We start from the raw sequence: 57,671 nt of genomic DNA, 5'->3' as shown, positions 1-57,671 counted from the left end.
GAAGAAAAAGCGCCGCAACTGGGCAGGACCGATCCTGGCCAATGGGGCTTTGGTGGCCTTTTCCAGCGATGGCCAGCTGGCCATTGTAGACGCGGCAAGCGGGAATATCATGACCACCCAGCGCACCAATCAGGATGTCTATGTGACACCGATTGCCGCTGGCGGCCGTGTCGTGGTACTGACCGGCAAGGACGGCGTAGCCGCGTTTAATTAGAGATCCGGGCGGAGCCCTTGTGAAAAGGGCCCGTCTGTCAGGAGAAATTGCTGTGGGCGCAACTGTCGCCATTATCGGACGGCCGAATGTCGGCAAGTCCACCTTGTTCAATCGTCTGGTCGGCAAGCGGCTGGCGCTTGTGGATGACACACCCGGCGTGACCCGTGACCGGCGCCCGGGCGAAGCCCGTCTGGGCGATCTGAGGTTTACCATTGTCGATACGGCCGGGCTGGAAGAGGCCGACAGAGCCTCTTTGGAAGGCCGTATGCGCCGCCAGACCGAAGAAGCTATCGACAATGCGGACGCGGTTCTTTTTCTGATCGATGCCCGCGCTGGCGTGACACCACTCGATGCCCATTTTGCCGAAGTGGCACGCAAGACCACCCGTCCGGTGATCCTGCTTGCCAACAAGGCGGAAGGCCGGGCAGGGGAAAGCGGGCTTTACGAAGCCTACGCTCTTGGCCTGGGCGATCCGATCGCCATTTCCGCCGAGCATGGCGAAGGGCTTGCCGATCTTTATGACGCGCTCAAGCCCCATGTGGACCGGGTGACGGAAGAGGAAGACGCTCGGCGCGAGGAAGCCATCACCAATGTCGATGTCGACGAGGATGGCGAGATCGTGGACGAGGAAGATCCTGCAGGCTCCCGGGAACGGCCCTTGAGGGTTGCCATTGTCGGGCGCCCGAATGCGGGCAAGTCCACGCTCATCAACAAGATGCTGGGCGAGGACCGGATGCTGACCGGTCCGGAAGCGGGTATCACACGAGATTCCATCTCCGTCGACTGGATCTGGCGGGACCGTCATATCAAGCTGTTTGATACGGCAGGTATCCGCAAGAAGGCCCGGGTTCAGGAAAAGCTGGAAAAGCTGTCGGTAGCCGATGCCCTTCGGGCGATCAAGTTCGCCGAAGTCGTTGTGGTCACGCTGGACGCGACCATGTCGTTTGAAAAGCAGGATCTGCAGATCATCGATCTGGTTGCCCGTGAGGGCCGGGCCCTGGTGATTGCCATCAACAAATGGGATCTGATCGAGGACCGGGAAGCGGCCTGGAAAAAGATCCGCGACGCCAATGAGCGCTATTTCAACCAGATTCGGGGCGTTCAGATCGCCACCTTGTCCGGCATTCAGGGGCAGGGCATCGACCGGCTGGTAGAAAGCGTCTTCAAGGCTTATGAGGCCTGGAATGCGCGCGTGTCGACCGCCAAACTGAACCGCTGGCTGGACCGGGTCACCGCCAACCATCCGCCTCCCGCCGTGGCCGGACGCCGGGTGCGTCTGCGCTACATGACCCAGCCCAAGACGCGGCCGCCGCATTTTATCGTCTTCTGTTCCCGTCCGGAGCAATTGCCGGAAAGCTATACGCGCTATCTGGTCAATTCCATGCGCGAGTCATTCGATATCCAGGGAACCCCGATCCGACTTGCCTATCGGAAGGGGGACAATCCTTACGCCCCCCGGAAAAAACGAAAGATCCAGTAGCCCCGATCCTGTCCGGTCGCGCGGCGGTAGCCGGAGACAGGGGCCAGAGGACAGGGGCCAGAAGACTTGGGCCAGAGACAGATGTATCGGTACCGGAGCTGTGCCAACATGTTCATGCGGATTTGAAGGAGCAATTTGATGATTTCCGAACGGCTTGCCTTTGCCGAAAACCTGGCCCTGAAGGCCGGGGCGCTTGCGCTGGACTATTTCCGCAAACTTGACACCCTGACCATCACCCAGAAGGGCCATCAGGACCTTGTGTCGGAAGCCGACAGGAACGTGGAAACGCTGATCCGCCAGGAGCTTGCAGCTTCTTATCCGGACGATGGAATTCTGGGCGAAGAGCATGGCATGGAAGAAGGCACGTCTGGCTACACCTGGGTGACCGATCCGATTGATGGAACCGCCAATTTTGTGACCGGGATACCGCAATGGTGCGTGATCGTTGCCTGTGTCCATCAGGGCCAGGTGATTGCGGGGGTCATTCATGATCCGGTGGCCGGGGAAACCTTCACCGCTGCGGCCGGGCAGGGCGCCTTTTTAAACGGCAAGCCGATCAAGGCCTCAGACAGTGACAGCCTGTCGGTCGGCTCAGTCGGTGTTGGGTTCAATGGCCGCACCTCGATCACGGACGCGGTCAATGTTGTGGGGGCGGTGGTCTCCAAGGGCGGTGTGTTCTTCCGCAACGCGTCTGGCGGTTTGATGCTGGCCTACGCGGCCTCCGGCCGTCTGATCGGCTATGTGGAAGCCCACATGAATGCCTGGGACTGCCTTGCAGGCATGCTGATCACGACCGAGGCGGGCGGCAAAGTCATGGAGCAGGACATTGCCCACGCCCTTTATCACGGCGCGCGGGTGGTTGTTGGTGCTCCGGGTGTCTTTGACGAGCTCAAGGAGATTGCCGAAACCTCCTTCGCCCCGCTGGAAGCAGCCGAATAAGGCGGTCTTCCAGCGGCAGGACCGGCCTGGGGCGCAAAAGCTTCAAACGTGCTGGTCGACCAGAACCGGGTTCCCGTCCGGGTCGGTCAGCAGAAAGCTCGCAGGCCTGGAGGTCGTCTCATCGGCCTCCGCCTCAAACGCATATCCCTTTGCCTTCAGGCTCTTTTGCACATCCCTGATGTCCTGGAAGTTGTCCAGCTCGGCCGCGTTCTGGTCCCATCCGGGATTGAAGGTCAGCATGTTCTTCTCAAACATGCCCTGAAACAGACCGATGACGGTGCTGCCGTTTTTCAGGATCACCCAGCCGTCGGAGCCGGAGCCCCCGAGATCTGAAAACCTCAGCCCCTCATAAAAGGCTTTCGATTTCTGAAGGTCCTTATACCAACCTGAATAGATAGAAACCCATCTGATGGCGCTGATCCGGATTGGCCGGCAAGGCGCGTTGCGCAGGACGGCCTGGTTGGCCGTTCAAGCGGCGCAACGCAGTCCGGCGGGCCGGAGCAGGCCACCGAGGCCGTGTTTGAGGACTGTTCAGCTGCGTCCCAGGTTTTGAACGATAAACCATATCGCCCTGCAACCTGCTCCTTGCCGAACAGTCCCCAAACACGGTCAGATCGGTTCCTATCTATTGAGGTTGGTATTCACGGCAAGACTGATGGAAAAAGCGCCGAGCTGCATGGGAGGTCTCCTTTCATGGATGTCTCCAGTCAGCAAAGCGCATCAAGAGGCGCAGCTCCAGTCACGATTTGGAGCGACAAAATGCCCGTTTTTCCTTTTGTATTTGAGATCTTTGATTTCAGACAATGAAAGGAAGATCGGATGGACTGCGATTTGTTTCAGAGTTCGGACCAGGAAGCGCTCACCCGGTCATAGAGCGCACCCGTTTGTGAGACGCCTGGGGAGATCAGTGGCAGCAGGCCACTGGCGGCGTCTGCCGGGTTGGGCAGGCTGTCCGGGGCTTCGCCGGGCATGGCCTTGGCGCGCAGGCCCGTCCGGACCGGGCCGGGGTCGGCCACGTTGATTTTCATGGCCGTCTGCAGGCTTTCATTTGCCCAGGTTTTGGCCATGGCCTCGACGGCGGATTTGCTGATCGATTGCAGGCCCCAGAACGCGGTCCGGGTCCGGGCATGGGCAGAGGTCAGAAACAGCGCCCGTGCAGCCTCTGACTGGCGCAGCAGCGGGTCCAGGGAGCGGATCAGCCGCCAGTTGGCAGTCACATTCACCGCCATGACCTTTTCGAAGTCCTTCGGGCTGATATGGCCGAGCGGGGACAGGACCCCGAGCATGCCCGCATTGGCCACCAGAATGTCGAGCTTCTTCCAGCGCTCAAACAGGGCGGCGCCCAGCCGGTCCAGGGCGTCGAAATCGGCAAGATCGACGGGAACCAGCGTGGTCTGGCCGCCAGCGGCCTGGATTTCGTCATCAAGATCTTCAAGCCCGCCCACCGTGCGGGCCAGCGCGATCACGTGAGCGCCCTGGCTGCCGAGTTGCTTTGCGATCTGGTAGCCGATCCCCCGGGACGCACCGGTGACCAGCGCAATCCGGCCTTCGAAATCCTGTGCCATGCTGTTGCTGCCCCGATCCGCGCCTTATCCGACTTCGACCAGGCGCGGCGCGTTGCCGAATTCCTGATCCTCCGACAGGTCCGTCAGCGGGGTTGGATAGTCGCCGGTGAAACAATGGTCGGTGAATTGCGGATTGTCATTGTCGCGGCCCTCATAGCCCATGGAGCGGTAAATGCCGTTCACGGACAGGAAAGCCAGACTGTCGGCGCCAATATATTTGCGCATTTCTTCCAGACCGTATTTGGCCGCCAGCAGCTTTTCGCGCACCGGCGTGTCGATGCCGTAATAGTCGGAATAGCGGATCGGCGGGCTGGCGAGGCGGAAGTGAACCTCCCGGGCGCCGGCATCGCGGATCATCTGCACGATTTTCACCGAGGTGGTGCCGCGCACAAGGCTGTCATCCACGAGCACAACACGCTTGCCTTCGATCTGGGAGCGGTTCGCCGAGTGTTTCATCTTCACTCCGAGCGCCCGGATCTGCTGGGTCGGCTCGATGAAGGTGCGGCCAACATAATGGTTGCGGATAATGCCCAGCTCGAACGGCACGCCGCTTTCCTGGCTGTAACCGATAGCTGCCGGAACACCGCTGTCAGGCACGGGCACGATGACATCGGCATCAACCTGGGTCTCGCGGGCCAGCTGACGGCCCATTTCCCGGCGCACGTCATAAACACTGCGCCCGCCAATGATGGAATCGGGCCGCGAGAAATAAATATATTCGAAGATGCAGGGGCGGGCGGTCTGCTTGCCGAAGGGAAAGAAGGATTCAATCCCGGTGGAGGTACATACGATCACTTCACCGTTTTCCACCTCACGGATAAATTTCGCCCCGATAATGTCGAGCGCGCAGGTCTCGGAAGCCAGGATCGGCGCACCGTTGAGGTCGCCAAGGACAAGCGGGCGGATCCCGAGCGGGTCACGGGCGCCGATCAGCTTCTTGGCTGTGAGGGCCACCAGAGAATAGGCGCCTTCCATCTGGGTGAGAGCTTCGATGAACCTGTCGACGATCTTGCCCTTGCGCGAGCGGGCAATCAGCTGCAGAACCACTTCGGAATCGGAGGTCGACTGGCAGATGGCGCCATCCCGGATCAGCTGATGGCGCAAGGTCAGCGCGTTTGTGAAATTGCCGTTGTGGCAGACCGCAATGCCGCCGCCATCCAGTTCGGCAAAAAGCGGCTGCACATTGCGCAGTATCGTTTCGCCGGTGGTGGAATAGCGCACATGGCCAATGGCGAGCCGTCCGCTGAGCCGGCCAATCGTGTCCGCATCGGAGAAATGATCGCCGACGAGCCCCTGATGCCGTTCAGACCGGAACTGGTCCCGGTCAAAGGTCACGATGCCGGCCGCTTCCTGGCCCCGGTGCTGAAGGGCATGAAGCCCAAGCGCGGTGAGGGCGCTGGCGTCCTCGTGGCCCAGAATTCCGAAAACGCCGCATTCTTCACGCAGCGTGTCGGCGTCCATATCGAGTGGATCACGCATTTCGGTTCCGCCTGCCATGGCGAACACTCCTATTTTTCGCCGGTTGGGGCCGGCCAGGGGCTTTTGATCGGTCCGCCTGTCTGGAAGGCCGGGCCTTGATATCGGCTGCGCGTCAGGCGCAGGCGGGATACACGAAGCATGCAAGGGGCGGAGACCGCCTCTGGGTCAGTTGGTGTCGCTCGTCAACTGTTCCAGGCCCTGCTGCTCGGATTCGCTATAGGACGGCTCTTCTGCCGCCGCGCCGCTGCCGCGGCCATTCAGATTGGCATCCCGGATCCGGTCGAGGATCGCCTTTTCCGGATCTTCCGGTAAAATCGCCACCAGCCGCTCGCCAATAGACAACAGGATCGGCCGCGACTTGGCGTCCAGAACCCAGGTCGGCTGCTTGTCCGGCTGAACGAACCAGTTGAAGAACATCATCGCGACGACCACCAGCAGCAGGCCGCGCACGGCGCCGAACACGAATCCCAAGGTCCGGTCCAGCGCACCGATGCGGCTGTCCAGCACGAAATCGGAAATGCGCATGGTGATGTAGCTGACAATCACAAGCGTGACCAGGAAGACGGCGGCCGCAGAGGCGCCCATGGCGACAAGGTCGTGGTTGATATATTGTTTTGCGTAGGGAAGCACGCGCTCATAGAGCAGAAATGCGGCTGCTGCTGCCGCCACCCAGGACACGATAGACAACACTTCGCGGACAAAGCCGCGGATCATCGCAAGCACAGCCGAAATGAACATGATGGCCAAAAGCAGCCCGTCCAGAATGGTGATCGGCATGGTCCTGAAAAATCCCTTTCCTGGTGCTCACCGAGGAGCTCAAAACATTTGCCCGTTCCATAGGGGGCATTTGGGGCCATCATGCGTCAGCCGGAGCTGGCCGCACCAGCTTCAGCCGTGAGTTTGGCCACAAAGTCCCCAAGTTCCGGAAGCCCGGTGGCCTTGAATGACGTTGCCGCACTGTCTTTGAGGTTTCCTTCCGGGCACAAGGCCTGATCGAACCCCAGTTTTTCTGCTTCCTTCAGCCGGGACTGGGCCTGGGCCACAGGCCGGATCGCGCCGGAAAGACTGACCTCGCCGAAATAGACGCAATTGGCCGGAAGGGCAAGCCCGCTCAACGAGGAGACAAGGGCGGCTGCAACGGCAAGGTCGGCGCCCGGTTCCGTGATCTTGAGCCCGCCAGCCACGTTCAGATAAACATCGTGCTGGGAGAAGCGGACCCCGCAGCGCGCCTCCAGCACGGCCAGGATCATGGAGAGTCGCGCGCTGTCCCAGCCGATCACCGCTCTGCGGGGCGTTCCGAGAGACGATTGGGCGACCAGCGCCTGGATCTCGATCAGAAGCGGCCGGGAGCCTTCCAGCCCGGCAAAGACGGCTGCGCCGGGAGCGGAGGTGGACCGGTCGCCCAGAAAAAGAGCGGACGGGTTGGACACTTCCACCAGGCCCTTGCCGGTCATTTCAAACACGCCGATCTCGTCGGTCGCACCAAAGCGGTTTTTGACCGAGCGCAAAATTCTGTACTGGTGCGCACCATCGCCTTCAAAATAGAGAACGCCGTCAACCATATGCTCCACCACGCGGGGGCCTGCAATCTGGCCGTCCTTGGTGACATGACCGACCAGAACCAGCGTGGTGCCGTTTTTCTTGGCGTAGCGCACCATGGCCTGGGCCGAGGCCCGGACCTGGGTCACGGTGCCGGGGGGCGAGTCCACCTGATCGGTCCAAAGGGTCTGTACGGAATCCAGGATCAGCAGGGCGGGCGGAGTGTCCGCTTCCAGCGTGGCCAGAATGTCTTCCACACTGGTTTCGGCAGCCAGCGCCACGGGGGCGTCTGCAAGTCCAAGCCGTTCGGCCCGCAGGCGGACCTGGCCGATGGCTTCTTCGCCGGAGATATAGATGGTCTTGTGGCCGAGATGGGCGAGCTGTGAGGCCGCTTGAATAAGCAGGGTCGACTTGCCGATGCCCGGATCGCCGCCGACCAGAAGGGCGGAGCCGCGCACGAAGCCGCCGCCGGTCACCCGGTCCAGCTCGACCACCTTGCTCTGGATGCGCGGGGCTTCCTTGGTCTCACCCGACAGCCCGACCAGGGGCACGACGCGGCCCTTGCTACGGGATGCCCGGCCCGGGCCGCCACCAATGCCGCCGCCCGTCTGCTCTTCCACAATGGTATTCCAGTCGCCGCAGGATTCGCAGCGCCCGACCCATTTGGCCGTGACTGCGCCACAGGACTGGCAGACAAAGGATGTGGACCGCCGGGCCATTCACTCCGCTCCGTTCAGGTCAGTGGCGCGTAAATCCGTTCGAACCGCTGCCCGAGGCTTGTCAGATACTCATAGTCGATGGTTTCCGCATAAGCTGCCAGGTCCGCAGCTGCAACATGGGGACCCAGCATTTCCACAAAGGCGCCCCGTTTGATGAGGTGCTGTGGAATATCGGTCACATCCAGCGTGATCATATCCATGGAAATCCGTCCGAGGATCGGGGCCTTGTGTCCACCGATCATGGCAAAGCCGCCGGGCCGGTCATCGGAAGAACTGGCGCGCCGCAGCATGCCATCGGCATACCCGGCGGCGACAACAGCGTTTTTCAACGGGCGGCGGGCGGTCTGGGCAGCGCCGTAGCCGATGGTATCGCCCGCCGGAACGTCGCGCACGATCATGATCCGCGCCTCCACCTTGGCAACCGGCGTCATCGGATTGGGGCCGTTGTCCAGTGCCTTGCCGCCATAAAGGGCGATCCCGGGGCGGACCAGATCGAAATGATACTTCGGGCCCATCAGCACTCCGGCGGAATTGGCCAGCGAGCGCGGAAATCTGGCGAACGGACCAGTGATATCCATGAACCGCTCCAGCTGCTGCCGGTTCATGGGATGGGCCGGATCAGAGCCGCAGGCCAGGTGGCTCATCAGCAGAGAGGGTTCAAAAGGGGCCATCAGATCCGCATCTGACAGCGAGGCCGTGAATTCTTCTGCCGACAGGCCCAGCCGGTGGATGCCCGTATCCACATGAACGGCCGCTCCGAAGGCCTGGCCGGAGGCCTTGCACAATGCTGTCCACTCTTCCAGTTCGGCCAGTGAGCCCAGAACCGGCCGGATATTGTGCTCCAGATAGGCATCAGCCGTTCCGGGCAGGAGCCCGTTCAAGGCGTAGATGACCGCATCCGGCAGGGTCTGGCGCAGCGCAAGTGCCTCTGTCGGCACGGCGGTAAAGAATGTTCTGCAGCCGGCGTCATAAAGGGCCTGGCCGGCTTTTTCCTGTCCGGTGCCGTACGCGTCGGCCTTGATGGCGGCGCCGCACTCCGTGGCCCTGCTCAGTTTGGATTTCAGGAAACTCCAGTTCCGTGCAATGGCTGTCAGATCAATGGTCAGGCGGCCACCGTAAAGGCTGGACGGGTAGGGGGAGGACAACTGGGAAGGCACTGTGCTGGAAAGCTCCGCTCGGCTGGGCATCGGGAGGAATCGGAGGCTCAGCTTATCCTATCGGCCGGGGGCGATGCCAATCCGATTTGCCGGAAAAGGGCGGGGTGGGCTTCTGCCGAAAGGAGATCCGTGGAGGATCAATCCATATACAAAAACTCGATGCCGATTTCGTCGGTCCTGATCCAGCGGATCTCGCCGTGAAAGCGCAACTTCTTGCTTTCGACCTCAAGAACAACTCTGGCGTTTGAGACCAAGCCCTTGGACTTTGTCGCGACGCGGCACCCGCCAGCACTGATGTCTTCGACAATGCATGGCTGATGGATGTTCTCGTGCTTCAGGATTCCTGGCCATTTACAGTGTTTGCGCGGGAAAATCCGCGCTTCTTCCAATAATTTTTGCGCAGGCGAAATCACGTTTGACTAGTCCTGAGAAATATCAATGCCTCGAAGGCAGATTCCAAGACTAATTCATGATATTTAAGAAGAACTTAAGATTGTCAATTTGAACAATGCGAGACTGGCTTGCCGCTGCGACGGCAAGAAGATAGCCGGTGCGGGAGAACGCAGACACAGGCTGTTTTCTGGATGGCCATCGGCCTTCGGCCATCCAGATCGTTGAAGAAACAGCAGAAACAGGAAGGTGAAAGGGTGGCGGCGGCCTATTCGTAGCGTTCCGGCAGATGCTCGTCTTCCGCCAGATCGGAGAAACGGGTGAACTCGCCCTGGAAGTGGAGGTTGGCTGTGCCGGTCGGGCCGTGACGCTGTTTGGCGATGATCACTTCAGCCTTCCCCTTGGCTGCCTCATGCTTGGCCTCCCAGGCCGCATATTCCGGCGAGCCGATTTCGGGCTCGGTCTTGGAGAGGTAATATTCCTCACGGTAAACGAACAGGATCACGTCCGCGTCCTGCTCGATGGAGCCGGATTCACGCAGGTCCGACATCATCGGGCGTTTATCGTCGCGAGATTCCACCTGACGTGAGAGCTGGGAAAGGGCGATGATCGGCACGTGCAACTCTTTTGCCAGCGCCTTCAGGCCGGTGGTGATTTCCGTAATCTCCTGCACCCGGTTGCCGGAATTCTTGGCGGACCCGGACAGGAGCTGGATATAGTCGACCACCAGAAGATCGAGACCGCGCTGGCGTTTCAGACGGCGCGCCTTGGCCACCAGGGAGGCAATCGAAATGCCGCCGGTCTGGTCCACATGCAAAGGAACCGTCTGCATGGTTTGTGCGCAGGCGGCCAGCTTTTCGAACTCGGCTTCGGTAATGTCGCCGCGCCGGATCTTGGAAGATGAGATTTCCGCCTGCTCGGAGATGATACGGGTAGCCAGCTGTTCGGCCGACATTTCCAGGGAGAAGAAGCCGACAACGCCGCCATTGGTGGTCTTGATCGACCCGTCAGGCTGCTCTTCGGACTTGTAGGATTGGGCAATGTTGTAGGCGATGTTGGTGGCCAGGGACGTCTTGCCCATGGCCGGACGTCCCGCCAGTACGATCAGATCGGAATGCTGCAGTCCGCCCATCAGCCGGTCAAGCTCGCGCAGACCGGTTGATATACCGGAAAGCGCTCCCTCGCGGTTCCAGGCGGCATGGGCCATCTCGATGGTTTCGCTCAAGGCGTCACCGAAGGAGACGAAGCCACCTTCACTGCGCCCGGTTTCGGCCAGTTCGAACAGCCGGCGCTCGGCATCGTCAATCTGCTGGGACGGGGGCACGTCGATCGGCGCGTCAAAGGCGATATTGACCATGTCCTCGCCGATCCGGATCAGATTGCGGCGGATGGCCAGATCATAGATCGTGCGGCCATAGTCTTCCGCATTTATGATCGAGGCCGCATCGCCCGCAAGCCGGAGCAGGAATTGTGTTGCCGACAGGTCCGCGATTCTGGCATCGGCCGGATAGAAGGTCTTCAGCGTGATCGGTGAGGCTGTCTTGCCCGCGCGAATAAGGTGGCTGACCTTTTCGTAAAGGTCCTGGTGTGACGGCACGAAAAAGTGGTGCGGCTCCAGGAAATCCGAGACCCGGTAGAATGTTTCATTATTGACGAGAAAGGCGCCCAGAAGCTGGCGTTCCGCTTCCGCGTTGTGCGGGGCGAGACGCTGGATTTCTTCTTCTGTTTCGACTTTCTGCAAAGTACCCTTCATCTGGACCCCCAATGACGCTTATCCATCCGGAATACCTGTTGAGGCGGGGGGGCTCAAGGTACAAAAACAGCTCTTTTTGTTTCCCACTGCCTTCGGCAAATCAGCGGGGAAAGAGTCGAATCCCGCTTGACTCCAAAGCGTGTAGAGGACTCAAGGGTCTAGCTGTTAGTGATTGATTATAATAAGTTTTTTTCAAATATGAACAAAAGATTAATGAATTCAATAGTGAATTCAATACGTTGTCAGTTGTGTCATGATGCCGTTGTGGAGGTTTGATTTGCCGTAGCGTAAAAATGTCGCCGGCAAAATAAAAACGGCACTGCGGTGCAGTGCCGTTTCCATCTCACAAAAAGAGGAAGGTTGGCCCGATCAGGCGTCTTCTTCTTCCGCAGCTGCTTCCGCTTCGGTGTCAGCAGCCTCTTCAGAAGCTTCGCCGTCTTCGCCTTCAGCGTCTTCGTCTTCTTCAAATTCGAAAATGTCCTGTTCCGGCGTGGTCAGGTCTTCACCAGCAGCCTGGCGGTTCGCTTCGTCTTCGGAGCGGGCCACATTGACCGTGATCGACACTTCGACTTCCGGGTGCAGGCTGATCAGAACCGAGTGCAGACCGATGGTTTTGATCGGGGTGCGCAGTTCCACCTGGCTACGGGCCACGGTGAAGCCGGCGTCTGTCAGGCCTTCAGCCACGTCACGGGTCGAAACGGAGCCGTAGAGCTGGCCGGTTTCGCCTGCAGAGCGGATCATGACCAGAGCTTCGCCGTCGAGTTTGGACGCAACAGCTTCTGCTTCGTTCTTGCGCTCCAGATTGCGGGCTTCAAGCTGAGCGCGCTCCTGCTCGAACCGTTCCAGGTTAGCTTTGTTGGCGCGCAGGGCCTTGCCTTGCGGCAGCAGGAAGTTACGGGCATAGCCGTCGCGCACGCGCACGGTGTCGCCCATCTGGCCGAGCTTTGCGATGCGCTCAAGAAGGATAATCTGCATGGGTTTTCTCCGACTGTCCCGCCCCGTCTGTTCCTGGGGCGGTTAGAGACCGTTTGACCGCGGCCCCAATACGGCTCTCCCGGGCTGGCCCGGGAGATATGCTCACACAGGAGCTGTTAGCTGATCACGAAAGGCAGCAGGCCGAGCAGGCGGGCGCGCTTGATGGCACGGGCCAGTTCACGCTGCTTTTTCGCGGACACCGCGGTGATGCGGCTCGGAACGATCTTTCCGCGCTCGGAAATGTAGCGTTGCAGCAGACGGATGTCCTTGTAGTCGATCTTCGGCGCATTGGAGCCGGAGAACGGGCAGGTCTTCCGGCGGCGGAAGAACGGACGGCGGCTCGGAAGCTGTGCAATATCAACCATTGTCTCTTACTCCTCTTCACCACGGCGCGGGGGACGGCCACCGCCGGAGCGCTCGCCACGGTCACCACGATCACCGCGGCCGCCGCCACGGCGGTCATCGCGGTCACGCTTCTGCATCATTGCGGACGGTTCTTCGTCCAGTTCATCGACGCGGAAGGTCATGAAGCGCAGGACATCTTCGCTCAGGCCCATCTGACGCTCCATCTCGGCCACAGCAGCGTGCGGTGCGGTGATGTTCATCAGTGTGTAGTGAGCCTTGCGGTTCTTCTTGATGCGGTAGGCAAGGGACCGCAGACCCCAGTTTTCGACTTTGCCGACAGTACCGCCAGCGCCTTCGATGAGGCCCTTGTACTGCTCGACGAGTTGTTCGACCTGCTGGGCCGAAACGTCCTGGCGTGCCAGGAAGACGTGCTCATAAAGAGGCATGAAAATCGCCTTTCTTCGAGTTGACAGCGCGGGATCGGCGCAAAGCCTCCTCGTAACCCCGGAAAGGCACGAGAAATCTTACGGAGAGCGGGAACACGGGAAGTCGGATCTTTGTTGTGATCCTGGCAAATGCCCTTCCGTTCAGCCCCCGGCCAAATCCCGGATGAAGCGCGCTATGTACTCTGTTTTCTGCGAAATGCAAGCGCAAAACGTGCGTGGTGTCTTCAGTGCACAAAAATGGCAAGGCAAACCCGCTATGCGCGCAAGCGCGAGGTCTGGTGAAGTGAAAGGCCTGCATGCCTCGCCATGTGACCAATTTCAAGAGAGCGGCGTCCGAATTCGGTTCGTAAATCTTCCATCGGCGGCCTCCTGCAACCCTGCCGCAGCGACGAGCAAAAGCGGCCCGCTGGCGGTTACTGGCACGGGAAAGACCCGAATACCCGCCGGAATTACGCTATGTATAAGACCGTATTGGATCGGATCTTCAGGTTTGACGGCAAGCGGCGTGACAACGTGCGGCGGGTGTGCAAAAGCCACCGAAGGCCGCGGCTTGAGGGCGTTCCGCCGTGGCGGGTGCCTTGGACGATGCTCCACATTGCACAGTGACACGCTCCTTGCAGAACGCTCTCATGTCACGGTCAAACAGGGTCTAATCGGGTGAGGTTGGTCTTTGGCCCAAAGCACCACCTTGAGAGCCGGAACACTCGCTCAAAAGTCTCAAAAATTCTTTCCGCATGTCCAGTCTCGGGAAACGCGAACGCAGCAGCTATGCGTATATTTTGAATTGAAATGTGCATTGAGACAAAACTTAATGACACTGTAAAAAATAACTAAAAATGATATCTTTCATTGGTCATGTGTCAAAGATTAGGGGAGGCGTTTGCCTGGTTTGCCGTCATAATTTGCCTGGTTTGGCGCCATCAGGAGATGGCCCGGATTTGAGACGATTCAGGCCAGACATTGTTTCAGGCCAGACATTGTTTTTGGGGCAAATGTGCAGAATGCGGGATTTTGTACAAAAAGAGCATGATTTAAGGGTTTGATTGTCCCGTGGGCCTTGACAGTGCAGGCAAGAGCGTATCATAGCCTCGCGCCAAGTTCGGCACGCGCCCGCAAGCGGGTGGCAGGCCGTATGTTTTCCAAGCCGCCGGTCTGCACCCAGGAAAAGGGTACGCCGGACGGCCATGTTTTTCGGAGGCGTCTTCCCGATGACCACAGCGTTCACATTCCCAGGCCAGGGCAGCCAGAGTGTCGGAATGGGCAAGCTTCTTGCCGAGACCTATCCGGAGGCGCGGGCTGTTTTTGACGAAGTGGATGAGGCGCTCGGGCAAAAGCTTTCCGAGGTCATGTGGACGGGTCCGGAAGACGCGCTGACGCTTACGGCAAATGCCCAGCCGGCCCTGATGGCGGTGAGCCTCGCGACCATGCGGGTGCTGGAAGCCAAGGGGCTGGATCTGAAAGCGCATGTGTTTTATGTCGCCGGTCATTCCCTGGGTGAATATTCCGCACTGGCAGCCGCGGGCAGCTTGGACATTGCCACCACGGCGCGTCTTTTGCGCGTACGCGGGGAGGCCATGCAAAACGCCGTTCCGGTGGGGCTTGGGGCCATGGCCGCTCTGCTCGGCCTGGATTTTGATGTTGCTGCCGACGTCGCACAGGAAGCCGCGCAAGGCGAAGTCTGTCAGGCCGCCAATGACAATGCTTCCGGGCAGGTGGTTGTGTCCGGGCACCTGGCCGCCGTTGAGCGGGCCGTGGAGATTGCCAAGGCCAAGGGCGCGCGCCGGGCGGTGATGCTTCCCGTCAGCGCACCGTTCCACTGTTCTTTGATGGCGCCTGCCGCTGAGGCCATGTCCGAGGCTCTGGCCAATGCGGATATCAAGGCACCGGCCGTGCCGCTGGTTGCCAATGTTCTTGCAGCGCCGGTCTCCGATCCCTCCGAAATCCGCTCCCGTCTTGTGGAGCAGGTCACAGGCACGGTGCGCTGGCGCGAAAGCGTTCTCTGGCTGGCGCAAAATGGTGTGGACACGCTTGTGGAAGTCGGCACCGGCAAGGTGCTGACCGGCATGGTGCGCCGGATCCACAAAGAGGCGAGCGGTCTTGCGGTGAACACGCCGGACGATATTGATGCGCTTATGGAAAAGCTCGGCGCCTGAGGCGCCCCGGCTTGCCAATCACTTTAAAGACATCCCGCAGGGCAATTCAATCAGGCCACAGGGCAAATCAATCAGGGAAGGACCCTCAATGTTCAACTTGGAAGGCAAAAACGCTCTCGTGACCGGCGCCACCGGCGGGATCGGTGAAGCCATCGCCCGTGTGTTGCACGCCCAGGGCGCTGCCGTGTCCTTGTCCGGCACCCGTGCCGAAAAGCTGGAGGCTCTGGCCGGCGATCTGGGAGAGCGTGCCTTTGTCACGCCTGCAAACCTGTCAGATCGCGAGGCTGTGGATGCGCTGTTGCCGGCAGCGGAGGAAAAAATGGGCTCGGTCGACATTCTGGTCAACAATGCCGGGATCACCCGAGACAATATCTTTATGCGCATGAAGGATGACGAGTGGGATCAGGTGCTGGAAGTGAACCTCACCTCAGGGTTCCGCCTGTGCCGGGCTGCCATCAAGGGCATGATGAAGCGCCGGTCCGGCCGCATCATTGGCATCACTTCCGTTGTTGGTGTGACTGGCAATCCGGGGCAGGTCAATTATGCCGCTGCCAAAGCGGGCATGATCGGGATGTACAAGTCTCTGGCCCGCGAAGTGGCGAGCCGGCACATCACGGTCAACACGATCGCGCCGGGCTTTATTGAAACCGCCATGACCGGGGCTTTGAACGACAAACAAAAGGAATCGATTTTGGCGAGCGTGCCGGCGGGCCGTCTTGGCACTTCGGAGGAGATCGCCTCCGCCGCGCTTTACCTTGCCAGCGACGAAGGGGCCTATGTCACGGGGCAGACCCTTCATGTCAATGGCGGTATGGCTATGATTTAAAAGAGAGTTTCGCCGAGCAGGCAAAAAGAATCCGGGCCGTTTTCAAGCGGTCTGGACTGGCTGGTAAAGGTGAACAAAGTGTGTTACCAACCCGCCGATTGTTCCGAATTGCGTTGTCGCACCCGGTCCCCGGGTCCGATTTCGCTGAGACACTTGGAGTTCGCGCGTTCTCGCCACCGTTTTTTCCCAAGGAAACCGGATTGGTGCGGTGTTGCGGCTGATGAATAGACGAAGAATAAGGAAGTGAAAGATGAGCGATATCGCGGATCGGGTAAAGAAGATCGTTGTTGAGCACCTGGGTGTTGACGCTGAGAAGGTTGTGGAAGGTGCAAGCTTCATCGACGATCTGGGCGCAGACAGTCTCGACACTGTTGAGCTTGTTATGGCATTTGAAGAAGAATTCGGTGTGGAAATCCCGGATACAGCAGCGGAGACCATCCTGACCGTTGGCGACGCTGTCAAGTTCCTGGAAGCCAACAAGTAAGGGAAGCTCCCTTTCTTGAATTCTGATTGACGATCGGGCCGGCGGGGAATGCCCCGCCTGGCCCATCAAACGTAAGTGCAGGTGTATGAGGCGAGTTGTCGTTACTGGGTTGGGCATGGTGTCGCCGCTGGGCGGCAATGTCGACTCCACTTGGAAAAAGATCCTTGAGGGCAGAAGCGGGGCCAACAAGGTCACGACGTTCAAGGTGGATGATCTGGCCTGCCAGATTGCTTGCCAGATCCCGCGCGGCCCGGGCGAGGATGGCGCGTTCAATCCCGACGACTGGATGGACGTAAAGGAACAGCGCAAGGTCGACGACTTCATTGTCTATGCCATGGCGGCTGCGGATCAGGCGATGGCCGATTCCGGCTTCAAGGCGGAAACGTACGAGCAGCAGGTGCGCTCCGGTGTTCTGATCGGGTCCGGCATCGGCGGGCTTCAGGGAATTGAGCAGGGCGCTTATCAGCTTGCGGAAAAGGGGCCACGGCGGATCAGCCCGTTCTTTATTCCCGGACGCCTGATCAATCTTGCCGGCGGCTATGTCTCCATCCGGCACGGTCTCAAAGGACCGAACCATGCGGTGGTAACGGCCTGTTCCACCGGGGCTCATGCCATTGGCGACGCCTCGCGTCTGATCGCCTTCGGCGACGCGGATGTGATGGTGGCGGGCGGCGCGGAATCGCCGGTCTGCCGTCTTGCACTGGCTGGGTTCGCAGCCTGCCGGGCGCTGTCCACCGGCTTCAACGAGGCACCGGAACAGGGCTCACGCCCCTATGATGTGGCCCGGGACGGGTTTGTCATGGGTGAGGGCGCCGGTGTCGTCGTTCTGGAAGAATATGAGCATGCGGTTCGCCGTGGCGCGACGATTTATGCGGAAGTGATTGGCTATGGCCTGTCCGGCGATGCCTATCACATCACTGCACCAACACCTGACGGGGACGGCGCCTACCGGTGCATGGAAGCTGCGTTGAAGCGCGCCGGAGTGTCGCCGGCGGAGGTTGATTATGTCAACGCCCACGGCACTTCAACTCCGCTTGGGGATGAGATCGAGCTGGGCGCTGTGTCCCGACTTGCAGGCGAGCATGCCGGAAAACTGACCATGTCTTCCACGAAGTCCTCGGTTGGACATCTCCTGGGCGCAGCCGGGGCTGTGGAAGCGATCTTCTCCGTGCTTGCCATCCGCGACAGCGTGGCGCCGCCCACGATCAATCTGGACAATCCGTCTGTGGCGACCGAGATTGATCTGGTCCCGCACAAGGCGAAGAAGATGGACATCAACGTGGCGCTTTCGAACTCTTTCGGATTTGGCGGCACAAATGCTTCGCTCGTCTTCCGCAAAGTTGCCGCATAACCCCTTCAAATTCTCCCGGACCGTTGCCGGTCTTTGGCAGCGGTTCAGGAATTTGTTTGTGACAGCTGGTTCGATTGTGTCCGGGTCATGGATTTTGGGCTCGATCTTGGAGGTGTGACCCGACATGCGCATAAAGCCGAAAAGCCCGCGTGAAGCCCTGCAGCCGGAACCGGCCCCGGCTCCTCCCCAGCGCTCGCGCCATGTGCGCAATCCCCTGGTTATCCTCAGCAATATGATCATCACGCTGGCGGTGTTCGGGATGGCTGCTGTTGGCGGTGCGCTCTATTTCGGCAAGCATAAATTCGAAGGGCCCGGACCGCTGGCCCAACAGGAAATGGTCGTGATTTCGTCAGGCGCAAGCCTGTCGGGCATTACGGACAGCCTGTCCAGCAAGGGCATCATCAACGACAATGTGGTTGATGAGTGGATCTTCAATCTCGGTATCCGCTTCTTCAAGAATGCGAACAAGCTGAAGGCTGGGGAATATGCATTTGCCCCCGGTGTTTCGATGCAACAGGTCATGACCGATCTGGTGGAAGGAAACGCGGTCACCCACTCCGTCACTGTTCCGGAGGGCTGGACCACGGCCCAGATCGTGGAACGCGTCCGCCAGCAGCCAGTGCTGGTGGGCGAGATCACCGACATTCCGGCCGAAGGCGACCTGCTGCCGGAAACCTATACGTTCGCGCGAGGCACGAGCCGTCAGGAGGTGATCAACCAGATGAAGGCCGCTCAGGAAAAGCTGCTTGCGGAGGTCTGGGCCCGCAGGACGGCCGATTTGCCGGTCTCCACTCCTGAGGAACTGGTCATTCTGGCGTCCATCGTGGAAAAGGAAACCGCCTTGGCGGATGAGCGTCCGCGGGTGGCAGGTGTCTTTGTCAACCGTTTGAACCGCAATATGCGGCTCCAGTCCGATCCAACGATCCTCTACGGTCTTTACGGCGGCGAAGCCTGGCTGAAAGACCGCTCAGCGATCAAACAATCGGAGCTGAAGGCAGAAAACAAATATAATACCTATCAGATTGATGGCCTGCCGCCGGGGCCAATCGGCAATCCGGGCCGGGCGGCTATGGAAGCTGTTGCCAATCCGTCGCGCACCAAGGATCTTTATTTTGTGGCTGATGGAACCGGCGGGCATATCTTTGCCGAGACCTATGAGCAGCATAAGGCAAATGTCCGCAAATGGCGCGAGATCGAACGCAAGCGCCGGGCGGAGCAACAGCAGCAGAACACGTCGAACTGACCTGATGCGTGTCTGACGTGCGGCAGCGCCCGGACATTTCAGGGCCAGACTGGCTGAAAATCTGCAGGGGCAAGGGCGGATCCGCACCGGACACGGGAGGATCCGGCCGGATGGATGGCCACATGGCCAGGATCATTGGAGGGGCACATGGCACTTGCCAGCATGACCGGATTCGCGCGCATGCAAGGGGATTGCGCCCCCGTGCGCTGGACTTGGGAACTGAGATCCGTCAACGGAAAGTCACTGGACCTGCGCATCCGGATCCCAGCCGGGCTGGAAGTGCTAGAGCCGCAGATCCGTGAGCGCTGCGCCAAGGTGCTGCGGCGAGGCAACGTGAGCATCGGGCTCGCCATGCAGCGGGATCAGTCGGAGCAGCAGCTTCAGGTTAATGAGGCTGCGCTTGAGGCCGTGCTGTCCACCATTAGCCTTCTGAAATCCCGTGTTCCGGATCTCGCACCACCGTCACTGGATGGTATTCTTGCTCAAAAAGGGGTTTTTGAGCTTAAGGAGCCGGAAGATGACGAGGCAGCTCAGGCTGCTTTGCACTCGGCGCTTCTGACCACCCTGGACGCAGCCCTGATCGATCTGGTGGACATGCGCCACACGGAAGGGACAGCCATTCATCAGGTGGTCCGGGGGCAGATTGACCGGATCGCCGATCTGACGCGGGCGGCAGAAATCCTCCCGGCGCGCAAACCTGAAGCCATCAAGGACCGTTTGAAAAAACAGGTTCAGGAGCTCATGGAGGCGTCTGACGGTCAACTTGACCCGCAAAGGCTGCATCAGGAAGTGGTGTTTCTGGCCACCAAGGCCGATATCAGGGAAGAACTCGACCGGCTGCAGGCCCATGTGGCGGCGGTGCGCGATCTCATGGACAGTGGCGGCGCCATTGGCCGCAGGCTCGATTTTCTGGCCCAGGAGTTCAACCGCGAGGCCAACACCCTGTGCTCAAAGTCCAATGATGTGGCCCTGACCGCAATCGGGCTGGACTTGAAGGCTGTCATTGATCAAATGCGCGAACAGATACAGAATTTGGAGTGATTCCCATGACCGATGTCCCCGCCGGCACAACAGTGAGCGCCGATCAGGCCGAAGAGCAGCGCCGGGGACTGATGCTGGTGCTGTCGTCTCCGTCCGGTGCCGGGAAATCCACAATCGCCCGTATGCTCCTGGAGAAAGAGAACAATCTCGAACTGTCCATTTCGGTCACAACCCGGCCGCGGCGGTCAAACGAAGTGGATGGGGTGCATTATCACTTTCTGGACACGGCCCGGTTTGAACAGATGCGCGCGCAGGACGAGTTGCTGGAGTGGGCCGAAGTGCACGGCAACTATTATGCGACGCCGAGAGGGCCGGTTGAGGCCGCGATCGAGAGCGGGCGGGATATCCTGTTTGATATCGACATCCAGGGCACGTTCCAGCTCTATGACAAGATGCGCTCCGATGTGGTGTCAGTGTTCATCCTGCCGCCCTCCATTGCAGAGATGAAATCCCGCCTGCTCGGCCGAGCAGAAGACGCGGACGAGATCATAACCAAACGCATGAAAACGGCTGTCGGTGAGATGCGCCATTGGTCAGCATATGACTATGTGGTGGTGAATGACGATCTGGACCGGGCCTATGAAAATGTCCGCGCCATATTGCGGGCGGAACGCTTGAAACAGTTCCGTTCCCCCAAGATCGGGCCGCTGATCCAGGGCATGGTCAAGGATCTTGAGGCGGAGCTTGGCGACACAGCCTGATCTCAAAACAAGGTCTTGAGATTGACCGGAACCCTTATGACAGACCATCGCCTGAAGGGGAAAAGAGTTTGTGCCCAAGGGCTGTGGTGCGGAGACGCCGCTTACGGTTTTGGGGCTGCTTGAAAGGTGTTGGCCAGGGATACAAATCCGGCGATGTCGATTTCTTCTGCCCGGGCGGTTGGTTTCAGTCCAGCTGCGGTGATGAGGTCCTCCGCGTCCGGGGAGAGGGCTTTCAGGCTCGCCCGCAACATTTTGCGCCGCTGCCCAAAGGCTGCAGCCGTGACTTTTTCCAGTGCGGTCAGATCACAGGGCAGAGGCGCTTCATTTGGCGTCAGGTGCACCACCGCCGAGGTGACCTTTGGCGGCGGTGTAAAGGCTTTCGGGCTGATGTCGAACAGAATGCCGCTCTTGCAGCGCCAGCCTGCCAGAACTCCGAGGCGGCCATAGGCCTTGCTTCCCGGGGGCGCTACGATGCGATCGCCGACTTCCCGCTGAAACATGAGCGTCAGCGACGACCAGAAGGGGGGCCAGTCTGCTGTGGTGATCCAGTTCACGAGAAGCTGCGTGCCCACATTGTAGGGAAGATTGGCGGCAATACGCACAGGACCGCCGCCGGTCACGGTCACCGGATCAATGGCCAGGGCATCCCCTTCAATCACCTCAAGCCGCCCCGGATAGTGCCGGGAGATTTCCGCAAGAGCGGGCAGGCAGCGGCTGTCCTTTTCAATGGCAACCACTTTTTTTGCGCCAGCCGCCAGCAGGGCGCGGGTCAGCCCTCCAGGGCCCGGGCCGATTTCAAGGACCGTGCAGTCCTCCAGTGTCCCAGCGGAGCGGGCGATCCGCGAGGTGAGATTCAGATCCAGAAGAAAATTCTGCCCGAGTGATTTCTTGGCGTTGAGGCCATGCGTTGCAATGACATCGCGCAAGGGGGGCAGGTCGTCTATCTGTGCCATGAGGGGAAGCCGTTAAAATGTGTCTGGAGCCGCCAGCGCTGCGGCAAGGCGCAAGGATGCAGCGAAACTGTCGATCCGGGCCGTCCCGGTCCCTGCGAGACCATAGGCCGTGCCATGGTCCGGAGAGGTTCTGACAAAGGGAAGGCCAAGCGTCACGTTGACACTGTCGTCAAAGCCGATGGTTTTTGCCGGAACAAGAACCTGATCGTGATACATGCCAAGTGCACAGTCATAGGTACTGCGTGCCGGTGGATGAAACAGGGTATCGGCCGGATGGGGGCCAGAGGCTGCGATCCCCATGGCCTGGAGCCGTTCGATGGCCGGAACAACCGTATCCCGGTCCTCCGTGCCAAGGGCTCCGTCTTCACCCGCATGGGGGTTCAGCCCGCACAGCGCAAGTCTCGGGTGGGAAATACCGAACCGCATCTTAAGATCTGCAGCAGTGATCCGGGCGGTTTCGACAATGAGCTCCACCGTAAGCGCCTCCGGCACGTCCTTAAGCGGAATATGGATGGTGACGGGAACAACCATCAGTTCGGGACCGGCAATCATCATGACAGGCTTTGCCGGTGCACCGGGCCAGTGTTTTTCCGCCAGAGCGCCCAGAAATTCCGTATGACCGGGAAAGGAAAACCCGGTTTTGTAGAGAGCGGCCTTGTTGATCGGGTTGGTCACAAGGGCGGCCGCTAGACCCGCCCGGATGTCCTCGACACAGGATTCGATGGAGCCGACTACTGAGGCAGCCGTTTCATCCCGTTCAATCCCCGGCCGGTCCTGAAGCTCAGGTCCCGTTTGAACCAGAGGCAGGGCCTTGGCAAACTGCGCGGTCGCCTCTTCCGGGCGGCTGTTCAGAATGGACAGTTTGACCCCGATTGTTCGGGCCCGTTCTTCCAGAAGTGCCTTGTCCCCGCGCACATAAAATGGGGGCAGGTCCAGAAGCTTTCGGTTTGCCCAGGCCAGAACGGCGAGTTCTGGCCCGATCCCAGCCGGTTCCCCCATGCTGACAGCCACCGGCAGTTTAGCGAAGCTCATCGGTGATCAGCGGTAGATGATGGTGGCGCGGCGGCGGACTTCCAGCAAGTATTTGCGGGACTGTTGTTCGCCTTCCTTGGCGCGGATCTCATTCTCAAGCTCGGCCCGGACAGCTATGTCGGAGGCGATTTCGCGTTTGCCGCAAACAGCAATCATCTCATACCCCACCGGAGTGGTGGTCGGTTTGGTCAACCGCCCCGGTGCCAGTGCATTGATTTCCTTGCGCATGTTTTCCGGCAGCTCGGTTTCCAGGCGGCGGCCAATCGGTTGCACGACCACTTCGCTATACTGCCCGAGCACGGTGCCAATGTCGTCGCAGCTCTGGAAGGAGGCACGGATCTTGTTGCTCTCCTGCTTGCGCTTTGATTTGAAGCCACCGGAAGATTTTTTCGGCACAACGACAATGACGCGCTTCAGGTCATATTCGATGGATTTCTGGCGTTCAGCTTCATCAGTCTTTTGAAGGGCAGCAATGATGTCGGATTCGTTCACTTCAATCTTGCCGCTGAACTTGCGCTGCAACAGGCGGTTCCAGGCAAGCTGTGCTTTCAGGCGGGCCTTCAGGGTTTCCGGTTTCACCCCGCCGCTTCGCAAGGCTTTTGACAGCTGCGACGGCGACATTTTTACATTGCGGGCAATGTTGTTGAAGGCGTTGTCGACCTGCGACGTGCTGATTTCGATATTGTAACGCTTGGCTTCCGACAGTTTAGCCTGGTCATCGATCAGCTCTTCCTTGGCTTGGCGTTTTGCGGCAGACGCCGACTTGCGCTGGGTCAGCGTGATCAGGCGCGCGCGCTGGCTGATGTCATAGTCTGTGATTGGAACATCATTGACGATGATCTTGATGGCCGCAGAAGCCGGAGTTGCCACCGGCGCCGCCAGCACCAGAAGAAACAGAAGAAATACAGGTACAAAGCGGGTTCGCATTGTCAAACCATCCGTAAAGGCCAGAAGCCAAACCGAAATTATAGCGTGTCACGTTTATCTGGATTCGAACCATATTGCCTTCTGCGTTGAAATCTTTGATTTCGGACAGCAAAAGGCAAACCTGATGAAACGCGGCTTGCGCTAGTGTTGTTGTGGCCTGCTTTTTCGCATATCGCGGGCACAAATTCAAAGTATTCCCAGTATGATGCCTGTTTTCGTGGCGGCAAAATGTCTTTGCGGAAGGACCGGAAACAGAAAACCGTGAAGGGGCGCGGGCCTTGCCGTTTGTGATGACCGCCCTTCAGGGAGGGTCTCCTGTTGCTTGCCGGGCAGAGAACGTGCGCAGCTTGCGTATTTCCCGTCCAGGCCATCGCCGCCTGCTATGCCTTGCAGATCTTCACGCCATACGGTGATCTAGTTGTTCAGGACACCTTTTGACACCTGGGTGCTTCCGATTGTGCGCAAGCCGATGCGGAAGAACAACGTCCGGTCGACATCATCGCCATCGTTCCGGCTGCGGTCCTCCGCATAGGAGACGGAGAACGAGAAGCCTTCGTCGTCATAGCCAAGTCCTAGGCCATCCTGCACGATGTTGGCATTTTCCATATCGTAACGCATGGATCCGAACAGCCGCCAGTTTTCCTTCAGGCGCAGGCTTGCAGACCCGAGAATTTCCTCGCGCGGGTCATCAATGCCGAGATCCGGCTGCTCGCCAAGGAAGGCATAGGCAAGGGACGAGACAACCGGACCATAGATCGCGCTCGCCTGGGCCTGCAGGCGGTTAACGGAGAAATTGTCCTTGTCGAACCGGGCCTGCGCACCAACTTTCACCCCGTATTGGGTGTCGAGATAGAGGCTGCCCACGTAATCGGAGACGGAGGACGCCAGGCCTGAATCCTCAGTGGCTCCCAGAATATCGGGAACCGCATAGGAGTTCTCGCCAGCCAGTTGATAGGAACGCCCGAAGAGGCCTGTGACGTAATAGCCGCCATCCAGCTGCAGTTTGTAGTTCATGCCCACATTCAAACGCGTGCCGCCTTCGGCCCGGTCGAACCCGGAAAACTTGTCATAGTCGAACAGAGTTGTCGTATCGAATACGATGCTCTGGGCGTCTTCGTTTGGCAAATCCCCGATCCGCTGTTCATCCGGCCGGACAACGACCTGGGCAATCGGTTCGAAAATTTGGGACCCGCCGGTAAAGCTCGCCATGATGGGATAACGGTATTCCAGACCGACGGCCGGCATGGCCCGGCCAACAAAGCTTTCCCCGGCCAGGGCTGTGACGTCCGAATCGGGCGAGGCCAGGAAAAATAGATCGCTGCGCATATAGGCAAAGGGTGTGAAGGACTGGCCCAGCGGATCGATATAGGTCCGCCGCCAGTCGCCTTGCATGGTCAGACGGGAGAACGTTCCGTCCACGCCCCGGAATTTCGCGGTCGTGCCGCCGTCCACCGAAAACGCATCAGTTTCATCCCGGGTCAACGAGGTGAAATTCGCGGTCAGAGACAGTTCACCCGCCAGCACGGGATCGGCAAAGACGTAGTCATAGTCAATCACGGGAAGGACAAGGGGCTGTTTGTCCTGCAGGGAACTCCCAACCGGAGAGAAGCCATTGGCGTCGAAGTCACTGTCTTCATAGTCAGACTGCGAGATCTGGAACGCATAGGCTCGCACGGTCAGGGCATTGCGCTCGTTGGCTCCTTCCAGATAGACGGTTGATGTATCGCTGCCGCCAATGGTTGCAAACGAGTAATCTTTGAAGAATTGCCGGTCGCTCTTGTAGGTGACGTTCCAGCCGAAGGTCCAATCCGTCGAAATATTGAACCTGCCCTTGGAATTGACTGCACCGCGCAGGCGGTCATCCGCCCGGTCCGTAGTGAATTGGCTGGGTTGAGCCTGCATGAGCCCGCCCGCCGCAACCGAAAATTCTCCGAAAGAGAACCGCTGCCGGTATTGCACTTCCCCGAACAGACCCTGTTTCGTGAGTGGCGTCAGGGTTGTGGTGACGTCGTTGCTCGGGCTGAGCACCCAGAAATAGGGAACCGTGACCCCGTAGCCCAATTTGTCGTTGATGGTGCCGGTTGGCATCAGGAAACCCGATTTGCGCGTGATCGTCGGGTCGGGCATGGACAGGAACGGGAGATAGGCAATCGGCTTGCCATAGATCTCAAACGCCGCGTTTTCGAAGCGGATGACCTTTTCCTGCTGATTGTGAATAATTTTCTGGGCGCGCACCCGCCAAAGCGGGGGCTTGTTCGGCGGGTTGGTCGGTTTTGTGTAAACCGTGTACACGCCGTTTTCGATCGCTGTGACATTGTCACCCTGGCGCGTGGCCTTCTCCGCCAGGAACCGGGTTCGTTTGGTGGTGTCGATTTGCAGGGCCTTGGCAAACCCATCAGCAAAGTCTTCCGACAGGGTCAGCTCGGACGTGCGGACCACGGTGCCGTTCGAATCGACGAAAATCACGTTGCCCATGGCGGTGAGCTGACCGCTTTTGCGGTCAAACACGATCTTGTGGGCCTGGACCGTGTTGCCGTCGTAAAAGACCTGCACATCACCGGTCGCGACGATCAGATCCTCATCGAAATTATAGATCAGATCGCTGGCTTCCAGCAGCAGCTCTTCATTGGGAGAAACACTTCCGGCAAGGTTGCTTGCCAGATCCTGGGCCTGTGCGCCCGGAAGCGCGTCCAGCCACAGGCTTGCAGCCATGGCAACAGCGCTGACCGCCGCCAGCAGGCAGCTCTTTCTGGTCACGTTCTCTGTGTTCAGGAAAACCGGCAAAGACATCGGTCCTATCCGTCCTCCTGATGCAAGAGAATTGTCAAACCCATAAGTACTCCAAATATACCAGGCGCCCACGCCGCGACCAAGGGAGGAACGATACCCGCGCCTCCGAAATCCTTGGCAAGCTCGGTAAGAACGTAAAGCACGAACCCGGACAGGATTCCACCCAGAATCATGCTTCCAAGTCCTCCAAATCTCGAAACTTTCAGAGAAACCGCAGCCGCGATCAGAATCATCGCGACCAAAAGAAGCGGGCGCGCGAGCAGTGTTTGATATTGTAAATTGTAACGATACGCCGGTAATCCGGCGTTTCTGGCCAATTCGATGAAGCGCGGCAGATTCCAGAACGAGATGGATTCAGGAGATCCGATGCTCTCGCGCACCTCTGTCGCGGTCAAAAAAGTGCTGATCTGATACTGTCCATAAGGCTGTGGATCTTGCTCTGTCGTGTAGACTATCGCGTCGTCCAGATACCAGATTTTGTCACCGAGCCTGGCCTGGGCTGCTTCGATACGCTCCCTGAAGGTGCCTTTCTTGTCGAATGTGAAAACGGTCACCCCGAGCAGTTTGGTGCCGCCATCCAGAAGCTGCTTGGCAAGCAGAACTGATTCTCCGTCCAACCCGTCCTGCCGGACCCAGACTTCGTTTGAATTCTGCATCAGGAAGGTCTGGTCGGCCCCAAAGAGCCCAGAGGCCACTTCGTCAGATTTCTTTTGAAACCAGACTGCAGCAGGGTTGTAGACGGTGACGGACAGGATGCCGAGAACAATCCCCACCAAAATGGCAGGTGTTGAAAACTGCCAGACGGAAATGCCCGACGCCCGGGTGACCACCAGTTCCAGGGCCCGGCTCAGCGTCACGAAGGCGGCAATGGACCCGAACAGGACGGTGAAGGGAATCACCTGCTCCAACAGAAGCGGCACACGCAAGGCGGAGATCATTGAGACGCGCAGGACGGAAAAGCCTTCCCGGTCGCCGCCGCGCCGCACCAGTTCCAGAACGTCGAAAAGGAAAATCAGCACTGCCGCGAACAGGAACAGACCCAAAATCGCTTTCAGGAACCGGCCGGAAAAGTAGACTGAAAGGGTTCTGCCGAGAATCACGACGCTCCTCCTGTCTGCCGGTTGTTCAACCGGTTCGCTATGGCGTCGAGGCGGTCCTGAAGGCTGAGCTGCAGCTCTGCGAGCCAGCGGGGCTGAGCCTTCTGTTCGCGCAGGATCGATGCGAGCGCAAGGATCGAGCCGACGATGGGTACCGCATAGAGCAGCCACAACAACGCAACGCTGCCACCCGAAATGGCGGTGACGCCAAAGCCGCTGGTCCGCAGCAGCACACAGCTTGCAATAGCGCCAACCACAGCCGTGCCCCGGCTTTGGCGGGTGGTGCGGGCCTTGCCGAGAAAGGCGAACACGATCAGACCAAAGGCAATCGCATAAAGAGGCTGGCTGAAGCGTTCATGAAGCTCCTGGGCGAGCTTGTCCGGGTTCTTCAGCGCGTAGGCATCGTTGCGGCCCGGTGCGAGCAGATTGCTGGTCGTGCGCTCGCTGGCCTTGAAAACGGGTTCTCCGGCTTCCGGAATAAGATTGGACAGGTCAAAGGCATAGGACTGGAAGCGAACAATGGAAATGTCGCCCTGCTGTTTGGGGCGGCGCTGGATCGTGCCGTTATGCATCACCAGCAAGGTGCGGTCAGCCGCTTCGACGATCTGACCTGTATCGGCCTGATAGGTGAAGGCGGTTTGCGGGTCGCGTGTGTCATGCAGCAGCAGGCCATCCAGAGTGCCGTTGCCCGACCGGTTCCGGATATGAAAGGTCAGGCCACTTTCGACACTGATGAACTTGCCCGGTTTGACGATATTGGCCACCAGATCTGCGCGCACCCGGGTGATTTCGGTCCTGAGCTGGGCAAGGCCGCTCGGAGCCACATAGAGGGACATGGCGGCGATAAATGCCATCACGGCAACCGAGAAAACAAGCACAGGTTTGAGCACGAGAAACCTGGACCCGCCACTGGCGTCGATCACGATGAGTTCGCTGTCGCCGGATAGGGCGTTCAGCACCAGGATCAGCGCAAGCATGAGAGCGAACGGCGCCACGATCATAATCAGAAACGGCAGAGCAAGCATGGTGATGCCGATGAACTGGACGATGGTCTGGCCTTTTGAGGTCACCAGATCCAGCTGGCGCAGGGCCTGGGTTGCCCAGACCACCCCGGTCATGGCTGCAATCGTGAGTGTGAATGCATAAACGGTCCGGCGGATTATATAGCGTTCAAGCGTCTTCATGTCTGGCCGGACCAGGTCCTTTGCATCAATTGTGAAATAGACGAACCGGTCTTTGAGTAACACGGAATGTGGTGAATGGCGCCTAAATAAGGATAGTTAATATACATTAAATTTTGCCGGGTCTTGCCGAAAAGCTGTTAAAACCCCATGATTTGCGATCGAATCCGGGCGTAAGGGGGTGTGGATGGATCATTTGCATCCCGATGATCAAGAATAAGACAGAACAGTCAGACAGGAACCGACACATGACCAAACTTGCAAAAATCGCCTTTTCCAAGGCAGACGCACCCAAAAAGGGGGTTGCCGTTCTTTTTGCGGATGACGCTCTCAGCCTTGGGTCAAGCGCAGGCGAGATGGTTGCGGGCCTGGAGGGCGGTTTGGACCGCGTCGCCGGGATTGCAGGATTTTCCGGCCGGAAAAAATCGGTGCTTGATCTGGTCGCTCCAGCGGGCGTTGGCCCCGACCGGATCATCGTTTTCGGCCTTGGCAAGGGAGCTGACCTTGAGGCCGCAGATTGGCGGGCGTTTGGCGGGGCCGTGTTTGCTGAACTGCAGAAGATCAAGGCAGAGGCCGCCGAGGTTCTTCTGGACCCTCCGGCGTCAGCAGGACTGACCCCGGAGGCCATCGCCGAGTTTGCCATGGGGGCGAAGCTGCGCGCCTATGCGTTTGACGCTTATAAGTCGAAGAAAAAAGAAGATGATAGCGCCAAGGACCTGAAGCTAACCTTGAAGGTCTCCGATCCCAAAGCCGCCAGAAAAGCCTGGGGGGAGGCGGTGGCCATCGCGGATGGTGTGCTCCTGGCCAGGGATCTGGTGAACGAACCGGCCAATGTGCTCGGCCCGGTCGAATTTGCGAAAAAGGCGGCAGCGCTTGAAGAGCTTGGTGTCGAGGTCGAGATCCTTGGTGAGAAGGAGATGAAGAAGCTCAAGATGGCGGCTCTGCTCGGGGTCTCCCAGGGCTCTGTCCGTCCACCTCGCCTTGCGGTGATGCGCTGGAACGGGGGCAAGAAATCCGAGGCGCCGGTGGCCTTTGTCGGCAAGGGCGTGGTGTTTGACACAGGTGGCATTTCCATCAAGCCAGCAGGCGGCATGGAGGAGATGAAGGGAGACATGGGCGGGGCTGCTGCGGTGACCGGGGTCATGCATGCGCTGGCTGCCCGAAAGGCCAAGGCCAATGTGGTCGGTGTGATCGGTCTGGTCGAAAACATGCCCGACGGCAATGCCCAGCGGCCAGGTGATATCGTGACGGCCATGTCCGGAACCACGATCGAGATCCTGAACACGGATGCGGAAGGCCGCCTCGTGCTCGCTGATGCGCTCTGGTATACGCAGGAAAAGTACAAGCCTGCGGTGATGATCGATTTGGCCACCCTGACCGGGGCCGTTCTTGTGGCCCTCGGCAATCTCAATGCGGGGCTGTTTGCCAATAATGATGATCTGGCCGACAAGCTTCTGGCATCGGCAAAGGCAAGTGGAGAACCGCTCTGGCGGCTGCCCCTGTCCAAAGATTATGACAAGCTCATCGATACCCCCAATGCGGATGTGAAGAACACGGGCGGCCGCTGGGCGGGCTCGATCACGGCAGCGCAGTTTCTGCAGCGGTTTGCAAATGATGTGCCCTGGGCGCATCTGGATATTGCAGGCACGGCTTTCGGGGCACCGAAAGACGACATTTGCCAGAGCTGGGCCTCGGGATATGGCGTCCGGCTGCTCAATCAGCTGGTGGCCGATCACTACGAAACCTAAAGCTCGGCCCGCGCGCTCTCAGACATGCGCCGGGAGTGCTTTCGTGCGTGTCGCGTTCAATTGGTTTCAAACCGGTTTCTCTTTTACGTTGAAATCTTTGATTTCAGGCAGTGAAAGGCAAATCCGATCAATCGCGACATGCTTTTGAGACAAGAAAAAACCCGCCGGAAGGCGGGTTTTTTGAAACCAGATCGCCTGTGTTTTAACAGGTCTTGTAGGCCTGACAGGCCGTTGCCGGTTCCACCAGCAGTCCCATTCCAAATGTGGCGCCAGCAACAACAGCGACCAATGCACAAAACACAAAAACACGTGCAATCATTTACCAAATCCCCTTTTCGGCCGGTTCGGTGAACCGCGCACCAGCCATCCAGAAAATGATCCTTGGATCGTCCCCGGAAACAAACCTAGTCAATCGACATTTGCGAAGCGTTAATGATACGAGTCTTGTGGCCTGTCTATGGCCGCTTTGCGGCAGGCGGCATTTGCGCCACCCATTGTTGCAAGCGCGCATCACTTTCAAAGGACGCCGGATTACGGGCGTTTTGGTCCTGAATGGCCAGGACATTGGAGCCCGGCGGGAGGCAATATGAGTGTTGAAGTCGTCTTCTATCATCTGCTGCACCAGCCGCTGGAAGCAGCGCTGCCAAAGCTTTTGCTTAAATGCCTGGAACGGGACTGGAAGGTGGTGGTTCAGACCGGTAGCCAGGAACGCTGCAACGCGCTGGATGCCCATTTGTGGACCTTTGCAGATGACAGTTTTCTGCCCCATGGCACCAGGACGGATGGTTATGCGGAGCATCAGCCGATCTATCTGACGGCCGAGCAGGACAATCCGAACGAGGCCGATGTGCGGTTTCTGGTCGACCGGGCACCGCCGCCACCGCTGAACGGCTACAAGCGCGCCATCTACATGTTTGATGACAATGACCAAAGTGCTGTTCAGGAGGCCCGTCAGCGTTGGAAGGACGCCAAGGCGGAAGGCTTCGACATTGCCTATTGGCAGCAGACTCCTGTGGGCGGCTGGGAACGCAAAGCGTAATACCAATCCCCTTTGATAGATGCCCAGCAAATGGTGCTCTATCAAAGGGGATTGGCAATACGGCCTGAAAGAGAGGCGCGCATGAGCAGATTGAAAGTATCGTCGGCAGAGCTTGTGGCCCGAGCAAGGGCGCGGATCGAGGAAGTCGAAACCGCGGACGCCATCGCAAAGCTGCAAGAGCCAGATGTTGTTTTTGTCGATCTCCGGGACATCCGCGAGCGGCAGAGACAGGGCTTCATTCCCGGCAGCACCCATTGCCCGAGAGGCATGATCGAATTCTGGATCGACCCGGACAGTCCCTATTTCAAGCCGGTCTTTGCGGAAGATAAAAAGTTCATCTTTCATTGCGCTGCGGGCTGGCGGTCCGCTCTTACGGTGGCAACGCTGAAGGATATGGGGTTTGACGCCGCCCATCTGAAAGACGGTTTTGCAGATTGGGTGGAGAAGGGGGGGGCGGTCGAAAAGAATGAACCGGAAAAGACCGGTCCGCAGGCTTCAAAAGAACACTGCGATTAAACGGGTTTGCCTCCATTTGAACGCGGTAAGCTCTCAGGCGCGCTGCGCGTGAGGGGTCTTAGCCTGCCTCTTCAAATTCGGCGGACAGCTCCAGCCATTCTTCTTCGGTCTTCACCAGTTTCTTTTCGCAATAGGCCCGTTCCTTGGCGAATTTGGTTGCCCGCTCCGGTTCCTTCTGGAAAAAGTCCGGATCGGCCAGGGCCGTGTCCAGCTTGCCGATTTTTTCCTGAAGGCGGGCCATCTCCTTTTCCGCCGCATCAATCTTCTTTTTGAGCGGCTTTAGCTGGCTGCGCTTTTGGGCTGCTTCCCGGCGCTTTTCCTGGGCGCTGGCCTTGTCCGCATCCTCTGCCGCCACACGGTCCCGGGCTTTCTGAACAGCCTCGGGCCCCTGCAGGATCAGGCGGCGGTAGTCTTCCATGTCGCCGTCATAAGGCGCAACCCGGCCGTCCGCGACCAGCCACAGCCGGTCGGCGCAGGCTTCCACCAGATGCCGGTCGTGGCTGATCAGCACAACGGCGCCTTGAAAATCGTTGAGCGCCATGACAAGCGCTTCCCGGCTGTCAATGTCGAGGTGGTTGGTCGGCTCATCGAGGATCAGCAGATGCGGGCCGTCAAATGTGGCAAGCCCCAGCAGCAGCCGGGCCTTTTCCCCGCCCGACAGATCCTTTGCGGGCGTGTCCATCCGGTCGGTCGGCAACCCGAATCGGGCGACGCGCGCCCGGACCTTGGCTTCGGGCACATCCGGCATCAGTGCGCGCACATGGGCAACGGAGCTTTCGGCCGGTTTCAGCTCATCCAGCTGGTGCTGGGCAAAAAAGGCGATCTTCAGCTTTGATGCTCTGGCCATCTCGCCGCCCATCGCCTCGAGCCGCCCGGAGATAAGCTTGGCGAAGGTGGATTTGCCGTTGCCATTGGCGCCGAGCAGGGCAATCCGGTCATCCGTATCGATATTCAGGGTTAGGCCCGAGAGGATCTTTGTATCGCCATAACCTGTCGACACGCCTTCCAGCTTCAAAATCGGTGGCGCCAGAAGGGCTTCCGGGTCGGGGAAGTGGATCGGCTTGCCGCTTTCTTCCGTAAGTGCAGCAATCGGCTGCATCCTTTCCAGCATCTTGAGCCGGGACTGGGCCTGCCGGGCCTTGCTGGCCTTATAGCGGAACCTGTCGACAAAGGCTTGCATGTGCTTGCGCTGGGCGTCCTGCTTTTCCTTGGCCTTTTCAGCGAGGATCATAGCTTCCCGGCGCTGCCTGTCGAAACTGTCATAGCCGCCGGAATAGAAGGTCAGTTTGCCCCGCTCCAGATGCACTATACTGTTCACCGCCTTGTTCAACAGATCCCGGTCGTGGGAGATCAGCAGCACCTGGTGCGGATAGCGAGCGACGTAGTTTTCCAGCCAGAGCGTGCCTTCGAGATCCAGATAGTTGGTCGGCTCGTCCAGAAGCAGCAGGTCCGGTTCGGAGAAGAGCACGGCGGCCAGGGCAACGCGCATGCGCCACCCCCCGGAAAAGGACGAGCAGGGGCGTTGCTGGGCAGCCGCATCAAAGCCGAGCCCGGACAGGATCGCCCCGGCGCGCGCTTCTGCGGTGTGCGCCCCGATATCGGCGAGCCGCGTATGAATGTCGGCGATCCGCGTGGGGTCGGTTTCCGTCTCTGCCTCTGCGAGCAGCCGGCTGCGCTCCTTGTCGGCCGCGAGCACCACGTCCATCAGCGTTTCTTCCGTGCCAGGAGCCTCCTGGGCCACCTGGCCGATCCGTGCCCGTTTCGGGACCTGCACAAAGCCGGTTTCGGTGGCAAGGTCCCCGGTGATGATTTTGAAAAGGGTCGACTTGCCCGCGCCATTGCGGCCCACAAGACCGGTTTTTGCTTTGCCGGGCAGGCTCACATTGGCCTTGTCGATCAGGAGACGGTCCCCGATGCGGTAGGTGAGGTCTGAAATCTGCAACATGGCCGGATGTTTGGCGGAGCCGGAGCGGCGATGCAAGTAGAAAGCGCGCTGGAAAAGCGCTGGGCCTTCATGTTGTGACATTGCCGCAGGCTGGGCCTGGGGAAAAATCAGCCGTTCTCTTGCAGTGTCTGGAGAAAAAGCTCTGCAAAGCCGCCAAGCAGCTCGTGGCAGATGACGACTTCCCGCGTGTCCGGATCCCAGAACGCGTTGTCCTCGCCGCAGGTTTCCGCCTTGAACGTGACATTCTCGGGCAGGTCGTACAGCGCATCGATCTCCTGCGCGACCATATCCATCAGCCCTTTCTTTTTCAGAAAGCTAGCCAGAAAGGCAAGGGGGGCGGGGGCCGGATCATGAAGGATCGCAATCCGGCTGGCCGGGTGGTCTTGTTTGTGCAGATGAGGGGCCGTCACAAGGTCCCAGGAATCTGCGGTCTGCTCAAAGTCGTCGGCACAGCTGTCGATCCGGTCCTCAGGCAGGTTCAGATCCCTGGCAAGGTCCAGAAAGGCCGCCTCATCGGCGCCGACCATCAGGCACAGAATGCGGTAGCCGCGTTGTTCGTCTAGATCATGCGCCCCAAAAAAGACCAGAGGCCCCTGATCGCTCTCCGCCTGCAGGAACCAGCCTTCCATGGCGTGGAAGAGATAAAGATCCATCTCGTCCGTGTCGGCACTTAGCATCGACAAGGTGGCCAGATTGTCGACCGCATCTTCTTCCTGGGCGAGGACAGGGAGCCCGAGTTCGGACACGAGCATGTGACCGGCTTCGTGGTAGATCACGAACAGCGTGTTTCCGGCGATGAAGTCATAGAGCTCCTGCCGGTCTTCTTTTGACAGACTGTCAATCTGTGACTTGAGACCAGAAAAGGCCGGTCCGTCGGGCTCCGCTTGATCCTGGGCGGCCAGGGTTGCGCCGGGGCGTCCGGTCACCGCTGCAAAGGTCAAGAAGAAGAGGACGAGAAAACCGGACATTCTTGTCATGGCAGGGCCCTTGAGCCGGAACTGAACCACCGTGCTGTTACGTGTGGTTTTGCCGCTAGGTTAGGCGCAGAGGGCACTGTTTGCCAGCGCGCCAAGAGGAGTGCTGGCATGAATCTTTTCTGCAGCAGAGGCCTTGCGGAGCTTCCGGCGCACCGTGACATGAAATTGTCATGCCGGGGCCCCCTTGCGGGCGCGGCGGCGCGCCGTTATTAAGGCCGCGAAATTTCTGACAATCTGCGGGTAGCACCGGGCTGGCCCGCTGAAGAACCGAGAAAGACCAAACCATGGCGATTGAACGCACGTTTTCCATGATCAAGCCGGATGCAACCAAGCGCAACCTGACCGGCGCTATCACCGCAAAGCTGGAAGAAGCTGGCCTGCGGGTGGTTGCGTCCCGCCGCGTTTGGATGTCCCTTCGTGAAGCTGAAGCTTTCTATGCAGTTCACAAAGAGCGTCCGTTTTTTGGTGAGCTGACCGAATTCATGTCCTCTGGCCCGACCGTTGTTCAGGTTCTGGAAGGCGAGAATGCCATTGTGAAGAACCGTGAAGTCATGGGCGCCACCAACCCTGCAGAAGCTGCGGAAGGCACTATCCGCAAGGAATTTGCGCTGTCCATCGGCGAAAACTCCGTCCATGGGTCAGACGCTCCGGAAACGGCTGCGGAAGAAATTGCTTTCTGGTTCTCCGGCACGGAACTGGTCGGCTGACGTTCCAGTCTTCTTTTTTGGAAAAGCCGGTCCACAAGGACCGGCTTTTCTTTTTTTGGCATCTTTCTCAGCGGTGAGACCGCCTTTTTTGCGTGTCCAGGCGCGCAGGCGCGCTTGCAGAGAGCTGCCCGGCGCTTGACGGCGCCCCGGTTTGTTTTCCATAAGTCAGGGTTCCGGAACGCTCTCAAAAAGCCAGCCGATTGGATCTTTCATGAATCAGCAAGCGCCCAAAAGCACTTTTTCCACCTGCCCGCATGACTGTCCGTCATCCTGCGCGCTGGATGTGCATTTGACCCCTGAGGGGGGCGTGCGCCGCCTGAACGGGGCGAAAGACAACAGCTATACGGCTGGGGTGATCTGCGCCAAAGTCGCCCGCTATCCGGAACGGCTCTACCACCCTGAGCGCCTGACACAGCCCTTGCGGCGGGTTGGTAAAAAGGGCGAGGGCTCCTTTGAGTCGATTTCCTGGGAGACGGCGCTTGACCTTGTTGCCGCGAAGTTTCTGGAGGTGGAGGCCGAATTCGGTGCCGAAAGTATCTGGCTGAACCATTATGCGGGCACAATGGGCCTCGTCCAGCGCGACAGCATTCACCGCTTGCGCCACGCCAAAGGCTATTCCCGCCAGTTCGACAGTTTCTGCACCAATATGGCCTGGACCGGCTATGTTGCCGGAACCGGCAGCCTGACCGGGCCGGACCCGCGCGAGATGGCCCTCTCCGATCAGGTGGTGATCTGGGGCACCAATCCGGTGGCCACCCAGGTCAATGTCATGACCCACGCCATTGCCGCCCGCAAGAAACGGGGCGCCCGGATCATCGTCGTGGATGTCTATGAGACGGAAACCATGAAACAGGCGGATCTTGGCCTCATTTTGAAGCCCGGGACCGATGCGGCTCTGGCCTGTGCCATCATGCATGTGCTGTTCCGCGATGGCCATGCGGACCGGGACTATCTTGCCGCCTATACCGATTGCCCTGAGGAACTGGAAGCCCATCTCGAAACAAAAACTCCGGACTGGGCAGCTTCGGTCACCGGTCTGAAGGCACAGCAGATCGAAGACGTAGCCCGGCTGATCGGGGAGACGAAAAAAACTTATTTCCGCCTCGGCTATGGCTTCACCCGCTCACGCAACGGCGCGGTTGGCATGCATGCGGCAGCGTCGATTGCAGCGGTAACCGGATGCTGGCAGCACGAGGGCGGGGGTGCGTTTCACAACAATGGCGGCCTCTTCAAGTTCAACAAGGAGATGGTCGAGGCGAATTCCCTGCGCGATCCGTCTGTGCGGGCGCTCGATCAAAGTCTGATCGGCCGTATTTTGACCGGGGATGACACCGCGCTTCTGGGCGGGCCGCCGGTCAAGGCCATGCTGATCCAGAACACAAATCCCATGTCCGTGGCCCCGGAACAGGAGCTGGTGCGCCAGGGGTTCTCAAGGGAAGATCTCTTCACCGTTGTGCATGAGCAGTTTTTGACCGAAACGGCAGAAATGGCCGATCTCGTGCTGCCCGCCACGCAATTTCTGGAGCATGACGACATCTATAAAGGTGGTGGCCACCAGCATATCTCCCTCGGGCCAAAAGCCGTTGAACCGCCGGAAGGTCCAAGAGAGAATATATTTGTTATCAATGAGATTGCGAAGCGGGTTAAAGCAAAACCTCATCCCGGCTTCGGGATGAGCGCCCGCGAGCATGTGGACTGGATGCTGCGCGAATCCGGTTATGGCAGTTTTGAAGAACTGGAGGCTGAAAAATGGCGGGACTTGCAGCCCGATTTCAGAACGTCCCACTATCTGGACGGTTTTGGTCACGCGGACGGGAAGTTTCATTTCAAGCCTGACTGGGGGCGGTCCGTTGCGCCCAACAAACCGGAAGACGGGACGATCTTCGGCGCGTATGCCGACATGCCGGTGTTGCCGGACCAGTGGGACAGCATCGATCTGGCCGACGCGCAACACCCGTTCCGCCTTGCCACGTCCCCGGCACGGTCCTTCCTCAATTCGTCCTTCAACGAGACCGAGAGTTCGCGCAAGAAGGAAGGGCGGCCGGAAGTCTGGCTGCGTCCGGACGATGCAGCCAGGTTTGGCATTGAAGACGGTGCAAAGGTGAAAATGGGCAACAGGCGCGGCATCGTCACGCTGCATGCCCGCCATGTTGCGAGCTTGGCGCCGGGTACGGTGATTTCCGAAGGGCTGTGGCCGAATGGGGCGTTCGAGGACGGCAAGGGCATCAACACCCTGACCGGCGCCGACCCGGTGGCGCCTTACGGGGGCGCAGCCTTTCATGATACCGCCGTCTGGATCAGACCGGCCTGACGAACAGCTGTGCGGTTTCAAACAAGAAAGTGGCAGCGCCGTTTCAAGGAGCGCTGCCTTGTGCGTTTCATGGGCGCTGGGGCTGCCTCAAAGGGCTCTTTCAGAAGTGCCCCTAAAGCCAGACCAGATCCGGGACGGCCGCCTCTTCAGATCCGGTGAGGACGCGAGCCCCGGATATTTTCGTCCGGCCGCTGGCAACCAGCGCGAGCGCTTGCGGGTAGATCTTGTGTTCCACGTCCAGGACCCGCGCTGCCAGCGTGTCGGGCGTGTCGCGGTCCAGAACCGGCACAGCCCCTTGCGCGATGATTGGCCCATCATCCATTTCCGCTGAAACGAAATGGACGGTCGCGCCATGCAGCTTGACCCCTTCGTCCAGAGCCCGCTCATGGGTGGCCAGTCCCTTGAAGGAGGGCAGCAGGGCCGGGTGAATGTTGATCATGCGCCCGGCCCAGGCATTGACAAGAAACGGCGTCAGGATGCGCATGAACCCGGCAAGGGCAACCAGTTCGATCTTGTGATCGCGCAGGACCGTATCCAGCGCCTTTTCAAAGGCTTCCCGGTCGCCGCCAAACTCCTTGTGGTCCACCGTTGCGGTTGCAATACCAAACTCGGCGGCCCGCTCCAGGCCCTTGGCCTCGGGCCGGTTGGAAACCACAAGTGAAATCTCAGCCGGATAGCTTGGCGCCATGGAGGCCGAGATCAGAGCGCCCATATTGGTGCCGCGTCCGGAAATCAGAACGGCTGTGCGTTTGCGGCTCATGCGCCAAACCCGAAACTGTTGTCAAACAGCACCGGCTGATCCCCGGCGGCTTCAATCTGGCCGATCCGGGAGACGGTTTCTCCTGCTTCTTCAAGAACGGCAGTCACTGCAGCCACGTCCTCGTCAGAGACCACCAGCACCATACCGATGCCGCAGTTGAAGGTGCGCAGCATTTCGCCTTCGGCAACGCCGCCACTCTTTGCGAGCCAGTCAAACACAGGAGGGGCGGAAATTTGGGCCAGATCGATCCTGGCGGAACAGTTTTCCGGCAGAACCCGGGGCAGGTTTTCCGGCAAGCCGCCGCCGGTGATATGGGCCAGCGCCTTGATGCCGCCGGTGGCTTTCAGGGCGGCCAGCAGCGGTTTGACATAAATCCGGGTCGGTTCCATGAACGCCTGCCCAAGGGTCTTGCCCTTGGCGAAGGGAGCAGCGTCGTCCCAGGAAAAGCCGCTCAGGCCGATGATCTTGCGCACCATGGAAAAGCCATTGGAATGCACACCGGAAGAGGCAAGGCCCAACAGCACATCGCCTTGTCCCACATCCTTGCGCGGCAAGATCCGGCCGCGCTCAACCGCGCCGACGGAAAACCCGGCAAGGTCATAGTCGCCGTCACCATACATTCCCGGCATTTCCGCCGTTTCCCCGCCGATCAGGGCTGCACCTGCCAGTTTGCAGCCCTCTGCAATCCCGGCCACCACTTCGCTGGCCGTGTCCACATCCAGCGCGCCGGTGGCAAAATAATCGAGGAAAAACAGAGGCTCGGCCCCTTGCACCACCAGATCGTTGACGCACATGGCGACGAGGTCGATGCCGACTGTCTTGTGTTCGCCGGTTTCAATGGCAATTCTCAGCTTGGTGCCGACGCCGTCATTGGCAGCCACAAGGACCGGGTCCTGGAACCCGGCGCCCTTCAGGTCAAACAAGCCGCCGAAACCGCCAATGTCGCTGTCCGCACCGGGGCGCGCCGTTGCTTTGACCAGCGGTTTGATCCGCTTCACAAGTTCGTTGCCGGCATCAATATCAACGCCGGCATCGGCGTAGGTCAGACCATTTTGTCCGGTGGGCTTGGATTGGCTCATGACAGCTCCCGACAGGTTGTGCGCGCGGCCAAGGCCTGCTTGCGTTCAAAAGTCACTGCCGCGCATACAGCCTTGCGGGCGGTTTCACAAGGCCCGGCGCGCGCCATCACCGCAATTCCGCCAGCTCTTGACCGGGGCAGGCCCCCCAACCTATGTGCAGCACGGCCAGGGCTGTAAGACTTGCTGTCCGCGTTGTGGCCTTAGTGGTGTATGGTGGCACGTAGAGTGGCAGTGCTGCCCAGATCTCATTCGATGGATCCCCGTTCGGGAGGAATTTTATGACTTTGCGCCGTCAGGTCCAGTTCTGGCTCATTTCCCTGGCCGTCTTCTGTGTGTTCCTGTTTGTCTTTTCCGGTGTGCTGCTGCCCTTTGTCGCCGGCATGGCGGTTGCTTATCTGCTGGACCCGGTCTGCGACCGGCTGGAAACGCTGGGCATGGGCCGGTTGTGGGCGACGCTGACGATCCTGCTCACTTTCCTTGTGGTGCTGGTGGTGTTCTTTGTGCTGCTGCTGCCGGTCTTAGGCTCGCAGCTTGCGTCCTTCCTGGAGCATTTTCCCGACCTTGTGCGTGGACTGCAGGCGCTTTTGGCAAAGTATTTTCCGGCTAATCTGGCAACATTGGCCGGGCTGTCGCCAACAGATCTTCAATCCTCTCTGACGAATTTGATCGGGCAGGGAGCGTCTTTTGTCGGCAAGCTGGTCCAGTCGATCTGGAGCGGCGGCCAGGCGCTCTTGTCGATCCTGTCGCTTTTTGTCATCACGCCCGTGGTGGCGTTCTATCTGCTGTTGGATTGGGACCATATGGTGGAGCGGATTGACAGCTGGATTCCCAGGGATCACTTGCAGGAAATCCGGGGACTGGCGAGCGAGATGGATGCAGCCGTTGCCGGGTTTGTGCGTGGGCAAGTGTCAGTCTGCGTCATCCTCGGGTTTTTCTATGCGGTTTCTCTTGCACTGGTTGGGCTCAATTTCGGATTGCTGATCGGCATGGCCGCTGGTCTTGTAAGCTTCATTCCGTTTGTGGGCGCTGTGCTTGGCTTTGTTCTGTCCGTCGGCGTGGCGCTGGTCCAGTTCTGGCCCGATTGGCCCTGGATTCTGGTGGTCGGCGGCATCTTTGCGGTCGGGCAGTTTCTGGAAGGCAATGTGCTACAGCCCAAGCTTGTGGGCGAGAGCACGGGGCTGCATCCGGTCACGCTGATGTTTGCCCTGTTTGCCTTTGGATATCTCTTTGGATTTGTGGGGATGTTGATCGCCGTACCGGCCGCAGCAATGATCGGGGTGCTTGCGCGCTTCGGCCTGAGGCAGTACCTAGCAAGCCCGGTTTACAAGGGAATAAGCCGTTCCTCAACGGTACCTGAAGAGTTAAGCGAAGAGTAAGTGTTAGGATGATGGGCGAGCCACCCCGCCAATTGCCGCTGGAACTGCCGCACGAAGCTGCCCTTGGCCGCGATGACTATCTTGTCGGCGCGTCCAACAGGGCCGCCTTTGAGCTGCTGGAACGCTGGCCCGACTGGCCGTCTCCGGTGGTGATCCTGGCCGGTCCTGTGGGCTCGGGCAAAACCCATCTTGTGCGGGCCTTTCAGGAAGACACCGGCGCTGCGGTCTGCGCCGCGCCCGACTTGAGTGAAGCTGCGGTGCAGGATCTGGTGGCCGCGCCGGCTGCGGTCATTGAAAACGCCCATCTTGGCGTGGTGGACACGGCTTTTTTCCATTTGCTGAATGCGTCCCGGCAGGCAGGCAAGAATGTGCTGGTGACCAGCCGCACCTGGCCGGCCAGCTGGAAAATCACGCTGCCGGATCTGATGTCGCGCCTGCGGGCGGCCACCCCGGTGGAGATTCTGGAGCCGGATGACGATCTCCTGCGCCGGGTTCTGGTGAAGCTTTTTGCCGACCGCCAGATTTCCGTTGATTTGGGCGTGGTGGACTATCTCGTCGTACGCATGGAACGCTCGCTGGAGGTTGCCCTGCGCTCGGTGGAAGCCATTGACCAGGAAGCACTGGCCGGGCGGGTCAGGATCACCAAGCCGCTTGTTGGCCGGGTTCTGGAAATTGTGCAAAAAGGGCAGTGAGTTGCCGCCTTGCGACATTGGTGTCATTTGACTGTGCGGAACACCATGCTACTGACGGCGGCAGAGAGCCGGGCAAGGGTTGCACAACAAGTCTGAAAAAAGGGCACGCCATGGATGAGACGACCGATCTTTCGGACATTCTTTCCGCATCATCTGATCTGCGGGGGCAGGATGATCCGGCGCCGGAAAACAGCCTGGCCCAGTCGCCCGCCCGGTTCATGAACCGGGAACTGTCTTGGCTCCAGTTCAATTTGCGGGTTCTGGAAGAGGCCATGAACACGTCCCATCCCCTTTTGGAGCGGGTGCGGTTCCTGTCGATTTCAGCCAACAATCTCGATGAATTCTTCATGGTCCGCGTTGCCGGGCTGCGCGGTCAGCAGCGCGCCGAGGTCACGAACCTGTCTGATGACGGGCTGACCCCCACCGAGCAGCTTGAGAAAATCAGCGAGGCGGTGCGCGACCTGCAGGCCACGCAGCAGAAAATCTGGGTTGAACTGCGCCGGGAAATCGCGGGCAAGGGCATTGAAATCCTCCATGGTGACACGCTGGCCGACAGTGACCGGGCCTGGCTGCAGGACTATTTCCTGTCCTATATCTTCCCGGTGCTGACCCCGCTGGCCATTGATCCGGCCCACCCATTCCCCTTCATTCCCAATCTCGGCTTTTCCATCGTCTTCGATCTGGCGCCCGTGTCGGGCGGGCGCGGCATGATTGCGCTTTTGAGAATTCCGAACCAGGTCGACCGGTTTGTACGCCTGCCCAATGACGGCAATGGTGCAGCGCGGTTCATCGCGATTGAGCGGGTCATCAGCCTGTTTATCGGGCGGCTGTTCCCCGGTTACGAGATTCGCGGCAAGGGCGCGTTCCGGGTCATCCGGGACAGTGATCTGGAAATTGAGGAAGAGGCGGAAGATCTGGTCCGCCTGTTCGAAAGCGCGCTCAAACGGCGCCGCCGGGGCTCGGCCATCCGACTTGAAATTCAAGACACCACCCCGCCTGCATTGCGGGACTTTGTGGCCGATGCGCTTGCAGTGGAAGACAGCGAGATTTTTCTTGCCGATGGCCTCCTGGCCCTGAATAACCTGTCGCAGATTGTCGATCTGGAACGCTCGGACCTGAAATTCGAGCCCTATTCCGCGCGTTTTCCCGAACGTATCCGGGAACATGGCGGGGATTGCCTCTCGGCGATCCACCAGAAGGACATCGTTGTTCACCACCCATATGAATCCTTCGACGTGGTGGTACAGTATCTGCGTCAGGCGGCCCGAGATCCAAATGTTGTGGCCATCAAGCAGACCCTTTACCGGACCTCCAACAATTCCCCCATTGTGAAGGCACTTGCGGAAGCGGCCGAGGCGGGCAAGTCGGTCACTGCGCTGGTGGAGCTGAAAGCGCGCTTTGACGAAGAAGCCAACATCAAATGGGCGCGGGATCTGGAACGGGCCGGCGTTCAGGTGGTGTTCGGCTTTATTGAGCTGAAGACCCATTCCAAACTGTCCATGGTGATCAAACGCGAACATGGCCAGCTGAAGACCTATTGCCATATCGGTACCGGCAATTATCACCCGATTACGGCGCGCATCTATGAGGATCTGTCCTTCTTCACCGATGATCCGGGCATTGCGGCAGATGCGGCCAAGGTGTTCAATTTCATCACCGGCTATGCTGAGCCGGAAGAGCTGCAGCATCTCGTGATTTCTCCAGTCAACCTGCGTCAGCGCATGCTGGAGCTGACGGAAGCCGAATGCGATCATGCCCGGGAAGGCCGTCCGGCACAGATCTGGATGAAGATGAATTCTCTGGTCGACCCGGAAATTATCGATGCGCTGTACCGGGCCAGTCAGGCCGGAGTGCAGATTGATCTTGTCATTCGCGGGATCTGCTGTCTGCGCCCGGGGATTGCGGGCCTGTCGGAAAACATTCGGGTTAAATCGATTGTCGGCCGCTTTCTGGAACATTCACGCATTTTCTGCTTCGGCAATGGCCAGGGGCTGCCGTCGCCGGAAGCCCATGTCTATATCGGCTCTGCCGACCTGATGCCGCGCAATATCGACCGGCGCGTGGAAGTTCTGGCGCCCTTGCTCACCTCGACCGTGCATGAGCAAGTGCTGGACCAGATCATGGTCGCCAATTTGAAGGACAACCAGCAAAGCTGGCGCATTCTGCCTGATGGCAGCCATGAGCGGATTGTCCCGGCCGCCAACGAAGAGCCGTTCAACGCGCACCGTTACTTCATGACCAACCCGTCCTTGTCGGGACGGGGAAAATCCTTGAAGAGCGACCGGCCAAAGCCGTTCCTGAAACGGCAAAAACGAGGATAAGATGAGCAGCCAGTTTCAGCCGGCCCGGGGGCGGCTCAATGGAACCGGACCTGTCGCGGTTGTCGATATCGGCTCCAATTCGGTGCGTCTTGTCATCTATGAGCGCAAGGCACGCACCCCGACCATGCTGTTCAACGAGAAACTGCTGGCCGGCCTTGGCCGCGGGATCGCGGCAACCGGGCGGTTGGCGGAGGAATCCGTCACGATGGCTTTGGGCGAGCTGGCGCGGTTCAAAGCGCTGATCGACCACACGGGCTGCAAGGAACTGCACATCATCGCGACGGCTGCAGCCCGGGATGCGGAAAACGGCCCGGAGTTTGTGCGCGAGGTAGAGCGCTTCCTGGAGGCGCCGGTGCGGATTCTCGATGGCAGCGAAGAAGCCTATTATTCGGCCCTTGGTGTGATCGCCGGGTTCTGGCAGCCCCGCGGGATTGTCGGTGATATGGGCGGCGGCAGCCTGGAGCTGGTGGAGATCAAAGGCCAGAAACCGGGCAGCGGGGCGACGTTCCCGCTCGGGGGCTTGCGCCTGTCGGAAGAAGCTGAGGGCAAGATCGCCAAGGCTCGCAGGATCACCGAAGAGGCCCTGAAAGGGTTTGACTGGCCGGACCTCGCGCTTGGGGAACGCACGTTTTATGCCGTGGGCGGCACCTGGCGTTCCCTCGGCCGTCTGCATCTCATGCAGAACAAATATCCGCTGCATGTGATGCACAACTACGAAATCGGCGCTGAAGAGGCGATTGACTTCTGCCGCAGGATTGCCGTGCCCAACCTGGAGGGGGTTGAGCAGGCCGAGGTTGTTTCCAAGCAGCGCCGTCCGCTGGTGCCCATCGGGGCCGTGGTACTGGAGCAGGTGTTGACAGCCATGAAGGCTGAGCGGGTGGTCTTTTCCGCAACCGGCGTGCGCGAGGGGCTGCTGCATGAAAAGCTGCCCGGCGAAATGCAAAGACATGATCCGGTGATCGAAGCGGCCCGCGAATTGTGCATCTTGCGGTCCAGGTCGCCGGACCATGCCGATGAGCTGATCCAATGGACCGATGACATGTTCCGGACCCTGGACATTGAAGAAACGGCCAATGAACGGCGCCTGCGCCACGCGGCCTGTCTCCTGTCGGATATCGGCTGGCGGGCCCATCCCGACTACCGGGGCGAGCAAAGCCTCAACATCATTTCCAATGCGTCTTTTGTCGGGCTGGATCACGCCAGCCGCGCCTATCTGGCCGCAGCCGTTTTCTACCGCCATCAGGGTCTGAGGGAAGGGGCACTGTCCGAGGTGATCCGACATTTGTTCACTGACCGCCTGCGCATCCGGGCAAAGGTGCTGGGGGCAGCGTTGCGGGTGGCGTCCCTGCTCAGCGCGTCAACATCCGGCCTTCTGCCCAAGGTCGGCATTGCCCGCACGGACACCGGCCTGGCATTCGATATGGGCGGAGAACAGGCCAATCTGGACGGTGACCGCCTGCGCAAAAGGGCCAGCCAACTGGCCAAGGCAATCGGGGCCGAGGTTCAGATCCGAATCAGATAAGCCGTGGGCTTGCGATATCCTGAAGGAGGATCGCGGCGCGGCTGATCTACTCAGCCGCCTGCTTGGGTTCGGTTTCGCGGGCGCCTTGCGGCAGGGCCACGATTTGCCGGTCCTGGAAGGCGAGGGCGACTTCGCCACGCTTCAGCTGCAGGGCCAGTTCTCCGAAGAGCTCCCGGCGCCAGCCTTTCAAAGCGGCCACATCGGCGGTGTCATCGGCCGCGATCTTTTCCAGATCATCGACTGTTGCAATCACCTTGGCGGCAACCCCGTTGGCTTCGCTGACCATTTTCAGGAGCACCTTGAGCAGGTCAACCGCCGCTGCCGATCCGTCCGGCGCCTGCCGGCCCTTGGGCAGTTTGGGCAGTTTGCCTTTGGGCACATCAAGGGCCCGGCGCACGGCCTTCAGAATGTCGTCTGCTGCTCTTGACCGCTCAAACCCCCGGGGGATGGTGCGCATACGTCCGAGCGCTTCAGTATCCTGGGGCTGCTGGGCGGCGAGCTCATAGATTGCGTCATCCTTGATGACCCGGCTGCGGGGAACATTGCGCTCTTGCGCCTCGCGCTCGCGCCAGGCCGCCACTTCCATCATCACGGCAAGTTCCACCGGCTTGCGGACCCGAAGCTTCAGCCGTTTCCAGGCCTGGTCCGGGTCGGCCCGGTAGGTGCCGACCGAGGTCAGGACCTGCATTTCGTCCTCGACCCAGTGGCTGCGGCCTTGTTCTGCAAGATTTGCCTTCAGGAACTGGTAGGCATCCCGCAGATGAGTGACATCCGCCAGCGCATAGTCGAGCTGCTTGCTGGTCAGCGGCCGCCGCGCCCAGTCGGTGAAACGGGACGATTTGTCGATGCGCGCACCGGTGACTTTGTAGATAAGCTGGTCATAGGAAATGGAATCGCCAAAGCCGCAGACCATCGCTGCCACCTGCGTGTCGAACAAGGGCGCGGGAATCAGCTCTCCCAGATGATAGACGATCTCGATATCCTGCCGTGCCGCGTGAAACACCTTTGTCACACTGCCGTCGCGCATAAGGTCGAAGAATGGGCTCAGGTCAAGGCCTTCGGACAGGGCGTCGACGATGAATGCCATATCCGGCCCGGCCATCTGGATGACGCAGAGCTTGGGCCAGAAGGTGGTTTCACGGAGAAACTCCGTGTCCACTGTGACGTAATCATTGGCGGCGAGCCGCTCGCAGGCGGAGGCGAGATCTTTTGTTTTTGTAATCACATGCATGGTGACGTTCAGCTATACCCGAGTTCTGCCGCTTTGTCGCCACGAAATGGTAAATTAAGATCTTTGATCTCTTGAAAAAGCGCATTTTGTGCGCCTATGTTGAGGGGCGAAACAAGTTGCCCCGGCCATGGGCCAGAAACGGGGCCAGAAACGAGGCCTGAAACGGGGCCTGAAACGACAGCCGGTGATCGGGGAGCGAAAATGCGCAGGATACTAGTGGTGAATTCCAAGGGCGGATGCGGCAAGACCACGGTTGCCACGAATCTTGCGGTTGCTCTTGCTGCTCGTGGGGAAGATGTGGCGCTGGCAGATGCGGACCGTCAGAAATCAAGCCTGTCCTGGGTCAAGCGGCGGCCCAAGGCACTGACACGGATCGATGGATTGAACTGGACCAAAGAGGAGGCCATTGGCGGCAAGGACAAGTCGCACGATGCCATCGTCATCGATGGGCCTGGCGGCCTGCGCTCGGAACTGGCCAAAACTCTGGTGGCCGAAGCGTCGGACATTGTCGTCCCGGTGCTTGCCTCTGCTTTCGACTGGGATGCGACGCTGAAATTTCTCGACGGCATCTCCGAAATCAAACGCGTGCGCAAGGGCAAGGCAGATATTTTCGTGGTTGCCAACCGCATCAATCCCCGCTCGACCCAGGTCGCGAACCTGGAAAAGACGCTTTCAAAGAAAGGCTATCCCGTGCTGGCGCGGATCTCCGACCGGGTAGCCTATGCCAAACATGCGGCGGCTGGGTCGGGCATATTCGACTACAGCGACATGCGCTCTCACGAGATCCGGGGCCAATGGCACCCCTTGCTGCAGGCTGTGGATACGTGAGGAGCCCCGGGCAGCAGCCAAATCCGCCGCAGGCACGAAAAGGTTCCCGTATTGGAAAGGGGATGCAGGGCGCTCCCGATGCGCCTCTCCCTTGACTTTGGCCGCGCAACATGGCTTGTGCAGCCCGAAACGGCCTGCCTTTGGCGGGCCTAAATAATTTTTCCTGCCAAGAAGAATGCCGAGGAACCAGAATGCACCCCTACCGTAGTCACACGTGCGGTGATCTCCGTCTGTCCGACGAAGGCCAGACCATCCGTCTTTCCGGCTGGGTCCATCGGGTCCGCGATCACGGCGGGGTGCTGTTCATCGATCTGCGTGACCATTACGGCGTGACCCAATGTGTGGTCGATCCGGATTCGGCGGCCTTTTCCCTGGCTGAAACGGTGCGGTCCGAATGGTGTATCCGCATCGACGGCAATGTGAAGAAGCGCACGGACGAGACCATCAATCCGGAGCTGCCGACCGGCGAGGTCGAGATCTTCATCCGCGAGATGGAAATTCTGGGGGCCGCAAAAGAGCTGCCGCTGCCCGTCTTCGGCGATCTGGACTATCCTGAAGAAGTGCGCCTGAAATACCGCTTCCTCGACCTGCGCCGGGAGAAGTTGCACGAGAACATGATATTGCGGTCCAATGTGGTCCGCGATCTGCGAGACCGTATGTGGTCTATCGGCTTCAACGAATTTCAGACCCCGATCATCACCGCGTCTTCTCCGGAAGGAGCCCGGGACTTCCTGGTGCCGTCACGTCTGCATCCGGGTAAGTTCTATGCCCTGCCGCAGGCGCCGCAGCAGTTCAAGCAGCTGCTGATGGTCTCCGGCTTTGACAAGTATTTCCAGATCGCGCCGTGTTTCCGCGATGAGGATCCCCGGGCGGATCGGTCCCCGACCGACTTCTATCAGCTTGATATGGAGATGTCCTTCGTCACCCAGCAGGAGATCTTCGACACCATCGAGCCGGTGATTGCCGGCTGTTTTGAGCGGTTCGGCAAGGGCCGTCCGGTGAACCGGCAATGGCCGCAGATCGCCTACAAGGAGTCTGCGCTTTGGTATGGTACGGACAAGCCGGACCTGAGAAACCCGATCAAGATGCAGATTGTTTCCGAGCATTTTGCCGGATCCGGCTTTGCCATCTTCGCCAAGCTTCTGGAACAGCCGGGTACGGAAATCCGGGCGATCCCGGCACCGAAAGGCGGCAGCCGGAAATTCTGCGACCGGATGAACAAGTTCGCGCAAGGCGAAGGCCTGCCCGGCATGGGCTATATCTTTTGGCGCAAGGCCGAAGACGGGTCCATGGAAGCGGCCGGTCCGCTGGCCAAGAATATCGGGCCGGAGCGCACGGAAGCCATTCGCGTGCAGCTTGGGCTCGAAGTTGGCGATGCCGCCTTCTTCCTGGGCGGCAAACCGAAACAGTTTGAACCGGTGGCGGCCAAGGCGCGGCTGATCATTGGCGAAGAACTGGGCCATACGGACAAGGACCGCTTCGAATTTGCCTGGATCGTCGATTTCCCGATCTATGAACGTGACGAGGAAACCGGTGAGATCGATTTCGAGCACAATCCCTTCTCCATGCCCCAGGGCGGGATGGAGGCCCTTGAAGGGGATCCGCTGGAAGTGCGCGGCTGGCAATATGATCTGGCCTGTAACGGCCATGAGCTGGTGTCCGGCGCGATCCGGAACCACAAGCCGGAGATCATGTACAAGGCCTTCGAAATCGCCGGTTATCCGGCCGAGGAAGTCGACAAACGCTTTGGCGGTCTGGTGAATGCCTTCCAGTACGGCGCACCGCCCCATGGTGGCTGCGCGGCCGGTATCGACCGGATGGTGATGCTGCTGGCGGATGAAGCCAATATCCGTGAAGTGATGCTCTTCCCGATGAACCAAAAGGCAGAAGACCTGATGATGGGCGCCCCCGGTGAGCCGACCGCCGCTCAGCTGCGGGAGCTGCATTTGCGGCTGAACCTTCCGGAAGAGTAAGATATCGGTCCTTTACGGACGCCTATCGTTTAAGAGTAGCTCTGTGCTTTTGGCGAGAGGCCGGTTCAACCGGCCTCAGCCGTCAATTGGGTAAAATGCCCCTGGAAAGGAACGCCTCGTGCGCAATCCGTTCAAATCCAAAACCTGGACAGATCCGAAGGGAACGGTGCAGCTGATCAAGCGATTGTTCAGCGAAAATATCCGGAAATACATCTCGCAATATGCGCTCGCCTTTGTGTTCATGGGGATCATCGCCGCAACGACAGGTGCAAGCGCCTGGATCATGAGAGATGTGGTCAACGAAGTCTTTGTGAACAAAGACGGGCAAATGGTCTATCTGATCGGCTTCGCCGTTCTTGTCATCTTCTCTCTCAAAGGGGTTGCAACCTTCGGGCAGGTGGTTGTTTTGTCTCGGGTGGGCAACCAGATCATCCGGGATTTGCGGAAGAAGATGTTCAATATCCTTCTGCGTCAGGATCAGGCCTACTTTGACAAACACTCCCTTGCGGAGATCAATGTCCAGGTAGGACAAGGGGTTGGCGCAGCCCGCACGACACTCGATCTGGTCATCACCACGCTCGGCCGCGATGTTCTGACGCTGTTTGCGCTGGTCTTCGTGATGATTTTCCAGAACCCTTTTTTGAGCCTGTTTGCCATCGTGATTATGCCTCCAGCCGTTATCGGAGTCACGTTTCTGATCCGCCGGGTCAAGGAATATGTGAAGCGGCAGGTGGTTTCGAACGCCAAGGTCGGGGCCGTCATGCAAGAGACAATTCTCGGCATTCGCATCGTCAAGGCCTTCGGCATGGAACAGACCATGCGCGGCAAGATGGATGTTGGGCTGCTCGAAGTTCAGAAACAGGCCAACAAGATTGCCTCCCTGACCGCTCGCACGTCTCCTCTGATGGATACACTAGGCGGCATCGCGATTGCTTGCGTGATTTTTTATGGCGGGTACTCGGTGATCGAGCTTGGTCATGATCCAGGTGCGCTGTTCTCTTTCATCACCGCGTTGTTGCTCGCCTATGATCCGGCCCGCCGGGTGGCGCGGCTGAATGTCAATCTCGGCAAGCAGATTGTGGGATTGCGCATTATGTATGATCTGATCGACCGGAAACCGGGTCTGAGCGATGCGGAGAATGCCACCGATATCGCTGTGGGTGAGGGGGCAATCGAGTTTCAGGACGTGGCCTTCGCCTATGGCGAGAGCGCGGCGTTGCATGGCACCAGCTTTGCCGCAGAACCGGGCCGGATGACGGCCCTTGTCGGAGCGTCTGGCGCGGGGAAGTCGACGGTTTTTGCGCTTCTTGAGCGGTTTTATGATCCGCAGTCCGGCGACATTCTGATTGATGGCCAGAACCTGAAAAGCGTGACCCAAGCCTCGTTGAGAGAGAACATTGCCTATGTCGGCCAGGACTCTTTCCTCTTCAATCTAAGCCTGAAGGAGAACATTTCCTTCGGCAAACCCGACGCCACCCAGGACGAAATCGAGGCGGCCGCAAAGGCTGCCAATGCTCATGACTTTATCTCTGCTTTGCCGCAGGGCTATGCGTCAAAGGCTGGGCAGGGGGGCAACAACCTGTCGGGCGGACAGCGCCAGAGGATTGCAATTGCGCGGGCCATGCTGCGGGATGCTCCGATCCTGCTGCTGGATGAAGCAACCTCCGCGCTGGATGCGGAATCGGAACACAAGATCCAGACGGCGCTGGAAAAACTCATGGAAGGCCGGACAACGCTTGTGATCGCCCATCGGTTGAGCACCGTCCGCCACGCCCACATGATCCATGTGATGGATCAGGGCAAGGTCATTGAAAGCGGTACCCATAATGAGCTTTTTGAGCATGACGGCATTTACCGCCGCCTGTGCGAACTTCAGTTTCAGAGCAAGACAGAAGCTGCCGAATAGTGCGGTCTGGTTTTAAGACCGAAACGCAAAAAGCCCGGACGCGTTTGTCCGGGCTTTTGTTTTTGAAAGGATAGAGCATCGTGCAGACTTATCGCACGATGCTCTAAGCCGCCTACTGGTTGGCGGTGATGCCCACAGACAGGATCTGCGGGATCATTTGCGGAGCGAACATCGCGGTTCCCATGATCTGGGCGAATGGCACGGGGGCTGCCGGAGAAGCGGCCACTTCCAGGGAACCGGGGGTGGTCAGGAAGTCGCTGACGGACTTGGCAACCTGACCTTCAAAATCCTTGTTCTGCAGCACACCCAGCATGGCGGGCAGCGCACCGGTGAGACTGGCGACATAAGTCGGCGTGTCCAAACCGGCCTTCTTGGCTTCCTGATCCAGAATGCGTCCGGTCAGGGTGTCGTCCTCCAGCCGGATCTTTGCGGTGATGATCGAAACATTCTGGAGAAGGGCGAGGGCGTCTTCCGGGTTCTGGGACTTTTTCTCCAGTTCTTCCACGACCTGGCGGGTGACGCCGCCAAGCGTGAGGGCAAGAGACAGGCTTGCCGCATCTTTGGCATCGATCTTCAGGTCCGGAATGACAATGGTTGCCGCCTCCGGATCCCAGGTCGCAGAGGCTGCGATATCCATCGTAAGGGTGTCATAGCCGAGTTCGCGCAGGGTCTTTGTTTCATCTGCTTCAAGCTCGTTGACGTCAATGGTCGCTCCGGTGACGGCGAAGCGGCCCGCCGTCGGCAGATCACCGTCCATGGCGTCAATGGAGGAGGAAATGGCTGCGATATCGGCAATCTTGCCGTCTTCGTCCGTCACCTTGATGTTCTTCACATCAAACGTGCGGTAGCCAGGGTTCGCCGGCTTGTCCTTGGCTGCAGCTTCTTTGGGAGACGGCAGCACCAGATCCGTCACATCCAGGCTTTCCAGTGTCATGCCGCCATCATCGGCAGTCAGGCTCAGGGCCGACACGCCGAGGCTTTCGAGTTTGAGACGGCCATTGGCGAGTATTACGCCACCTGTCAGCACCGTGGACGCGATCGAGACTTTTTCGTCTTTGTCGTCTTCGTTTGTCAGGACAAGGTTTTCAATCGTCACCGCTCCGCCGGACTCAGAGACGTTGCCATAGCCTTCAACAACTCCTTCCTGAGCATCCAGGACCTCAAGAAACGCATCGGCAACCGCATTGCCTGTGGGCTCGAATGCCCAGGCCGTCCCGGTTTGTAGGGCAATCAGGCTGACGGCAGTGGCCAGTCCGGTCAAGGTGCTGCGCGCGGGCGAAAACATCATTTAAGAACTCCAAGGAGACTAAGGGCGCTCACTCTGCTTCATGTCGCAGAAGGAGGCAAGGTGAAAGCAAGTGCTTTGGACACCGAGTGGCAAAGCCGGTCAATGGCGTCCAAAACTATATAGGCAGCCCTGTCAGTTTTTCTCGGAAAAACGGTGCCGGGCCCGGTCGATATCCTCCAGACTTGGCAGGCTTGCCTCGTTGCCCAGGTGCTGAATGGCGTGTGTAGATGCTCCGCGGGCAAAGGAGAAATGGTCCTCCCACGCCAGCTCCGGATGGTGCAGATAGGACGCAATGTAAGCCCCGTGGAAAACGTCGCCAGCCCCGTTGGAATCCAGCACCTTGTTCAAAGGCACATCAAGAGCCGGCAGGAGCCGGTCGGGTCCGGAGCCCTCATACCAGACGGTGCCTTGTTCGCCGAGCGTGACCGCGCCAACAGGGCAGTTTCTGGATCTGAGATAGGCCAGGGTCTCGCCCGTGGTTTTGCCAAGCTGCTGGCAGAACCGTTCCGAGACCACCGCAACATCGATATGGCCCAGCAATTCGTCCGTATTCTCACGCACGGCTCCACCATCAAGAGAGGTCAGGATGCCCTGATCCCGGCAGGCCGAAGCGTAGTGCAGGGCGGCGTCCGGCATGTGGCCGTCCAGATGCAGCGCGCGCATTCCGGTCAGCGTCAGGGGGGGGAAGGGGTGCAGGAATTCATTGTCGCGGCAGCGGACAATGGCGCGCTTGCCGTTCTTGGGCATGATGAAGGACAGCGAGGATTCGCGCACTTTGCGCCCATGGATCGAAATGCCGTAGGCAGCGGCCATGTCCAGAAACATGCGGGCCAGCCAGTCATCGGCCTGGGAACACAGCAGCTCAGGCCGGCAGCCCAGTTTGGCGCAGCAGAATGCGGCCGTCACCGCATTGCCGCCAAAACTGATGGCATAGTCCTCGGCAATGGTCTTTTCGTCGCCGCTCGGCAGGGTGTCGGTCAAAAATGTAACGTCGATATAGGCTTGGCCGATAAACAGCGCCTGCATGAACAACTCCCTTCATCCCGGACCTTCGCTCCTGCACCCTAGTCACGGCGCGGTCCGGTTAGCTTTGATCTGGATGAAACCTTGCCATCTTCAGTCCTTGTTTACCCAGATCGTCCATGGTCAGAAAGCGTTAATTGGTAAACAGGCCCCGTTTTGTCTTTCCGGTATGTTGGCTTTGCAAAGACCGTATTGCTCGCCCTTGTTCTGGCGACAACGCCGCTCTTTGTCATCAACGTCATCCTCAATCAATTTGCCGAAAGCCGGGCCGTGACCGAAATGGAGGCCATGGGCCAGGTTTCCATTCACCGGGCCGAGGAAGCCATCAGCACCACGGTGACGCTCTTGCAGCGCCTGGACCGTGACGATGTGCAGACCTGCAGCGCCGAAGACCGGGTCATTTACGAAAAGCTCATTATCGAGAACGGCATGATCGATGCCATCGGTCTGGCGGATGCGGATGGCCAGCGCATGTGCATCATTCCGGACCGGGAACTGGCGGGAGAGATTGTCCTGCCGCCGGTGCGCGCCGATGGTCCGCTTGTCGGCATCGGCATGCTCGACCGGGAATATCTCGGGGCCAGGGCGGCCGTGATCAGCTGGGATCTGAAGGACGGCACAAGGATCTTTGCCGAGGTCACCCCGGCGGTCATTGCCATGGATCCCGGGCCGGAATATCTGCGCTCCTACCGCCGCTCGGAGCTGCGTCTTGGAAATGACCTGCTCTGGTATCATGTGGGCGGGTACAATTCCGAAGGCTCTAAACCTGAAGGGGTTCTGTCGGTCGATGTGCCTTCAGAACTCTACCCGCTGGTGGCCACCATTACGGCGCCGGAAACCGCAGCACTTCATGTGGTCAAGGACCTGAAAGTGGTCGCGGCCACGTCCTGTGTCGGGATTGCGGTCCTGTTCGTGGCCATCGGTGTCTGGTTCTCCTGGCGGCCGGAAAACGAGGCCAACGATGAATTTGTTGCGGCGATCCGCAATGGCGAATTCATTCCCTATTACCAGCCTGTCATGGATATTGAGACCCTGCGGCTGCGCGGCTGTGAAGTGCTGATGCGCTGGCGCCGCCCGAATGGCATGATCGTGTCGCCCGGGCAGTTCATGGCCTATGCGGAAAACAATGGCCACATCTTCGACATGACCCGGCACATGATGCGACTTGCAAGCGAAGAAGTCGGTGATCTTTATGGCGACAATCCGGATTTCAAACTGTCGATCAACCTCTTTGCCGGCCATTTCCTCGATCGGGAGGTGGTCTCCGATATCAAGACGATCTTTGAAAAATCCAAAATCTCGTTCCAACAGATCGTGGTCGAGGTCACCGAGCGCCACCCGCTTGAGGACATGGAACTGGCCCGCAAGATCATGTCTGAACTTCAGGCTCTCGGGGTCCGCATTGCGCTGGACGATGTGGGCACAGGCCATGGCGGTATGGCCTATCTGCAGAAGCTCGGTGTGGATATCATCAAGATCGACAAGATGTTCATCGACACGATTGGTTCCGACGACAGTTCCACCACGATTGTTGATTCCATGGTTGAACTGGCGGACAATCTGGGCATGGGCATTATCGCCGAGGGCGTGGAGCAGGAAGACCAGATCGAACGGCTGCTGGAGCTTGGCGTCACCGCCGCCCAGGGCTATTATTTTGCTCCTCCAATGCCTGCGAAAGACTTCGTAGAATTCTCCGAGCGGATGGAAGAAGAAGCGCGGGAACGCGCAAGGCTTGCCGCAGAAGCCGCCGCTGCAGAACAGGCCGCCAACGAAGCGGCCATGGCGGATGCGGCCGCCTAATCGACCGCGACTGGCCATTTTCGGGCCGGTTGTCTTCACCGGACGGCTTTAAAACATACGAAAATCAGGTCTCGTGCCACAGCCTTGAACAGGTGGTGCCGAAGTTTTGTTCTTTACTGTACCGTCCAGACGGTATAGGAGCGCAGGATGGGACAGACTGGGCGGTAATTGATGTCGGCGAAGGCTTCGCGAACGAAACAGGATTCCAAAACTGAAATTCTGAGTGCGGCGATCAGTCTGATACGCCGAGAAGGCGCCGCGAGTCTGACAATTGACGCGGTGGCCGAAGAGAGCGGCTTTTCCAAGGGAGGCGTGCTCTACAATTTCCCGACAAAGGATGCCCTGATCACCGGGATGGTGGGTTTTCTCGGGGCCCAGTTCGAAGCCGATGTCCAGTCGGCCAGGGCCAGAAACACGGGTTCACAGTCCCCGACCTTAAGCGGCATGATTGATGTTACGGAGCGGTGGCTCGAGACACGCCGAGACATTGCCCAGGCCATTCTGGCAACAACCGCAAGCCGGCCGGAACTCAGTGACCCGTTCCTGCAGGTCCGCAAGCGGTTGAAACAGGCCATTTGCGAGGAAATGAGCGACGTGAACCGGGCAATGGCCATCTGGGCCGGTCTGGAAGGTCTTCATTTCACAACGGCCCACAGCGTTTCAATTCTCAGCGAAAACGAATTGGCAGGCGTTCTGCAGGACTTGCGGCGCCGCCTTGAACACGATTGAACATATGACGGAAAACCTGATGCGTGGATTTCAAAGAACCGTGGCCGCCCGTTGGGCTGGGATCTTCCTGACAGCCGGATTGCTGGCCTCATGCCAGGATGAGGCCACCGATCCGGTGGCAGAGGCGGAAGCCAAACTGCATGCGGCGCCGCGGCCGGCAAAGATCTTCACCGTAAATGACCAGATCGGCCTGATCGAACGGCGCTTTGCCGGGCGGGTTGCGGCAGTCAAAACCGTTGATCTGTCATTCCAGGTCGCGGGCAAACTGGTGGAGCTGCCGGTGCTGGAGAGCCAGGACGTGAAGCGGGGGGACCTGATCGCCAAGCTCGACACGACCGACTATGACCGTGCCGTGCGGGAGGCGACTATTAAGGTCGAGCAGGAAAAGCGCGAACTGGACCGGCTGGAGACCTTGCGTGAGCGCTCCGTGATCTCCCAGTCCTCTTATGACGAGCAGAAGAACGATTACGACCTTGCTGTGGAAGATCTGAAAGAGGCGCGCCAGAACCTGGACTATACCACCCTTGAGGCCCCGTTTGACGGCATCGTCTCCCTGCGGCTGGTGGACAACTTCACCACAGTCGACGTGGCGACACCGATTGTGCGCATGCAGGATGTGTCGGAAGTCCAGGTCGATATCAACGTTGCCGAAGCGCTGTTCGGAAGGGTCACCGCTTCAGATGTCGCATCGACGGAAGCAAGCTTTCCAGCTTATGGCGACAAGGTGTTTCCGCTGGAATACCGCGAACACTCCAGTCAGGTGGACGAGGTGACGCAGACCTACCGGATCACCCTGGCCATGCCCCGTGCGCAAGCTGAAGGGCTGTCCCCGGGGATGACTGCAACGGTGATTGTGAAATTCCTGCCCGAGGGCTTTGAGCTCGGTGAACAGTTTCTGGTTCCTTCCGCTTCGATCGCAGTGGACGGGGAAGGGGGCACCTACGTCTGGAAATTCTCCGAAGACACTGGAGCCGTGGCCAAGCAGCCGGTCGAGATTGGCACGATCATGGGAGACTATATACCCGTGCGATCCGGCCTCAAGGCCGGAGACGAGATCGTTTCCGCAGGTGTTGCCTATCTGAGCGACGGTCAGGTCGTTCAGCGTTTGCACTGATCCCCT

At 59.2% G+C, this 57,671-nt stretch carries 49 protein-coding genes (1 of these 49 running past the window's edge); 25 read left to right on the top strand and 24 right to left on the bottom strand.

Annotation, left to right across the window (positions count from 1 at the left end):
* The 3 genes from ACXAIC_RS07470 to ACXAIC_RS07460 form a co-directional block, all read left to right on the top strand.
* Positions 1-214, top strand: partial view of an outer membrane protein assembly factor BamB family protein gene (locus ACXAIC_RS07470; RefSeq protein WP_475175280.1) — the end only. Its footprint begins 1,139 nt before the window's first position; 214 of the gene's 1,353 nt are visible here — the last part of the coding sequence; its start codon lies off the left edge, out of view; its stop codon occupies positions 212-214.
* A gap of 52 nt (positions 215-266) precedes the next feature.
* Positions 267-1,694: a ribosome biogenesis GTPase Der gene (gene der, locus ACXAIC_RS07465; RefSeq protein WP_475175278.1), complete on the top strand. Its 1,428-nt coding sequence runs from the start codon at positions 267-269 to the stop codon at positions 1,692-1,694.
* 138 nt (positions 1,695-1,832) lie between these two features.
* The gene (locus ACXAIC_RS07460; RefSeq protein ID WP_475175276.1) at positions 1,833-2,633 is read left to right on the top strand and encodes an inositol monophosphatase family protein; all 801 of its coding nucleotides are present in this window, start codon (positions 1,833-1,835) and stop codon (positions 2,631-2,633) included.
* A gap of 42 nt (positions 2,634-2,675) precedes the next feature.
* Here ACXAIC_RS07460 and ACXAIC_RS07455 read toward each other — a convergent pair whose 3' ends face one another.
* The 11 genes from ACXAIC_RS07455 to rpsF all read right to left on the bottom strand — a co-directional run bounded on the left by ACXAIC_RS07455 (position 2,676) and on the right by rpsF (position 13,001).
* Positions 2,676-3,029 (bottom strand): VOC family protein, encoded by a 354-nt coding sequence (locus tag ACXAIC_RS07455; protein WP_475175338.1) that lies wholly within the window; start codon positions 3,027-3,029, stop codon positions 2,676-2,678.
* 440 nt (positions 3,030-3,469) lie between these two features.
* The gene (locus ACXAIC_RS07450) at positions 3,470-4,198 is read right to left on the bottom strand and encodes an SDR family NAD(P)-dependent oxidoreductase (protein WP_475175274.1); all 729 of its coding nucleotides are present in this window, start codon (positions 4,196-4,198) and stop codon (positions 3,470-3,472) included.
* A gap of 24 nt (positions 4,199-4,222) precedes the next feature.
* Positions 4,223-5,695 carry an amidophosphoribosyltransferase gene (gene purF, locus ACXAIC_RS07445; RefSeq protein WP_475175273.1) on the bottom strand — a complete coding sequence of 491 codons (1,473 nt, stop codon included), beginning with the start codon at positions 5,693-5,695 and terminating at the stop codon, positions 4,223-4,225.
* A gap of 147 nt (positions 5,696-5,842) precedes the next feature.
* Entirely contained in the window at positions 5,843-6,454 is a 612-nt protein-coding gene (locus ACXAIC_RS07440; RefSeq protein ID WP_475175271.1) for a CvpA family protein, read from the bottom strand.
* 86 nt (positions 6,455-6,540) lie between these two features.
* Positions 6,541-7,935: a DNA repair protein RadA gene (radA, locus tag ACXAIC_RS07435; RefSeq protein WP_475175269.1), complete on the bottom strand. Its 1,395-nt coding sequence runs from the start codon at positions 7,933-7,935 to the stop codon at positions 6,541-6,543.
* Between the two features lie 14 nt (positions 7,936-7,949).
* Positions 7,950-9,092, bottom strand: coding sequence for an alanine racemase (alr, locus tag ACXAIC_RS07430; protein ID WP_475175267.1), 1,143 nt, complete (start codon positions 9,090-9,092; stop codon positions 7,950-7,952).
* A 137-nt stretch (positions 9,093-9,229) separates the two neighbouring features.
* Positions 9,230-9,505: a PilZ domain-containing protein gene (locus ACXAIC_RS07425; RefSeq protein WP_475175264.1), complete on the bottom strand. Its 276-nt coding sequence runs from the start codon at positions 9,503-9,505 to the stop codon at positions 9,230-9,232.
* A gap of 245 nt (positions 9,506-9,750) precedes the next feature.
* Positions 9,751-11,235, bottom strand: a complete 1,485-nt coding sequence (locus ACXAIC_RS07420) for a replicative DNA helicase (RefSeq protein ID WP_475175261.1) — start codon at positions 11,233-11,235, stop codon at positions 9,751-9,753.
* Between the two features lie 369 nt (positions 11,236-11,604).
* A complete protein-coding gene (gene rplI, locus ACXAIC_RS07415) occupies positions 11,605-12,210 on the bottom strand; it encodes a 50S ribosomal protein L9 (RefSeq protein WP_475175259.1) in 606 nt (201 codons plus the stop codon).
* A gap of 116 nt (positions 12,211-12,326) precedes the next feature.
* On the bottom strand, positions 12,327-12,575 hold the full coding sequence (rpsR, locus tag ACXAIC_RS07410) for a 30S ribosomal protein S18 (RefSeq protein ID WP_029066450.1): 249 nt from the start codon (positions 12,573-12,575) through the stop codon (positions 12,327-12,329).
* Between the two features lie 6 nt (positions 12,576-12,581).
* Positions 12,582-13,001, bottom strand: a complete 420-nt coding sequence (gene rpsF / locus ACXAIC_RS07405; protein ID WP_475175256.1) for a 30S ribosomal protein S6 — start codon at positions 12,999-13,001, stop codon at positions 12,582-12,584.
* 1,208 nt (positions 13,002-14,209) lie between these two features.
* Between rpsF and fabD the strand changes: the two genes are divergently transcribed.
* From fabD to gmk, 7 genes are all read left to right on the top strand, one after another.
* Positions 14,210-15,154: an ACP S-malonyltransferase gene (fabD, locus tag ACXAIC_RS07400; protein ID WP_475175255.1), complete on the top strand. Its 945-nt coding sequence runs from the start codon at positions 14,210-14,212 to the stop codon at positions 15,152-15,154.
* Between the two features lie 88 nt (positions 15,155-15,242).
* Entirely contained in the window at positions 15,243-15,980 is a 738-nt protein-coding gene (fabG, locus tag ACXAIC_RS07395) for a 3-oxoacyl-[acyl-carrier-protein] reductase (protein ID WP_475175252.1), read from the top strand.
* 250 nt (positions 15,981-16,230) lie between these two features.
* Positions 16,231-16,464 carry an acyl carrier protein gene (locus ACXAIC_RS07390; RefSeq protein ID WP_008194310.1) on the top strand — a complete coding sequence of 78 codons (234 nt, stop codon included), beginning with the start codon at positions 16,231-16,233 and terminating at the stop codon, positions 16,462-16,464.
* Positions 16,465-16,549: 85 nt separating this feature from the next.
* Complete coding sequence (gene fabF / locus ACXAIC_RS07385; protein ID WP_475175250.1) at positions 16,550-17,815, top strand: beta-ketoacyl-ACP synthase II; 1,266 nt, start codon at positions 16,550-16,552, stop codon at positions 17,813-17,815.
* A gap of 124 nt (positions 17,816-17,939) precedes the next feature.
* On the top strand, positions 17,940-19,058 hold the full coding sequence (mltG, locus tag ACXAIC_RS07380) for an endolytic transglycosylase MltG (protein WP_475175248.1): 1,119 nt from the start codon (positions 17,940-17,942) through the stop codon (positions 19,056-19,058).
* Between the two features lie 147 nt (positions 19,059-19,205).
* Positions 19,206-20,099 carry a YicC/YloC family endoribonuclease gene (locus ACXAIC_RS07375; RefSeq protein ID WP_475175247.1) on the top strand — a complete coding sequence of 298 codons (894 nt, stop codon included), beginning with the start codon at positions 19,206-19,208 and terminating at the stop codon, positions 20,097-20,099.
* Between the two features lie 5 nt (positions 20,100-20,104).
* Positions 20,105-20,800, top strand: coding sequence for a guanylate kinase (gene gmk / locus ACXAIC_RS07370; RefSeq protein WP_475175245.1), 696 nt, complete (start codon positions 20,105-20,107; stop codon positions 20,798-20,800).
* A gap of 101 nt (positions 20,801-20,901) precedes the next feature.
* Here the strand turns inward: gmk and rsmA are convergent, their stop codons facing one another.
* From rsmA to lptF, 6 genes are all read right to left on the bottom strand, one after another.
* Positions 20,902-21,753 carry a 16S rRNA (adenine(1518)-N(6)/adenine(1519)-N(6))-dimethyltransferase RsmA gene (rsmA, locus tag ACXAIC_RS07365; RefSeq protein ID WP_475175242.1) on the bottom strand — a complete coding sequence of 284 codons (852 nt, stop codon included), beginning with the start codon at positions 21,751-21,753 and terminating at the stop codon, positions 20,902-20,904.
* 12 nt (positions 21,754-21,765) lie between these two features.
* The gene (gene pdxA / locus ACXAIC_RS07360) at positions 21,766-22,785 is read right to left on the bottom strand and encodes a 4-hydroxythreonine-4-phosphate dehydrogenase PdxA (RefSeq protein ID WP_475175240.1); all 1,020 of its coding nucleotides are present in this window, start codon (positions 22,783-22,785) and stop codon (positions 21,766-21,768) included.
* A 6-nt stretch (positions 22,786-22,791) separates the two neighbouring features.
* Positions 22,792-23,712: a peptidylprolyl isomerase gene (locus ACXAIC_RS07355; protein WP_475175238.1), complete on the bottom strand. Its 921-nt coding sequence runs from the start codon at positions 23,710-23,712 to the stop codon at positions 22,792-22,794.
* 414 nt (positions 23,713-24,126) lie between these two features.
* Positions 24,127-26,502: an LPS-assembly protein LptD gene (locus ACXAIC_RS07350; RefSeq protein ID WP_475175236.1), complete on the bottom strand. Its 2,376-nt coding sequence runs from the start codon at positions 26,500-26,502 to the stop codon at positions 24,127-24,129.
* Positions 26,503-26,507: 5 nt separating this feature from the next.
* Complete coding sequence (lptG, locus tag ACXAIC_RS07345) at positions 26,508-27,602, bottom strand: LPS export ABC transporter permease LptG (protein ID WP_475175234.1); 1,095 nt, start codon at positions 27,600-27,602, stop codon at positions 26,508-26,510.
* Positions 27,599-28,783, bottom strand: coding sequence for an LPS export ABC transporter permease LptF (gene lptF / locus ACXAIC_RS07340; RefSeq protein WP_475175231.1), 1,185 nt, complete (start codon positions 28,781-28,783; stop codon positions 27,599-27,601). The genes lptG and lptF overlap by 4 nt, the downstream gene beginning before the upstream one ends.
* 245 nt (positions 28,784-29,028) lie before the next feature.
* On the opposite strand from lptF, the gene ACXAIC_RS07335 reads away from it, so the two are divergent.
* The 3 genes from ACXAIC_RS07335 (at position 29,029) to ACXAIC_RS07325 (ending at position 32,083) form a co-directional block, all read left to right on the top strand.
* Positions 29,029-30,528: a leucyl aminopeptidase gene (locus tag ACXAIC_RS07335; protein ID WP_475175229.1), complete on the top strand. Its 1,500-nt coding sequence runs from the start codon at positions 29,029-29,031 to the stop codon at positions 30,526-30,528.
* A 586-nt stretch (positions 30,529-31,114) separates the two neighbouring features.
* On the top strand, positions 31,115-31,567 hold the full coding sequence (locus ACXAIC_RS07330) for a DNA polymerase III subunit chi (protein WP_475175227.1): 453 nt from the start codon (positions 31,115-31,117) through the stop codon (positions 31,565-31,567).
* 81 nt (positions 31,568-31,648) lie between these two features.
* A complete protein-coding gene (locus tag ACXAIC_RS07325) occupies positions 31,649-32,083 on the top strand; it encodes a rhodanese-like domain-containing protein (protein ID WP_475175224.1) in 435 nt (144 codons plus the stop codon).
* 58 nt (positions 32,084-32,141) lie between these two features.
* On the opposite strand, the gene ACXAIC_RS07320 is transcribed toward ACXAIC_RS07325, so the two are convergent.
* Both ACXAIC_RS07320 and ACXAIC_RS07315 read right to left on the bottom strand, forming a co-directional pair.
* Complete coding sequence (locus ACXAIC_RS07320; RefSeq protein WP_475175335.1) at positions 32,142-34,028, bottom strand: ABC-F family ATP-binding cassette domain-containing protein; 1,887 nt, start codon at positions 34,026-34,028, stop codon at positions 32,142-32,144.
* Between the two features lie 107 nt (positions 34,029-34,135).
* Positions 34,136-35,005 (bottom strand): DUF4344 domain-containing metallopeptidase, encoded by an 870-nt coding sequence (locus ACXAIC_RS07315; protein WP_475175223.1) that lies wholly within the window; start codon positions 35,003-35,005, stop codon positions 34,136-34,138.
* A gap of 284 nt (positions 35,006-35,289) precedes the next feature.
* On the opposite strand from ACXAIC_RS07315, the gene ndk reads away from it, so the two are divergent.
* Positions 35,290-35,712 (top strand): nucleoside-diphosphate kinase, encoded by a 423-nt coding sequence (ndk, locus tag ACXAIC_RS07310; protein ID WP_475175222.1) that lies wholly within the window; start codon positions 35,290-35,292, stop codon positions 35,710-35,712.
* Between the two features lie 211 nt (positions 35,713-35,923).
* Positions 35,924-38,023, top strand: coding sequence for a molybdopterin-containing oxidoreductase family protein (locus ACXAIC_RS07305; protein ID WP_475175219.1), 2,100 nt, complete (start codon positions 35,924-35,926; stop codon positions 38,021-38,023).
* Positions 38,024-38,135: 112 nt separating this feature from the next.
* Here the strand turns inward: ACXAIC_RS07305 and purN are convergent, their stop codons facing one another.
* The gene (purN, locus tag ACXAIC_RS07300; RefSeq protein ID WP_475175218.1) at positions 38,136-38,783 is read right to left on the bottom strand and encodes a phosphoribosylglycinamide formyltransferase; all 648 of its coding nucleotides are present in this window, start codon (positions 38,781-38,783) and stop codon (positions 38,136-38,138) included.
* Positions 38,780-39,862, bottom strand: coding sequence for a phosphoribosylformylglycinamidine cyclo-ligase (gene purM, locus ACXAIC_RS07295; RefSeq protein ID WP_475175216.1), 1,083 nt, complete (start codon positions 39,860-39,862; stop codon positions 38,780-38,782). Before purM ends, purN begins: the two co-directional genes overlap by 4 nt.
* 278 nt (positions 39,863-40,140) lie before the next feature.
* Between purM and ACXAIC_RS07290 the strand changes: the two genes are divergently transcribed.
* The 4 genes from ACXAIC_RS07290 (at position 40,141) to ACXAIC_RS07275 (ending at position 45,773) form a co-directional block, all read left to right on the top strand.
* Positions 40,141-41,238: an AI-2E family transporter gene (locus ACXAIC_RS07290; RefSeq protein ID WP_475175214.1), complete on the top strand. Its 1,098-nt coding sequence runs from the start codon at positions 40,141-40,143 to the stop codon at positions 41,236-41,238.
* A gap of 11 nt (positions 41,239-41,249) precedes the next feature.
* A complete protein-coding gene (locus ACXAIC_RS07285) occupies positions 41,250-41,930 on the top strand; it encodes a P-loop NTPase family protein (RefSeq protein WP_475175209.1) in 681 nt (226 codons plus the stop codon).
* Between the two features lie 110 nt (positions 41,931-42,040).
* Positions 42,041-44,251: an RNA degradosome polyphosphate kinase gene (locus ACXAIC_RS07280; RefSeq protein WP_475175207.1), complete on the top strand. Its 2,211-nt coding sequence runs from the start codon at positions 42,041-42,043 to the stop codon at positions 44,249-44,251.
* A gap of 1 nt (position 44,252) precedes the next feature.
* Entirely contained in the window at positions 44,253-45,773 is a 1,521-nt protein-coding gene (locus ACXAIC_RS07275; RefSeq protein WP_475175205.1) for a Ppx/GppA phosphatase family protein, read from the top strand.
* A 46-nt stretch (positions 45,774-45,819) separates the two neighbouring features.
* On the opposite strand, the gene rnd is transcribed toward ACXAIC_RS07275, so the two are convergent.
* Entirely contained in the window at positions 45,820-46,998 is a 1,179-nt protein-coding gene (gene rnd / locus ACXAIC_RS07270) for a ribonuclease D (protein WP_475175332.1), read from the bottom strand.
* Positions 46,999-47,205: 207 nt separating this feature from the next.
* Between rnd and ACXAIC_RS07265 the strand changes: the two genes are divergently transcribed.
* The 3 genes from ACXAIC_RS07265 (at position 47,206) to ACXAIC_RS07255 (ending at position 51,711) form a co-directional block, all read left to right on the top strand.
* Entirely contained in the window at positions 47,206-47,832 is a 627-nt protein-coding gene (locus ACXAIC_RS07265) for a nucleotide-binding protein (RefSeq protein WP_475175202.1), read from the top strand.
* 191 nt (positions 47,833-48,023) lie between these two features.
* Positions 48,024-49,805, top strand: coding sequence for an aspartate--tRNA ligase (gene aspS / locus ACXAIC_RS07260; protein ID WP_475175199.1), 1,782 nt, complete (start codon positions 48,024-48,026; stop codon positions 49,803-49,805).
* Positions 49,806-49,923: 118 nt separating this feature from the next.
* Positions 49,924-51,711, top strand: coding sequence for an ABC transporter ATP-binding protein (locus ACXAIC_RS07255; protein WP_475175196.1), 1,788 nt, complete (start codon positions 49,924-49,926; stop codon positions 51,709-51,711).
* 112 nt (positions 51,712-51,823) lie between these two features.
* On the opposite strand, the gene ACXAIC_RS07250 is transcribed toward ACXAIC_RS07255, so the two are convergent.
* The gene (locus ACXAIC_RS07250) at positions 51,824-52,999 is read right to left on the bottom strand and encodes a hypothetical protein (RefSeq protein WP_475175194.1); all 1,176 of its coding nucleotides are present in this window, start codon (positions 52,997-52,999) and stop codon (positions 51,824-51,826) included.
* Positions 53,000-53,131: 132 nt separating this feature from the next.
* Positions 53,132-54,025 (bottom strand): sugar kinase, encoded by an 894-nt coding sequence (locus tag ACXAIC_RS07245; RefSeq protein ID WP_475175191.1) that lies wholly within the window; start codon positions 54,023-54,025, stop codon positions 53,132-53,134.
* 153 nt (positions 54,026-54,178) lie between these two features.
* On the opposite strand from ACXAIC_RS07245, the gene ACXAIC_RS07240 reads away from it, so the two are divergent.
* The 3 genes from ACXAIC_RS07240 (at position 54,179) to ACXAIC_RS07230 (ending at position 57,665) form a co-directional block, all read left to right on the top strand.
* Positions 54,179-55,822: an EAL domain-containing protein gene (locus ACXAIC_RS07240; protein ID WP_475175189.1), complete on the top strand. Its 1,644-nt coding sequence runs from the start codon at positions 54,179-54,181 to the stop codon at positions 55,820-55,822.
* A 171-nt stretch (positions 55,823-55,993) separates the two neighbouring features.
* On the top strand, positions 55,994-56,551 hold the full coding sequence (locus ACXAIC_RS07235) for a TetR/AcrR family transcriptional regulator (protein WP_475175187.1): 558 nt from the start codon (positions 55,994-55,996) through the stop codon (positions 56,549-56,551).
* A gap of 19 nt (positions 56,552-56,570) precedes the next feature.
* Positions 56,571-57,665, top strand: a complete 1,095-nt coding sequence (locus ACXAIC_RS07230; protein WP_475175184.1) for an efflux RND transporter periplasmic adaptor subunit — start codon at positions 56,571-56,573, stop codon at positions 57,663-57,665.
* Positions 57,666-57,671: the final 6 nt, after the last annotated feature.

This window comes from Roseibium sp. AWQ4_254 (assembly GCF_056161025.1).
This window is presented reverse-complemented; position numbering and strand designations above follow the sequence as displayed.

What these genes read in the sequence shown, in the direction of transcription:
- ACXAIC_RS07460 (WP_475175276.1), top strand. Translation starts at nt 1,833, where the DNA reads ATGATTTCCGAACGGCTTGCCTTTGCCGAAAACCTGGCCCTGAAGGCC.
- ACXAIC_RS07450 (WP_475175274.1), bottom strand. Translation starts at nt 4,198, where the DNA reads ATGGCACAGGATTTCGAAGGCCGGATTGCGCTGGTCACCGGTGCGTCC.
- purF (WP_475175273.1), bottom strand. Translation starts at nt 5,695, where the DNA reads ATGGCAGGCGGAACCGAAATGCGTGATCCACTCGATATGGACGCCGAC.
- ACXAIC_RS07440 (WP_475175271.1), bottom strand. Translation starts at nt 6,454, where the DNA reads ATGCCGATCACCATTCTGGACGGGCTGCTTTTGGCCATCATGTTCATT.
- radA (WP_475175269.1), bottom strand. Translation starts at nt 7,935, where the DNA reads ATGGCCCGGCGGTCCACATCCTTTGTCTGCCAGTCCTGTGGCGCAGTC.
- ACXAIC_RS07420 (WP_475175261.1), bottom strand. Translation starts at nt 11,235, where the DNA reads ATGAAGGGTACTTTGCAGAAAGTCGAAACAGAAGAAGAAATCCAGCGT.
- rplI (WP_475175259.1), bottom strand. Translation starts at nt 12,210, where the DNA reads ATGCAGATTATCCTTCTTGAGCGCATCGCAAAGCTCGGCCAGATGGGC.
- rpsR (WP_029066450.1), bottom strand. Translation starts at nt 12,575, where the DNA reads ATGGTTGATATTGCACAGCTTCCGAGCCGCCGTCCGTTCTTCCGCCGC.
- rpsF (WP_475175256.1), bottom strand. Translation starts at nt 13,001, where the DNA reads ATGCCTCTTTATGAGCACGTCTTCCTGGCACGCCAGGACGTTTCGGCC.
- fabD (WP_475175255.1), top strand. Translation starts at nt 14,210, where the DNA reads ATGACCACAGCGTTCACATTCCCAGGCCAGGGCAGCCAGAGTGTCGGA.
- fabG (WP_475175252.1), top strand. Translation starts at nt 15,243, where the DNA reads ATGTTCAACTTGGAAGGCAAAAACGCTCTCGTGACCGGCGCCACCGGC.
- ACXAIC_RS07390 (WP_008194310.1), top strand. Translation starts at nt 16,231, where the DNA reads ATGAGCGATATCGCGGATCGGGTAAAGAAGATCGTTGTTGAGCACCTG.
- fabF (WP_475175250.1), top strand. Translation starts at nt 16,550, where the DNA reads ATGAGGCGAGTTGTCGTTACTGGGTTGGGCATGGTGTCGCCGCTGGGC.
- mltG (WP_475175248.1), top strand. Translation starts at nt 17,940, where the DNA reads ATGCGCATAAAGCCGAAAAGCCCGCGTGAAGCCCTGCAGCCGGAACCG.
- ACXAIC_RS07375 (WP_475175247.1), top strand. Translation starts at nt 19,206, where the DNA reads ATGGCACTTGCCAGCATGACCGGATTCGCGCGCATGCAAGGGGATTGC.
- gmk (WP_475175245.1), top strand. Translation starts at nt 20,105, where the DNA reads ATGACCGATGTCCCCGCCGGCACAACAGTGAGCGCCGATCAGGCCGAA.
- rsmA (WP_475175242.1), bottom strand. Translation starts at nt 21,753, where the DNA reads ATGGCACAGATAGACGACCTGCCCCCCTTGCGCGATGTCATTGCAACG.
- pdxA (WP_475175240.1), bottom strand. Translation starts at nt 22,785, where the DNA reads ATGAGCTTCGCTAAACTGCCGGTGGCTGTCAGCATGGGGGAACCGGCT.
- ACXAIC_RS07355 (WP_475175238.1), bottom strand. Translation starts at nt 23,712, where the DNA reads ATGCGAACCCGCTTTGTACCTGTATTTCTTCTGTTTCTTCTGGTGCTG.
- ACXAIC_RS07350 (WP_475175236.1), bottom strand. Translation starts at nt 26,502, where the DNA reads ATGTCTTTGCCGGTTTTCCTGAACACAGAGAACGTGACCAGAAAGAGC.
- lptF (WP_475175231.1), bottom strand. Translation starts at nt 28,783, where the DNA reads ATGAAGACGCTTGAACGCTATATAATCCGCCGGACCGTTTATGCATTC.
- ACXAIC_RS07335 (WP_475175229.1), top strand. Translation starts at nt 29,029, where the DNA reads ATGACCAAACTTGCAAAAATCGCCTTTTCCAAGGCAGACGCACCCAAA.
- ACXAIC_RS07330 (WP_475175227.1), top strand. Translation starts at nt 31,115, where the DNA reads ATGAGTGTTGAAGTCGTCTTCTATCATCTGCTGCACCAGCCGCTGGAA.
- ACXAIC_RS07325 (WP_475175224.1), top strand. Translation starts at nt 31,649, where the DNA reads ATGAGCAGATTGAAAGTATCGTCGGCAGAGCTTGTGGCCCGAGCAAGG.
- ACXAIC_RS07320 (WP_475175335.1), bottom strand. Translation starts at nt 34,028, where the DNA reads ATGTTGCAGATTTCAGACCTCACCTACCGCATCGGGGACCGTCTCCTG.
- ACXAIC_RS07315 (WP_475175223.1), bottom strand. Translation starts at nt 35,005, where the DNA reads ATGACAAGAATGTCCGGTTTTCTCGTCCTCTTCTTCTTGACCTTTGCA.
- ndk (WP_475175222.1), top strand. Translation starts at nt 35,290, where the DNA reads ATGGCGATTGAACGCACGTTTTCCATGATCAAGCCGGATGCAACCAAG.
- ACXAIC_RS07305 (WP_475175219.1), top strand. Translation starts at nt 35,924, where the DNA reads ATGAATCAGCAAGCGCCCAAAAGCACTTTTTCCACCTGCCCGCATGAC.
- purN (WP_475175218.1), bottom strand. Translation starts at nt 38,783, where the DNA reads ATGAGCCGCAAACGCACAGCCGTTCTGATTTCCGGACGCGGCACCAAT.
- purM (WP_475175216.1), bottom strand. Translation starts at nt 39,862, where the DNA reads ATGAGCCAATCCAAGCCCACCGGACAAAATGGTCTGACCTACGCCGAT.
- ACXAIC_RS07290 (WP_475175214.1), top strand. Translation starts at nt 40,141, where the DNA reads ATGACTTTGCGCCGTCAGGTCCAGTTCTGGCTCATTTCCCTGGCCGTC.
- ACXAIC_RS07285 (WP_475175209.1), top strand. Translation starts at nt 41,250, where the DNA reads ATGGGCGAGCCACCCCGCCAATTGCCGCTGGAACTGCCGCACGAAGCT.
- ACXAIC_RS07280 (WP_475175207.1), top strand. Translation starts at nt 42,041, where the DNA reads ATGGATGAGACGACCGATCTTTCGGACATTCTTTCCGCATCATCTGAT.
- ACXAIC_RS07275 (WP_475175205.1), top strand. Translation starts at nt 44,253, where the DNA reads ATGAGCAGCCAGTTTCAGCCGGCCCGGGGGCGGCTCAATGGAACCGGA.
- ACXAIC_RS07265 (WP_475175202.1), top strand. Translation starts at nt 47,206, where the DNA reads ATGCGCAGGATACTAGTGGTGAATTCCAAGGGCGGATGCGGCAAGACC.
- aspS (WP_475175199.1), top strand. Translation starts at nt 48,024, where the DNA reads ATGCACCCCTACCGTAGTCACACGTGCGGTGATCTCCGTCTGTCCGAC.
- ACXAIC_RS07250 (WP_475175194.1), bottom strand. Translation starts at nt 52,999, where the DNA reads ATGATGTTTTCGCCCGCGCGCAGCACCTTGACCGGACTGGCCACTGCC.
- ACXAIC_RS07245 (WP_475175191.1), bottom strand. Translation starts at nt 54,025, where the DNA reads ATGCAGGCGCTGTTTATCGGCCAAGCCTATATCGACGTTACATTTTTG.
- ACXAIC_RS07235 (WP_475175187.1), top strand. Translation starts at nt 55,994, where the DNA reads ATGTCGGCGAAGGCTTCGCGAACGAAACAGGATTCCAAAACTGAAATT.
- ACXAIC_RS07230 (WP_475175184.1), top strand. Translation starts at nt 56,571, where the DNA reads ATGCGTGGATTTCAAAGAACCGTGGCCGCCCGTTGGGCTGGGATCTTC.